The sequence below is a fragment of the Rhizobium sp. KDH_Rht_773_N genome, from assembly GCF_052946295.1.
Genome location: NZ_JBRFNB010000002.1, coordinates 1 through 57,671 on the forward strand (window position 1 = coordinate 1; position 57,671 = coordinate 57,671).

The 57,671-nt window shown below is 56.4% G+C and carries 52 protein-coding genes and 2 pseudogenes (1 of these 54 running past the window's edge); 31 read left to right on the forward strand and 23 right to left on the reverse strand.

The window, feature by feature from the left end; all coding sequences use genetic code 11:
- Nucleotides 1-172 precede the first annotated feature (172 nt).
- The gene (locus ACU8HS_RS21940) at nt 173-919 is read right to left on the reverse strand and encodes a family 16 glycosylhydrolase (protein ID WP_162758022.1); all 747 of its coding nucleotides are present in this window, start codon (nt 917-919) and stop codon (nt 173-175) included.
- A 397-nt stretch (nt 920-1,316) separates the two neighbouring features.
- Between ACU8HS_RS21940 and ACU8HS_RS21945 the strand changes: the two genes are divergently transcribed.
- The 4 genes from ACU8HS_RS21945 (at nt 1,317) to ACU8HS_RS21960 (ending at nt 5,928) form a co-directional block, all read left to right on the forward strand.
- Complete coding sequence (locus ACU8HS_RS21945) at nt 1,317-2,264, forward strand: glycosyltransferase family 2 protein (RefSeq protein WP_113413422.1); 948 nt, start codon at nt 1,317-1,319, stop codon at nt 2,262-2,264.
- Complete coding sequence (locus ACU8HS_RS21950) at nt 2,251-3,753, forward strand: lipopolysaccharide biosynthesis protein (protein ID WP_113413410.1); 1,503 nt, start codon at nt 2,251-2,253, stop codon at nt 3,751-3,753. The genes ACU8HS_RS21945 and ACU8HS_RS21950 overlap by 14 nt, the downstream gene beginning before the upstream one ends.
- A gap of 136 nt (nt 3,754-3,889) precedes the next feature.
- A complete protein-coding gene (locus tag ACU8HS_RS21955) occupies nt 3,890-4,795 on the forward strand; it encodes a polysaccharide pyruvyl transferase family protein (RefSeq protein WP_112567218.1) in 906 nt (301 codons plus the stop codon).
- Between the two features lie 332 nt (nt 4,796-5,127).
- On the forward strand, nt 5,128-5,928 hold the full coding sequence (locus ACU8HS_RS21960; protein WP_113413411.1) for a metallophosphoesterase family protein: 801 nt from the start codon (nt 5,128-5,130) through the stop codon (nt 5,926-5,928).
- On the opposite strand, the gene ACU8HS_RS21965 is transcribed toward ACU8HS_RS21960, so the two are convergent.
- The 4 genes from ACU8HS_RS21965 to ACU8HS_RS21980 form a co-directional block, all read right to left on the reverse strand.
- Nucleotides 5,920-6,675, reverse strand: a complete 756-nt coding sequence (locus ACU8HS_RS21965; protein WP_113413412.1) for a hypothetical protein — start codon at nt 6,673-6,675, stop codon at nt 5,920-5,922. The two genes, ACU8HS_RS21960 and ACU8HS_RS21965, sit on opposite strands and share 9 nt — an antisense overlap.
- A 117-nt stretch (nt 6,676-6,792) precedes the next feature.
- Entirely contained in the window at nt 6,793-7,455 is a 663-nt protein-coding gene (locus tag ACU8HS_RS21970) for a hypothetical protein (protein WP_112704179.1), read from the reverse strand.
- Between the two features lie 97 nt (nt 7,456-7,552).
- On the reverse strand, nt 7,553-8,761 hold the full coding sequence (locus ACU8HS_RS21975) for a polysaccharide biosynthesis/export family protein (protein ID WP_113413413.1): 1,209 nt from the start codon (nt 8,759-8,761) through the stop codon (nt 7,553-7,555).
- Between the two features lie 242 nt (nt 8,762-9,003).
- Nucleotides 9,004-10,443, reverse strand: a complete 1,440-nt coding sequence (locus ACU8HS_RS21980; RefSeq protein ID WP_112567233.1) for an O-antigen ligase family protein — start codon at nt 10,441-10,443, stop codon at nt 9,004-9,006.
- 318 nt (nt 10,444-10,761) lie between these two features.
- Between ACU8HS_RS21980 and ACU8HS_RS21985 the strand changes: the two genes are divergently transcribed.
- The 4 genes from ACU8HS_RS21985 (at nt 10,762) to ACU8HS_RS22000 (ending at nt 16,014) form a co-directional block, all read left to right on the forward strand.
- Entirely contained in the window at nt 10,762-11,358 is a 597-nt protein-coding gene (locus ACU8HS_RS21985; RefSeq protein ID WP_112573007.1) for a transglutaminase-like cysteine peptidase, read from the forward strand.
- A 974-nt stretch (nt 11,359-12,332) separates the two neighbouring features.
- Entirely contained in the window at nt 12,333-12,767 is a 435-nt protein-coding gene (locus ACU8HS_RS21990; protein WP_447016192.1) for a hypothetical protein, read from the forward strand.
- Between the two features lie 212 nt (nt 12,768-12,979).
- Nucleotides 12,980-14,698, forward strand: a complete 1,719-nt coding sequence (locus tag ACU8HS_RS21995) for a type I secretion system permease/ATPase (protein ID WP_447016193.1) — start codon at nt 12,980-12,982, stop codon at nt 14,696-14,698.
- Nucleotides 14,698-16,014, forward strand: a complete 1,317-nt coding sequence (locus ACU8HS_RS22000; RefSeq protein ID WP_113413414.1) for an HlyD family type I secretion periplasmic adaptor subunit — start codon at nt 14,698-14,700, stop codon at nt 16,012-16,014. Before ACU8HS_RS21995 ends, ACU8HS_RS22000 begins: the two co-directional genes overlap by 1 nt.
- Nucleotides 16,015-16,094: 80 nt before the next feature.
- On the opposite strand, the pseudogene ACU8HS_RS22005 reads toward ACU8HS_RS22000, so the two are convergent.
- Nucleotides 16,095-16,271 (reverse strand): annotated as a pseudogene (locus ACU8HS_RS22005) (IS481 family transposase); the annotation flags it as partial.
- Here ACU8HS_RS22005 and ACU8HS_RS22010 point away from each other — a divergent pair.
- Nucleotides 16,248-16,652: an IS5 family transposase gene (locus tag ACU8HS_RS22010; protein WP_447016194.1), complete on the forward strand. Its 405-nt coding sequence runs from the start codon at nt 16,248-16,250 to the stop codon at nt 16,650-16,652. The pseudogene ACU8HS_RS22005 and the gene ACU8HS_RS22010 overlap by 24 nt on opposite strands.
- A gap of 26 nt (nt 16,653-16,678) precedes the next feature.
- Nucleotides 16,679-17,084: pseudogene (locus tag ACU8HS_RS22015) on the forward strand (transposase); the annotation flags it as partial.
- A gap of 172 nt (nt 17,085-17,256) precedes the next feature.
- On the opposite strand, the gene ACU8HS_RS22020 reads toward ACU8HS_RS22015, so the two are convergent.
- The 6 genes from ACU8HS_RS22020 to ACU8HS_RS22045 form a co-directional block, all read right to left on the reverse strand.
- On the reverse strand, nt 17,257-18,360 hold the full coding sequence (locus ACU8HS_RS22020) for a glycosyltransferase family 2 protein (protein ID WP_447016195.1): 1,104 nt from the start codon (nt 18,358-18,360) through the stop codon (nt 17,257-17,259).
- Between the two features lie 16 nt (nt 18,361-18,376).
- Nucleotides 18,377-19,345 (reverse strand): NAD-dependent epimerase/dehydratase family protein, encoded by a 969-nt coding sequence (locus ACU8HS_RS22025; RefSeq protein ID WP_447016482.1) that lies wholly within the window; start codon nt 19,343-19,345, stop codon nt 18,377-18,379.
- A 269-nt stretch (nt 19,346-19,614) separates the two neighbouring features.
- Entirely contained in the window at nt 19,615-20,751 is a 1,137-nt protein-coding gene (locus ACU8HS_RS22030) for a glycosyltransferase family 4 protein (protein WP_162758042.1), read from the reverse strand.
- 147 nt (nt 20,752-20,898) lie between these two features.
- Nucleotides 20,899-21,912 (reverse strand): glycosyltransferase family 4 protein, encoded by a 1,014-nt coding sequence (locus ACU8HS_RS22035; protein WP_113413844.1) that lies wholly within the window; start codon nt 21,910-21,912, stop codon nt 20,899-20,901.
- Between the two features lie 140 nt (nt 21,913-22,052).
- Nucleotides 22,053-23,063 carry a glycosyltransferase family A protein gene (locus ACU8HS_RS22040; protein ID WP_113413843.1) on the reverse strand — a complete coding sequence of 337 codons (1,011 nt, stop codon included), beginning with the start codon at nt 23,061-23,063 and terminating at the stop codon, nt 22,053-22,055.
- 118 nt (nt 23,064-23,181) lie between these two features.
- Entirely contained in the window at nt 23,182-24,483 is a 1,302-nt protein-coding gene (locus tag ACU8HS_RS22045; RefSeq protein WP_447016196.1) for a glycosyltransferase family 2 protein, read from the reverse strand.
- Between the two features lie 654 nt (nt 24,484-25,137).
- On the opposite strand from ACU8HS_RS22045, the gene ACU8HS_RS22050 reads away from it, so the two are divergent.
- Nucleotides 25,138-26,046 carry a polysaccharide pyruvyl transferase family protein gene (locus tag ACU8HS_RS22050; protein ID WP_112572981.1) on the forward strand — a complete coding sequence of 303 codons (909 nt, stop codon included), beginning with the start codon at nt 25,138-25,140 and terminating at the stop codon, nt 26,044-26,046.
- Nucleotides 26,047-26,107: 61 nt separating this feature from the next.
- Here ACU8HS_RS22050 and ACU8HS_RS22055 read toward each other — a convergent pair whose 3' ends face one another.
- Nucleotides 26,108-27,412 carry an O-antigen ligase family protein gene (locus ACU8HS_RS22055; RefSeq protein WP_113413841.1) on the reverse strand — a complete coding sequence of 435 codons (1,305 nt, stop codon included), beginning with the start codon at nt 27,410-27,412 and terminating at the stop codon, nt 26,108-26,110.
- A gap of 374 nt (nt 27,413-27,786) precedes the next feature.
- On the opposite strand from ACU8HS_RS22055, the gene ACU8HS_RS22060 reads away from it, so the two are divergent.
- A complete protein-coding gene (locus ACU8HS_RS22060) occupies nt 27,787-30,063 on the forward strand; it encodes a polysaccharide biosynthesis tyrosine autokinase (protein WP_447016197.1) in 2,277 nt (758 codons plus the stop codon).
- Nucleotides 30,064-30,129: 66 nt separating this feature from the next.
- Here the strand turns inward: ACU8HS_RS22060 and ACU8HS_RS22065 are convergent, their stop codons facing one another.
- The 3 genes from ACU8HS_RS22065 to ung all read right to left on the reverse strand — a co-directional run bounded on the left by ACU8HS_RS22065 (nt 30,130) and on the right by ung (nt 32,507).
- Nucleotides 30,130-30,738 (reverse strand): alpha/beta hydrolase, encoded by a 609-nt coding sequence (locus ACU8HS_RS22065; RefSeq protein ID WP_112572975.1) that lies wholly within the window; start codon nt 30,736-30,738, stop codon nt 30,130-30,132.
- Between the two features lie 14 nt (nt 30,739-30,752).
- The gene (locus ACU8HS_RS22070; protein WP_112755457.1) at nt 30,753-31,685 is read right to left on the reverse strand and encodes a VOC family protein; all 933 of its coding nucleotides are present in this window, start codon (nt 31,683-31,685) and stop codon (nt 30,753-30,755) included.
- A 129-nt stretch (nt 31,686-31,814) separates the two neighbouring features.
- A complete protein-coding gene (gene ung, locus ACU8HS_RS22075) occupies nt 31,815-32,507 on the reverse strand; it encodes a uracil-DNA glycosylase (RefSeq protein ID WP_112572971.1) in 693 nt (230 codons plus the stop codon).
- Nucleotides 32,508-32,796: 289 nt separating this feature from the next.
- On the opposite strand from ung, the gene ACU8HS_RS22080 reads away from it, so the two are divergent.
- The 9 genes from ACU8HS_RS22080 to ACU8HS_RS22120 all read left to right on the forward strand — a co-directional run bounded on the left by ACU8HS_RS22080 (nt 32,797) and on the right by ACU8HS_RS22120 (nt 43,220).
- Nucleotides 32,797-34,221 (forward strand): phosphomannomutase, encoded by a 1,425-nt coding sequence (locus tag ACU8HS_RS22080; RefSeq protein ID WP_447016198.1) that lies wholly within the window; start codon nt 32,797-32,799, stop codon nt 34,219-34,221.
- A gap of 43 nt (nt 34,222-34,264) precedes the next feature.
- On the forward strand, nt 34,265-35,692 hold the full coding sequence (locus ACU8HS_RS22085; protein WP_447016199.1) for a mannose-1-phosphate guanylyltransferase/mannose-6-phosphate isomerase: 1,428 nt from the start codon (nt 34,265-34,267) through the stop codon (nt 35,690-35,692).
- 104 nt (nt 35,693-35,796) lie between these two features.
- Complete coding sequence (locus tag ACU8HS_RS22090; protein ID WP_112572965.1) at nt 35,797-37,113, forward strand: UDP-glucose dehydrogenase family protein; 1,317 nt, start codon at nt 35,797-35,799, stop codon at nt 37,111-37,113.
- A 363-nt stretch (nt 37,114-37,476) separates the two neighbouring features.
- Nucleotides 37,477-38,736: an ABC transporter substrate-binding protein gene (locus ACU8HS_RS22095; RefSeq protein ID WP_113413838.1), complete on the forward strand. Its 1,260-nt coding sequence runs from the start codon at nt 37,477-37,479 to the stop codon at nt 38,734-38,736.
- 62 nt (nt 38,737-38,798) lie between these two features.
- Nucleotides 38,799-39,668, forward strand: a complete 870-nt coding sequence (locus tag ACU8HS_RS22100; RefSeq protein ID WP_113413837.1) for a carbohydrate ABC transporter permease — start codon at nt 38,799-38,801, stop codon at nt 39,666-39,668.
- Nucleotides 39,658-40,467: a carbohydrate ABC transporter permease gene (locus ACU8HS_RS22105; RefSeq protein WP_112755501.1), complete on the forward strand. Its 810-nt coding sequence runs from the start codon at nt 39,658-39,660 to the stop codon at nt 40,465-40,467. Before ACU8HS_RS22100 ends, ACU8HS_RS22105 begins: the two co-directional genes overlap by 11 nt.
- Before the next feature lie 24 nt (nt 40,468-40,491).
- Nucleotides 40,492-41,241, forward strand: a complete 750-nt coding sequence (locus tag ACU8HS_RS22110; protein ID WP_112703543.1) for a glycerophosphodiester phosphodiesterase family protein — start codon at nt 40,492-40,494, stop codon at nt 41,239-41,241.
- The gene (locus ACU8HS_RS22115) at nt 41,238-42,284 is read left to right on the forward strand and encodes an ATP-binding cassette domain-containing protein (protein ID WP_113413836.1); all 1,047 of its coding nucleotides are present in this window, start codon (nt 41,238-41,240) and stop codon (nt 42,282-42,284) included. Before ACU8HS_RS22110 ends, ACU8HS_RS22115 begins: the two co-directional genes overlap by 4 nt.
- Nucleotides 42,285-42,332: 48 nt before the next feature.
- A complete protein-coding gene (locus ACU8HS_RS22120) occupies nt 42,333-43,220 on the forward strand; it encodes a MurR/RpiR family transcriptional regulator (RefSeq protein ID WP_113413835.1) in 888 nt (295 codons plus the stop codon).
- A gap of 85 nt (nt 43,221-43,305) precedes the next feature.
- On the opposite strand, the gene minE is transcribed toward ACU8HS_RS22120, so the two are convergent.
- Genes minE through minC form a run of 3 tightly spaced genes read right to left on the reverse strand, consistent with a single transcriptional unit; the run spans nt 43,306 to nt 45,149 of the window.
- Nucleotides 43,306-43,563, reverse strand: a complete 258-nt coding sequence (minE, locus tag ACU8HS_RS22125) for a cell division topological specificity factor MinE (protein ID WP_112572949.1) — start codon at nt 43,561-43,563, stop codon at nt 43,306-43,308.
- Nucleotides 43,560-44,375 carry a septum site-determining protein MinD gene (minD, locus tag ACU8HS_RS22130; protein WP_112572947.1) on the reverse strand — a complete coding sequence of 272 codons (816 nt, stop codon included), beginning with the start codon at nt 44,373-44,375 and terminating at the stop codon, nt 43,560-43,562. Before minD ends, minE begins: the two co-directional genes overlap by 4 nt.
- A gap of 30 nt (nt 44,376-44,405) precedes the next feature.
- Nucleotides 44,406-45,149 carry a septum site-determining protein MinC gene (gene minC, locus ACU8HS_RS22135; RefSeq protein ID WP_112703540.1) on the reverse strand — a complete coding sequence of 248 codons (744 nt, stop codon included), beginning with the start codon at nt 45,147-45,149 and terminating at the stop codon, nt 44,406-44,408.
- A gap of 311 nt (nt 45,150-45,460) precedes the next feature.
- Here minC and ACU8HS_RS22140 point away from each other — a divergent pair, with 311 nt between their 5' ends.
- Nucleotides 45,461-46,090 carry an alpha/beta hydrolase family protein gene (locus ACU8HS_RS22140; RefSeq protein WP_447016200.1) on the forward strand — a complete coding sequence of 210 codons (630 nt, stop codon included), beginning with the start codon at nt 45,461-45,463 and terminating at the stop codon, nt 46,088-46,090.
- 195 nt (nt 46,091-46,285) lie between these two features.
- A complete protein-coding gene (locus ACU8HS_RS22145; RefSeq protein WP_113413833.1) occupies nt 46,286-47,551 on the forward strand; it encodes an acyltransferase family protein in 1,266 nt (421 codons plus the stop codon).
- 73 nt (nt 47,552-47,624) lie between these two features.
- On the opposite strand, the gene ACU8HS_RS22150 is transcribed toward ACU8HS_RS22145, so the two are convergent.
- The 3 genes from ACU8HS_RS22150 to ACU8HS_RS22160 form a co-directional block, all read right to left on the reverse strand.
- On the reverse strand, nt 47,625-47,819 hold the full coding sequence (locus ACU8HS_RS22150) for a hypothetical protein (protein ID WP_447016201.1): 195 nt from the start codon (nt 47,817-47,819) through the stop codon (nt 47,625-47,627).
- Nucleotides 47,820-47,887: 68 nt separating this feature from the next.
- Entirely contained in the window at nt 47,888-48,124 is a 237-nt protein-coding gene (gene rpsU, locus ACU8HS_RS22155; protein WP_113413832.1) for a 30S ribosomal protein S21, read from the reverse strand.
- Between the two features lie 438 nt (nt 48,125-48,562).
- Nucleotides 48,563-48,859, reverse strand: a complete 297-nt coding sequence (locus tag ACU8HS_RS22160; protein ID WP_113413695.1) for a hypothetical protein — start codon at nt 48,857-48,859, stop codon at nt 48,563-48,565.
- A 185-nt stretch (nt 48,860-49,044) separates the two neighbouring features.
- Here ACU8HS_RS22160 and ACU8HS_RS22165 point away from each other — a divergent pair, with 185 nt between their 5' ends.
- On the forward strand, nt 49,045-49,248 hold the full coding sequence (locus tag ACU8HS_RS22165; RefSeq protein ID WP_113413696.1) for a hypothetical protein: 204 nt from the start codon (nt 49,045-49,047) through the stop codon (nt 49,246-49,248).
- Between the two features lie 103 nt (nt 49,249-49,351).
- Here ACU8HS_RS22165 and ACU8HS_RS22170 read toward each other — a convergent pair whose 3' ends face one another.
- Nucleotides 49,352-50,863 carry an oligosaccharide flippase family protein gene (locus ACU8HS_RS22170; protein WP_112753801.1) on the reverse strand — a complete coding sequence of 504 codons (1,512 nt, stop codon included), beginning with the start codon at nt 50,861-50,863 and terminating at the stop codon, nt 49,352-49,354.
- A 144-nt stretch (nt 50,864-51,007) separates the two neighbouring features.
- On the opposite strand from ACU8HS_RS22170, the gene ACU8HS_RS22175 reads away from it, so the two are divergent.
- The 7 genes from ACU8HS_RS22175 to ACU8HS_RS22205 form a co-directional block, all read left to right on the forward strand.
- Nucleotides 51,008-51,778: a hypothetical protein gene (locus ACU8HS_RS22175; protein ID WP_377312507.1), complete on the forward strand. Its 771-nt coding sequence runs from the start codon at nt 51,008-51,010 to the stop codon at nt 51,776-51,778.
- Nucleotides 51,775-52,404, forward strand: a complete 630-nt coding sequence (locus tag ACU8HS_RS22180) for an HAD family hydrolase (protein WP_113413698.1) — start codon at nt 51,775-51,777, stop codon at nt 52,402-52,404. Before ACU8HS_RS22175 ends, ACU8HS_RS22180 begins: the two co-directional genes overlap by 4 nt.
- The gene (locus tag ACU8HS_RS22185) at nt 52,401-53,894 is read left to right on the forward strand and encodes a glycosyltransferase family 2 protein (protein WP_113413699.1); all 1,494 of its coding nucleotides are present in this window, start codon (nt 52,401-52,403) and stop codon (nt 53,892-53,894) included. Before ACU8HS_RS22180 ends, ACU8HS_RS22185 begins: the two co-directional genes overlap by 4 nt.
- Nucleotides 53,887-54,630: a hypothetical protein gene (locus ACU8HS_RS22190; protein ID WP_447016202.1), complete on the forward strand. Its 744-nt coding sequence runs from the start codon at nt 53,887-53,889 to the stop codon at nt 54,628-54,630. The genes ACU8HS_RS22185 and ACU8HS_RS22190 overlap by 8 nt, the downstream gene beginning before the upstream one ends.
- 108 nt (nt 54,631-54,738) lie before the next feature.
- Entirely contained in the window at nt 54,739-55,716 is a 978-nt protein-coding gene (locus ACU8HS_RS22195) for a glycosyltransferase (protein ID WP_162706963.1), read from the forward strand.
- A gap of 560 nt (nt 55,717-56,276) precedes the next feature.
- Nucleotides 56,277-57,665 (forward strand): sensor histidine kinase, encoded by a 1,389-nt coding sequence (locus tag ACU8HS_RS22200; RefSeq protein WP_447016203.1) that lies wholly within the window; start codon nt 56,277-56,279, stop codon nt 57,663-57,665.
- A 1-nt stretch (nt 57,666) separates the two neighbouring features.
- A protein-coding gene (locus tag ACU8HS_RS22205) for a response regulator (protein WP_112753809.1) crosses the window boundary here: on the forward strand, nt 57,667-57,671 show its 5' end (the start). 619 nt of this gene lie beyond the right edge of the window; 5 of the gene's 624 nt are visible here — the first part of the coding sequence; it begins with the start codon at nt 57,667-57,669; its stop codon lies beyond the right edge, outside the window.

Consider the following 57,671-nt stretch of genomic DNA (forward strand, 5'->3'; position numbering starts at 1 on the left):
CCTGCGCTGACCATCAGCGACTTTCAACTGGCGTGAACTCGCATTTAAAGACCTAGGGGCGACAACGGTTTTTCTATAGTTGCAAGCCAAATCCCGCAAAACGCAACTCCCGCACTTATACGAAACCCATCAGTCGCTCGTTGCGCTCACGTTGTAACCGCAATATGGGTGCCTACAGCGGCGTAAATTTATATCCTGTGACTTTCATCGTGAGCTTTGAGCCAGATGCCATCGGCGTCCACTGGCCCGCCCAAAGAGGATCGAGCCCGTCAGCAACCCAAAGGTCGAAATAAGGCTTCAGCGGCAGGGAAGGAAAGAATAGCCCGCCGGTGTCCACGGGAGTGATTCTGGCAATCTGTTTCCCATTCACATACCAGGTAATCGAATTGCCGGGGTCATACTCGATCCCCAGCTTGTAACTCTTTCCGGAAAGATCGCCTTTGATAAGCGGCGCATCAGAGCCCATGCTGTAGACAGCTTTTTTGGCTCCATTCACTTTTGTCCAAGCTGTGATCGTCAGCCCCTTTGTTCCGACGAACTCAAAATCGATCTCGTCGGCATTAGCGTCCTTGCTCATCAGCCATAACGGCGCCGCGACCAACCCCGGCGCCATCTTGGGAAGAGTGACCTCCACTTCCCAGCGCCCCTTGGCCGCGAAAGTGTTGCCCTGAACTTCGCCAGATGCCCTTTCGGTCACACTTAAATTCAACGTACCGCTCACAATTTCCGCGTTGGCCGCTTTCCAATTGTATGCACCAAGCTTCGCCTCGTTCCACTCGGCAGGAAAGAATGGGTTAGCATAGTTCCATAGCTTCAACTGCACCCCAGCCCAATTGGGCAGAGTTTGCGCATTCGCGGCCGAGCTTGCGGCAACAAATGAGAATATTAGAAAGTACATTAGCCGCCGGGAGGTGCGCATGATAGCTCCAATCTTCAGGTCTTGGCATCTGTGAGGTTCCATGGAGGCTCATAGTTGCATTAAACGCTGCGGCAACCCAGACATTTTGCTCGGCGGTATGGCTTTTTGCTGTGCTACCGGACAATCAATCGGAACGCAAAAATGGCCGAAATGATCTTTTCATGCGCTCGCAAGTCGGACGCACTGCAGACGGTTTCGTACACCAAGGTCACGCGCCCGGAAACGAAACACACCCGGCAGGCATGGAATTTCCGTTGTATTTCCGGCGCTTAAGGGCTCGATATGTGATCTCGTCACAGAGGACGTCAAAAACCATGATGCACTGCGAAATGCGGCTGGCATTGTCGTTGGATATTGGGTAGAAGGTTCGGCAGTACCAATGGATGGACGACGCCTCATGATGCCAGAGACGGCGATTACCATATGCATCTGCACGTTTCGTCGGCCTCAGATCGCAGCTACCTTGGCTTCACTGAAAAAACTTCAGCTTGAACCGAACTGGAATGTACGCGTCGTCGTCGTTGACAACGATTTTGAGCCCACGGCGCGTGGCATTGTCGCGAAAGCCGCCGAACAATTGTCGTTCCCGGTTACCTACCTTCACGCCCCTGCAAACAATATATCGATAGCGCGCAACGCATGTCTGGAAGCGGCTACTGGCGACTACATGGCTTTCATTGACGACGACGAGACAGTCACGAGCCGATGGCTTACTGAATTGGTTGCGGTCGCACAAAAAAGCGGGGCGCAAGCAGTACTCGGGCCGGTGCGTGCTCTCTATGATGCCGGAATGCCCGAATGGATGATTCAAGGCGATTTTCATTCCACCTTTCCGGTTTTTGTCAAAGGCGAGATCGTTACAGGTTATACTTGCAACGTGCTCATGGATCGGCGTTCAGACAAAATCAGCGATCTTCGTTTCGATCTGTCCCGTGGTAAAAGCGGTGGAGAAGACACAGATTTCTTTGCGCGGCTCCATCGCCGTGGTGGCCGAATCAGCTATGCGGAAAATGCATGGATAGAAGAAGTTGTCCCGCAATCACGCGCAAGCCTTAAATGGTTGTCGAGCAGGCGGTTCCGCTCAGGCCAAACGCACGGTCGAATCGTCTCGAGAGACAATCCACAGTTGATGGCCCGATTGAGCGTTCTTATGATGGCGGCAGCGAAGGCCGCGTATTGCTTTGGAACGACCGCTTTCGGCCTGGTTTCCCCAGTACAGTGGCGTCGGAATTATCTGCGTGGCATGTTACATCTGGGTGCCATCAGCGCGTTGATAGGTGCACGGGAAATCGAACAATACGGAGCAGTGCTGACGGATGGGAAAAGCGCCAATGTCGGCCGATGAAACCGACGCGACCACAAAGGATCCGGCACACTCCTATCAGCATTTGAAGACAGGAAGGGCCAAAGCCGCATTGAGCGGCGTTATTTGGTCGTCTTTCAACAGCCTTGCCCCTGCCGCGGTTGGCGCGGGTGTGTTTACGATCACATCACGTTTCCTCTCGCCCAGCGAATTCGGCATTGTTGCATTTGCCGCGAGCATAGCTGGATTTGCCAGTGCGGTTGCACCGGTCGGATTTGGAGAGGCAATTGTCCAACACAGGGACATTACCAAGAAACATCTCGACACTGTTTTTTGGCTGTGCATGGCCTCTGCAGTGGTTATCTATGTCGCTCTTTTGATGGCAGCATGGCCTCTATCCTTCATGACAGGAGAAGCCGAACTCGCCTTGTTTGTTCCGATTGTCGGAGCGCGAGTGATTTTTGACTTAGCAGCCACCGTCCCGAATGCGCTGCTTACGCGTTCGATGTCCTTCAACCGTCTGGCGATACGCACGACAATGGCTTCTATCGTCTCTGCCATCGTGTGCCTTTCAGTTCTTGCCATGGGATACGGAGCTTGGGCTCTCGCGCTCTCGCAGCTCTCTGCTGCGGTGGCCGCTTCGATCGCAGCTCTCGTTTCCGTCAGATGGCGTCCAGGATGGCATTTCGACCGGGCTGCATTGGCCGACCTCAAGCGGTTCGGTCTGTTTGCGTCCGGCAATCGCATCCTGACGACGATAAATGTGGACCAGTTGATGGTCGGCTCTCTTCTTGGGGCTGGGCCGCTCGGCCTCTACGGATTTGCGCAACGGATATATCAAATCCTCAGCCAGCTTCTGGTTGGGGTACTGAGTTCCGTTTCTTTTCCGCTTCTTTCAACGCTGCGAAACGAGCACGAAAAACTCCGAGAGGTTTATCTGTCGGCAACCTTCATTTCGTCTGCAGCGTCATTCCCGATATTTGTCGGCCTAGCCTCTGTCGCCAGCGACCTGATACCACTCGTCTTCGGCCCACAGTGGATCGATGCACTGTGGGCGTTGAGGGCCTTTTGTCTGATTGGACTGCTTGCCTGTGTCGGTGTATTGCAATCTTCCCTGATACGCAGCCAGGGTAAAGTTGACTGGTGGATGTGGTACATGGTGGCAAATCAGGTACTGACAGCTACTGTAGTCTTATGCTTCTACCGCTTCGGCGTGAGTGTAATGGTCTGCGCCATAGCTTTAAAAACATGCCTCTACTGGCCAGTATCGGCGGTGATGACCGCCAAGCTTCTGAAGATCAGTCCGTTGAGCTATTTGAGGCCGTTCCTTTTGCCGACATTCGCGGCCTTGCTGATGTTCCTATGCGTTATTCTTGCCCAGCGATCACTAGCTGATGTTGATCCCGTGGTGCGTCTCGCGGCGGAAATCGGCTGTGGAGCGGTGGTTTATCTCGTAGCAATTCTTTCCCTAGGGTGGCGAAGGGTTGTTGAGTTGATGTCAATTGTCAAAAGGACACATTCGAATGCTTAGCTGGCGCGAGGTGCATCGCAAAACTGCATTTCATTGCACTCTCGAATAGGAACTTAACTAGATAACCGACAACGGGATTGCCAGTTTCGTCAATCCAAACCATTCGACGTGACGAAGAGAAAACGAGGGCTCTTAAGTGAAACTCATTTACTTTCAAGGCGTAGTTCCGAATTTTGGCGACGAACTTAATCCGTATATGTGGAGCAAAATACTCCCCCCCGGTTTCTTGAACGAAGACAGTTCCGAACTATTTCTCGGCATTGGCTCGATCCTTCACAAGCACGGTTACCCAAGCGAAGCTATCAAGCATGTCCTGGGCTCAGGTTACGCAGGCTACGGCAGTCCGCCGGAGATTAATGACGGATCCTGGAACATAGTATTCGTGCGAGGCCCCCGAACGGCCGCGACGCTCGGATTGCCACCCGAAAAGGCGATAGCCGACGGCGCCATTCTGCTGCGAACTATCGACCTGCCGGAACCGCGGGAGCAAAGCGAAGTTGCGTTCATGCCCCACTACGAGAGCCTCAATCGAGGTTTCTGGCCGGAGGCATGTAAACTGGCCGGAATTAAGCTCATTGATCCGACCCGAGATCTTGATGAGATTATCGGGCAGATTCGAGGCGCCAAGCTGCTCGTCACCGAGGCCATGCACGGAGCGATAGTCGCAGATGCTCTACGAACGCCTTGGGTATCGGCGAGACCTATCTATAGTGGACACCACGCAAAATGGCTCGACTGGGCCGAGGCTCTGTCGCTGGATCTGCGCCAGCCGCGACTTTGGCCATCGAGCATCGCGGAACTCTATACGCGCCTCACGAGACGAGGCTCGCCAGAAAGCATCGTTGGGCGGCTAAACAAGCGCGCTGTTGCCACTCCAGCAAACGCAATCTTGACCTATGCAGCTGCTAAGAGACTCCAGCAGCTCGCCAAAATGGATCCGCAGCTCAGCCGCGACGACGTGATCGAACGTCAGACACAGCGTGCTCAGGAAGCGATTTTCAGCTTTGTCTCCACCCGTACCGAGAGCGTGGCACGCGCATAAGAAAGCATATCTCTAACCACCGATCTGCGGGCGCACTTGCCAAAGAGCGCCCGTATTGCCCGCGATAGACACGGCGTAGAATTCCGCAGATAATCCCGAGCGCCTCCGGGGAGAACATAACAACGTTGCGAAATCCCCATCATGAATCTGTCCCGAAGAGGTCGCCATACAAAGCTTTCCAAATACAGTCAAACGCGACGGCTGCTGTCACCAATATTACAGCAACGCGAGAGCAGCTTTACGGACATTTAAGCTCTTTCTGTTCAGATCGCTCATCGGCGCAGCATCATGATAATACTGCCATTTCCTAATCGGCTATCGGCAAATTGAAAATGGCAGCAGGTCATCCATCTAGAATTTTTCAGCGAATTTTCAGCCGAAAGGCTAGGAGCTCCCGCAAGAGCAACTTGCGGCAGCGTCGTCGATTATCGCTTCCTCTCAATGAATATTCCGCAATCTATGCAGTCGGTGATGTTCACGGGTGCTATGAAGAACTTCTGGCGGCAGTGAACAAGATACGCATCGATGCCGCGAGCTATACCAAAGCCCTTGTCGTCTTCTTGGGTGACTACGTCGATCGAGGACCGCGATCACGCGAGGTTATCGATTACCTGGCAAACGACGGCGACGACAAGATCCATCAAATTGCCCTGTGTGGTAATCATGACGCCGCATTTGCACGGCTGCTCGATGATCCGCACTGTGCCGAGGAATGGCTACGATTTGCGGGACAAGAAACTCTTCTATCCTATGGCATTGATGTAAGATATATTTTCGAACACGGCGGTGTAAAAGCTTTGCACGCTGCCCTGAAGCAACAGGTGCCGACGCACCATGCGGAATTTCTACGGCAACTTCCGACGATGCTTGAAGTTGGTGATCTGGTATTCGTCCATGCGGGCGTCAGGCCCGGCATACCCCTACAAAGTCAGAGCGATCAGGATCTCCTGTGGATCCGAACGCCGTTCCTCGACGAGGGTCCGCAACTTCCTGTTATTGTTATTCATGGCCATACGCCCGTGGGGAAACCTTTCTTTGGAAATGGTCGCATAGGCATCGACACCGCCGCTTTCGCAACTGGCAATCTTACAGTTTTGAAGATTGCCGGCAAATCGGCACAAATTCTAACCTGATGGCTGGCTATTCTCATTGTGGGCATAGCGCTCGCCCAGCTTCTTGATATCCAGGCCCTCCCAGCTAAAACTCTTCTTGCGATCTTCCACCATATCGCGAGTGGCCTCGAGAAGATATGGAAGGAGCGCATCGCTGACGATTGGAAGAGCCGCTGCAATTTTCTTCGGATCGCCACTCGTGAAGAGAGTTTTCAGGTCTTTCCTGAGATCGCGTGACGCCGCTTTGAGTGTGGCTGCGCTCAAATGGTTCCAGAAATAGAGCCGCGCAATAAGCGAGAATTGATCGGCCGGTGCCAGCCTCACTGAAATGGACATTAAGCGCGCAATATCGGTCGGCTCTTCTGCCTGAACAGCGCGGGTCATAGCGAGTCTAAGCCAAAAATTGCTATTGCTCGGCATACAGGAAATAGCGTGTCGGAAATATTTTTCGTTGAAGGCTAGGGCTTTCGACCACGCAGCATAATCTGCAATCTCATCGCCTTCATCAAAATGACGTAGGGCAATCGTCGCCCCAGCCATTAATATATCCGATCGGCAGAAACCCTCATCGACGATCGCACCTGTGTCAGCAAGAATTTTCGATAGATTGATTTTGCTGGCTTGATCCGTCTTTTCAAGACGCTCGGCGATGACAAAAACATTCGCAAATCGCGCAGATTGGGCAATCTCTGAATATGCGAGTGAGAAAAGAAGTGCCGCCACGACCAGGAAAAATATCCGCTCACCCAAAACTAATGCTTTCCGCATGGATATTTTTCAAAATAAACGTTGATGGGGATTGGCTTTCCAGAGGTGTATTACCTAAAAGTCAGCCGCCCTTTGGCGAGCGGCTGTCATCAATCAAATCAAAAAATGAATGGAGCCTTAGATACCCGTGCGGCTAACCTGCTCTACGATTTCGGTCGTGAAGTTTCCGCCGCCTGCTCGACCGACTCGAAGCAAGTTGCCGGTATCGGTGGCCGTTCCGTTGATGCCTGTTCCCGTTCCGCCTTCCCCGCCGCCGGTAATTGTGGCAGGCGAATTGGAGGTAATACCCGAAGCCTGACTCGCAGCACCACCGGGTCCAAGCGCGGCCACAGCAGTCTGACCTCCGAGCGCTTGAAGGAATGCAGTCTGCACACCGGCCAATGCGGGATTCGTCACGAGCGCCTCTGCAAGCGCCTTGGCAATCGCATCTGCGAGATCGGGGTGAGCCGCCCGGCATACATTTGCTGCGCGCCCAAGACCAGCACCGATCGCCGCTTTCTGCGACACAGTTGTCGCATCGCTAGCCCCGAGTTCCAGAATCTTCCCTGTAAGATCCGTTTCAGTTGCCGCCAGCAAGCGGACCTGATCAATAATCTCACTCTCGGCCCGATTACCCCCGACAAGACTTGATGGAGAATTATTAAATTCAGCTAATGTAGCGTCTGTTGCAGCACCACCATTTAACAAGCAGCTTCCAGCAAAAGACAGCGTTGCCGAGCAAAAAAGAGCGCCCGCCATAAAGAAAACTCTTGCGATCACTTTGGTCATATTGGTCGCCATGATTAAATCACCGTTAAGGACATATTACCCGGAAATGCCTTTCAGGCAATCGGCTTCCGGGTAATAATCCCAAAAATGGAATATTATTGTTAATACACTAGTTTCCAAGATCGTTGATCGAATTCTTAGTAGAATTCGCGTCGTCCGATACACCAGAGATAGTAGACGTAATCGAGTTCAGGATATCCAGGAACTTGACGAGCTCAACCGAGCTTGCATTCGAAATATACAGAACATCCTTGTCCGCCATCCGGAATTGCTGGATCGCAAATAGCGTCGCTGGATCCCGCATGTTAGCACGGAATATAACAGGAACCTGAGCGCCCTGGAAACGCGACACGTCGATGTTCAACTTTTTGAGAATATTGCGATCGACCTGTCGGTATACAACCACCTCACGCGGATCAGCTCGATTGTCGAGGACGCCACCAGCCTTGGCGATAGCCTCACCAAGCGTAAGATTCGAGTCTTCAAACTCGATGCGCGCATTCAGCCCCGACGCCCCAAGAGCGATATATGTTCGGCGCTCGTGTTCTACCGAAATCGTATCGCCCGGCGCCACGAAAATATTCTCCGCCGGATTTTTCAGAAGTGTCTCATAGGCAACCGTGGCGATCTTGCCTCGGCGCTGAAGCGTGATGTTGGTTTCAATATTGGGAGTCGTCAGACCGCCGGCCGTGGAAATGACGTCAAGAACGCGATCACCTGCCGGCGTCACCGGAACCTTCTGCGGATCCTTCACGTCGCCGACAACAGCAACCTCGCTGGAGCGGCTTGTCGTCGTGGTCACAACGACCTGCGGCTCGATGGCGCGCGTTGCAAGCCTATCCTCAATATCCCGCTCCACCTCCTCCTTGAGGCGGCCTGCTGCCGGCACGCGCCCAGCATAAGGAACACTGATCGTCCCGGTCCGATCAATGGTCTGCTGAGGCAAGGTAATGTAGTTGCCAGGGCGGCTACCGGCGTCTGACGGAATGAAAAGACCACCGGACTGCGCTTCGAATATCGACACCTGAACCATATCACCATAGCCCAGCGGTATATCCGGCGCACCACCGCGCCCGCCTCCAAAGCCCGCCTGAAGCGTATTGGCCTTCACATCCTCAAAATACGGAAGAATAGCTTTGTTGAAATCAATCAGGACGTAATCGATTCCCACCTTACGTTCCGGCGTGGTGACTTTAATCAACGCCTTCTTGTCAAAATCAACATGATCGGGTCCCGATCGCGGTAAAGATGTGCAGCTAGATAGCGCGATCACGGTCGTAAAAACGATGCCGCGGCGGTACATGGCGGAAATGCGCATATTCAACCCGTTCAAATGTCCCTAAATGTTCCATGCCCTTCGCAGTCGCAAAACACAAGTAGTATTTCCACGGACCTGGGCGATTACGGCCAACGCCTTGTTCTTGTTGCAGTGAAGCCACAGAAAGCGTTAACGGACGTGGTTAATATTCCGCCATTTTATACACCTCTAATACAACGACACCTTAACTATAGAGAACAATGTGGTTGAAATGCGAATCGAGCAACTGATCGAGTCATTGATTATAGCTGAGATGCATTTTGTATAGTCATTTTCGACGGGTTGTGTTTCTTCTTCACCTGTCTCGTATCCCTTCCGTGACAGACTGAAATAGTAGCCGCCAAGAATGCCGCATATAACACCGCAAATCCGGGAATCTGCAACGAGAAATCGACCAAAGCATGGATAGCGACAAGAACAGTGCCGGCGAAACCGACAAACGGAATCGGTCTCAGTCGTTTGCGCTGGCCGTAGCCATGCCAGAAAGATGTCCCGATCAAAAGAAGAAATGCAGCCAAAGTCAAAGGGAATACGATGCCCAGAGTGAGGAAGCCCTCGAGATATGAATTGTGAGCACGATCGAAGATCCCCGCTATGCCGCATGATGGATCGCGGTAGGCCGAGAAGGCCGTCCGGAACGTACCGAAACCTGTCCCGTAAAGCCAATGCTGCCCCACCGCTTTAACAATATCCGGCCACACGCAGAACCTGCCGTCGTCTAGCCCATTTACACTGGCCCGAAAGATTGCGCGGCTGGCCAAGAGATCGGCGATTCCGAGGATCAGCACAATTGCAATAATCACGCGGCTCCAACGCCTTGCAGCGCCCTCTCCCGGCCTCTCCCCGAACTCCCGGGAGGACCTCTGCGTTCGATGAAATGCGAGCATGGGAAAATAGACCAGGGACGCTGTTCCAAATGCAAAGATACCTCCCCGCGACTGCGTCAACATCAGGGATGTGAATGCTACCACTGTAAGTGCGCAATATACAGCCAAAGGAATTCCTCTCAGGCCATCCTCGGAACCCTGAGACGGCGACCGACCGAAATACTCCCGGCCGCTCTGCACTGCGAACGTCATCAGCAGCAGGAGAACGACCCCTAAATAGGTGGCAGCCGTGTTGCGATTGACGAACACTGCCGTGAGGCTGTCGATATACGCGTCCTTTTCAACCGCAAGCAAACTATGAGGCGCGAGCAAGAACTGCAGTAGTCCGAAAAGAGAAACCAAACCACCACCGATTGCGAGAACACGCAAAATGATCAATGAGCGCTCATCGGTGTCCGCAACGATCAGACCTGTCAGGAACGTCATGGCGGGCAGCGCCAGATAAAGCAGCGCGTTCAGCGTGTCCGAGGGTTCCAGCGATATTCTGACATCGGCCAGCCCAGCCAGATCGTAAGCGTCCTTCCAGATGGATCCTTCCGGGAGCGCAATCGGGGAACTGCCATAGGATTGAAGAAGGATCCATGCACATAAGATAAGAAAAATGATTAGGGCACCGGAGAACACATGCCCGCCACGCTTCGGCTTGCCGAAGATCAGCATAGCAAGAAAAGCAAGAACAAACATAATGGCGCAAATGCCGGTAAAGGCAACGGTCTGCACAAGACCGTAAGGTATCGCGGCCGCAATTACGACACCCCCGTATAGATACGCAAAGCCTTTAGCGAGTTTGTCCATCGATGTCCTTGACAGCCTCTCCGCACGAATTCTGTGGGGCGGCAGGTTTTCTGAGGGAAGCCGGCGGATTTATCAAGCCCTAGCTCTACACAATGCGAATTCGATTAGTTGTATCTTGGATACAGGTAGAAAAATTCGGTGGAAGTGCCGTTTCGTTAAAATCTTCCGTAACCGCTTAAGCGGATCTCGATCTTCCGTCCTTATGGTCCTCGCAACGCAACAAACGAAGCGTTTTTGCTATTCCTTCGGCAAGCCACCAGTTTCGTGGTCGCTCCGATGGGAATGCCGCAAGAACACTCAGAAGACCGGGATGTGACGATGCTAAAGAATGGGCTTATTGCTGTTGCTATCTTCTCGCTGCTGGGCGCCAACTGTGCGTTTGCCGCAGGTCCAGCCGGCATGGCACGCGGCCTCCAAAAGGCACCGGCCTACAGCTACATCTCGGAGAAGCGCCGCGCGATGGCACCGTTTGCTCATATAATGTTCTGCGCAAAGAACCCCAATGAATGCGAGGCCCGCAATGGCGCGTCAACAATCATCCTTACAGCTCTTGCTGACAAACAACTCCACTCGGTCAACAACATTGTCAATCGCAGCATCATTCCAGTCAACGATGCGTCAGACTCTCCCGCCGACGATATCTGGCAGGTCAATGTTAGCTCAGGTGACTGCGAGGATTTCGCACTGACAAAACGAGATCACCTGATTGCAATGGGCTGGTCGCCTAAAGCATTGCGCATCGCGATTACCAAAACGGCGGAAGGAGAAGGCCATGCAGTCCTGGTGGTGAGGACCGATCGCGGCGACTTGGTGCTCGACAACCGAACCAATACGATAAAGCCATGGAGGAATGCGGGTCTGAGATGGCTGAAGATTCAGTCCGGTGACAACCCTCGTGAATGGTTCGAGCTCTAGCATCATCTGCGCGAGCTAGCTCCTGTTGACAGAATGGATTCCTGGATCAGTTGAACCGTGATTCAAGTCTGCTTTTAAGAAGCAGCAATGGCGTGAGGCGACTTACATGACGAGGAATGGCGGGCGGTGAGCCAGTGTAGCCGGCAGAGCGTCGCTGAAGGCTCGGTTGTCATATGGCAATCGCCGCTTTTCGATGACAGGCCCCATACCCCGCGTGCCGTTCGTGACAACCCGCTAGTTTCCTTCGAAGTGCTCCTTCCACTGGCCATCGCAGAAATCTGGCTGCCGCATCTCGCGGAACGCCTTTGGCTCGCTCCTGGCTTCGGGACGGCAAAGCCTTCCATCCACTAATGAAATCAATGAGCTTGGCTCATGTGATTTGATTTACTTTAACACCCGCCTCTTGCATCCGCGGTCATGATCGATCCGATAGTTACACTATCGTCGCCATCTCAGTTGCGTTGGTGTTGATCGACGAATCCAGCCCGCCGAAGAAGAGCGATCATCTGTTGGGATCGCGCATTAATACACGTCGACACCCGACAAGCGGGCCAATAGCCAGACACCAAGGCGTCGCGCGAGGGCTCCACTTTAAGCCACAGAATGCGTCAATTTCTACCAAAGCTTGTCTGCGCCAATTTGCCACGCCAACTCGGTGAGCACAGAATTGGCAGCATCGCAGCATTCATAAGTCACCGTATAGTTGTTTTTTCTCCTCGTGCAACGCGCCTTGTCGTCCATGGCGTCTTCCCCGAGAAACAACCCGATCGGCAAATGCAAGAGCCAAGGTTTTCATTTAAAGGCACAACACCACACAGCCGGCAGATACATCGGATTTTTCGCTTTTACCTTAACGGGAAGAGCATAGAAATGGACGCATCGGGGGTATTGACTGTGAATATAGCGACCAATACGTTCAGGGCCGCCGTAATAAATCCTTAACCATGACGGCGACAGTAACAAAGGAGCGTTTGATGGCAACTTCTGGTAACGACAGCATTTACGGCACGATCGGCACGGATCATATCGACGGCGGCGCTGGCAACGACCTCATCATGGGCGGCAAGGGCGTAGATTATCTCTATGGCGGCGCTGGCAATGATACTTTCGCGTTCGGCAAGAACGACTTCGATGCCGGCCTCGGCACCAAGGCTCAGGACTTCATTTGGGACTTTCAGGGGGCCGGCGCATGGTCTTCCACGAACAACGACTTCCTGCGCTTCACCGGCTTCGGTGCTGGTTCGACCTTCGCCAAGGACGATGCATTGAGTGCGCAGAGCCAGGCTCATAACCCGGGCGTCGATGTTTACGTCATTCACGACACCGCGACGAACACTGATTACTACCTCCAGATCAAGTCGGCCAACGGTCACACGATCGGTGCTGGCGACTACGGCTTCTACGCCTAATCGTAAGCACACGCTCCCTGAGCGAAGCACCGAGAAACAGCTCCATCCGGAGCTGTTTCCGGCGTTCTATGCTAGCAAATTCTTCGCCAGAAGAAATGGCTAGAAAAGTCACCACGCCTAGTATTATATTATTTAGCCCTAACGGCCACTCTATAGACTACTTGTAGCGCGTAACGAAATTTTCCCAAGGGTCCGAGAGGTGGAGTATGGGCATGCTGCCAACGGTAGGAAAAGGATCTATCGTAGCAATCTCACTTTCCAGTGTATTGATAAATATTCTATATCTGACATCATCTCTATTTATGCTTCAGGTATATGATCGCGTCATACCGAGTGGAAGCATTCCGACCCTGGTTGTTTTGAGCATTTTGGCGGCGGGCCTCTATCTCTATCACGGCCTTTTCGAGGTGCTGAGAAGTAGACTTCTGACTCGTGTCGCGGACAGGTATGACGCCAATCTCGCAAAGAAGACCTACAACGCCGTTGTTCATGCGCCGGTTGCCGGCGGCAGAATCGGCGACGGCGTTCAGGCCGTAAGAGATCTAGATCAGGTCCACGCATTCATTTCCGGAAGCGCCCTGACGGCCCTCCTGGATTTGCCATGGCTTCCTCTTTACCTAGTCGTTTGCTTTGTATTTCACCCTCTGATCGGCTACGTAGCGATATTTGGGGCGGTGATGCTGATAGTTTTCACCCTGCTCACATATGTCACAACACATAAAAAAACGGAGTCCGCGGCAAGATCACAAGGCTCCCGATCGTCGAAAATCATCGCGACCCAACGCAATGCGGAGGCGATGATCTCGATGGGTATGGTTCAACCGCTGTCCACGAACTGGCTTCAGATCAATAAGGATTATCGAACAGAGAACAGACAGATTACGGATCTGCTTGGAATCTACGGTACTCTCTCCAAGATCTTCAGGCTTGGCCTCCAATCCGGGATTCTGGGTGCGGGTGCGGTGCTCGTCATTGACAATCTGGCCTCCCCGGGCATTATCGTTGCTGGGTCTATTTTGACCGCGCGATGCTTGGCCCCCGTTGAGGCCATTATCGGCAATTGGCGAAATATCATTGCCGCGAAGCAGAGCGGTCGCCGCCTTTCTGAATATATCAATAGGAATTATTCCCACAGTGAGCCGATCCGGCTGCCACGTCCGTCGAACAACCTATCTGTCGAGATTGTTGCAGGCGGGGCGCCGACACTCAATCGTCCGATCGTCGCTGACGTGCGGTTTGAATTGAAGGCCGGCAGCGCCATGGGGGTGATCGGCCCAAGCGGGTGCGGTAAGTCATCCTTGTCAAGAATGCTTATCGGTGTTTGGCCCATATTCCGCGGCAGTATCCGCTTGGATGGTGCAACAATCAATCAGTGGTCGGAAGATGACCGCGGCAAATTGATTGGCTACCTGCCACAGGACGTCGAACTTTTCTCGGGCACAATCGCCCAAAACATATCTCGTTTCTCAACGGGATCGTCACCGGAATCCGTCATCGCAGCAGCGAAGGCCGCAGGAGTTCATGAGTTGATTGTCGGTCTCCCACAGGGATATGATACCGATATCGGCGACGGAGGCATGTTCTTGTCCGCAGGGCAGCGACAGAGAGTGGCACTCGCACGCTCACTATATGGAGATCCCTTCCTCCTCGTTCTCGACGAACCCAATTCGAATCTAGACGGAAATGGTGAGGAGGCACTCAACCACGCGATCGCTGGAGTCCGTCAGCGGGGCGGTATCGTTGTGATCGTCGCGCACAGGCCGAGTGCACTGCGCGCCGTTGACCAAGTGCTTGTGATGGAGGACGGCAGGATGCGGCTGTTTGGCCCCAAGGAGGAAGTACTTTCTCGTGTGTCACCCGTCGAGAGACCAGCCGAGCCAAGCCGCGTCGCGGGGATGCGGATCGTCGCTGAGGGACAGGGGGCGGGCTGATGGCACGCAGAAAACGAAAGCGGTTGCAGCAATCCGGCCCTGGCGTGCGAACCTATGTCATTGCCATACCAGCACTCGCCGCCAGCCTTCTGTTTGGCGTCGGCACATGGGCAACAACCTCCCGACTGTCAGGCGCCGTCGTTGCGCCGGGCGCCGTCGTGATCGAGAATTCTAGCAAGAAAATTCAACACCTTACAGGTGGGATTGTCAGGAGAATAGCCATCACGGAAGGAGCAAGGGTTCATGCTGGCGATATCCTCATCTCCCTTGATGCGACACTCTCGAACGCAAATCTGGCTATTATCGAACAAAATCTTGCACGCCTTTATATTCAACGTGCCCGATTGCATGCCGAGCAAGATGGAACTGGCAGTTTCACAATTCCCGACGCAGTCGCCAAATTCCGCGACATAAATGCTGATGCACTCTTCCAGGACGAAAAGCGCCTCTTCGCCAGCCGGCGTGAAGCCCAGGAGGGAATGAAGGCGCAGCTGCTATCTCGCCGTCAACAGCTAGCAGAACAGATCTCCGGCCTGGAAGTGGAATTGCAATCTTTTGGCAAGGCCTTGGCCTTACTGAAGGAGGATCGCAGCTCTGCGGAAGCATTGCTTTCAAAGGGACTGATGACCCGGCCGAGGTTACTTGCACTGCAACAGTCGGAGGCAGATCTCGAAGGGCAAATAGGGGAAAAGACCGCCGATAAGGCCGCGGCACAAGCCAAGATCAGTGAAACCAATCTGCAGGTCCTTCAACTTGAGCAGGATCAACGAAAGGATGTTTCCGAACAGATTTCCAAGAGCAATGCAGACATTGCCGAGTATGAGCAGAAGCGGCTTGCGACCATTGATCAAATCGACCACCTGGACATCCGCTCGCCGGTTGACGGAACCGTCTCGCAGTTGACGATACATTCCGTCAACGAGGTTGTAGCTCCCGGTCAGGTAATTATGGTTGTCGTTCCCACCAATCGTCAGTTGACGGTCGAAACACAGATCCTGCCGAGCAGTATCGACCAGATCCACCTCGGACAGTCTGCAAAGGTAAGGTTCACGGCATTCAGTCAGACGACAACGCCGGCAATCGAAGGAACGGTGACTCGAATTGCCCCCGACGTTGTAAAGGATGACAAAACCGGGAAAACCTATTATCCGGTCATGATCGGACAGAATATCTCGGCTGACGGAGACCTTGCTGGACTTGCACTCTATCCCGGCATGCCGGCGGAGGTCTTCATAGAATCCGAGAATCGCAGCGTCATTTCATATCTCATGAAACCACTGACTGATCAGATGCAACGAGCAATGCGGGAAGAATAACAGCAAGCCTAAACCAGCTTCTTGATTCACTGCACCACTCTAGGAAGAGTGGACTCTTAGGACTTCCAAATTCGACGGTTCTAGGTGTTTAGTCCCGGCATTTGATGGATCGGATCGATGATGAATCTCTCTGGTTCTATTGTCCATCGTTTGCAGATGAATTCGTAGGGCGTGAGCCCCTTGAGCGTCTTGAGGCGGCGGCCGAAGTTATATGCGGCAATGAAGCTTTGGAGATGGGTTCGGAGCTGATCGTGGTCGACGAACGGGGCTTGCCGGTTCGGCCCGCGCTGACGCAAGGGCATGCTTCCGACATGGCCGCCGCGCCCGGCCTGCTCGAAGGGCTTCCTTCAGCGTCTGTCGTCATCGCCGATCGTGGCTACGACTGGCAGCACCTAATCGACCTGGTTCGACAACGCGGCGGCGAGGCCCACATCCCAACCCAGCGCGACCGCAGGGTCCAGAGATCAGTCGACCCAAGCCTCTACCGACAGCGCAATCTCGTCGAACGCTTCTTCTGCAAACTCAAACACTTCAGGAGGGTTGCCACCCGCTACGACAAGCTCGCCACCAACTTCCTTGCTGCCGTCGCTCTCGCCTCGGCTAGGCTGTGGATGCGAATTTATGAGTCCACGACCTAGTTGATAGCTTTTCTCCGGACGTAGAGATAGGCGTCTTGGACCGTTTGATCCGCTATGATGATCAGCGAAAACGGATGTCGGATCACGTCATTGGCAACGGGCGAACACGTGTCTCGTCAGAGCATGAAAATTGGATGCTCGTTGAAGCAGCGTCCGGATTGTCAGGACAGGCTCCCCTAGGCGCGATTTGCCAGACGTGTTCGGTGACTAGAACAGTGTATCTCGCCGCTTCAGTCGTTTGAGCGAGAAAGGCCTGGCGGCCGCTCTTTGAGGCGATGACAGATGATGACGACTTCAAGTATCAGATCATCGGCGGTACGATCATCCGCGCTCATCGGCATGCATCAGGCGCAAACAGCGCGCTCAAGATCAGGCCTTGATCCTTTTCGTGGCCGCCTGAACACCAAGATCGACATGGTCGCGCGCAACCTTGATGTCTGTTCATTTCATGCTGAAAACACGATGTTTCACAAGCCAACAGACTCGTCAAAGAGCTGCCCTTCGGCATTGCTACGGCTGATACAGCGACCGGCTGCGTAAAGTAATCGACGCCATGCAAGCAGAGGCCGTCATCCGCAACAATCCCTGTCAGATCGGCAAATATTTACTCGACGAGCCCCTCTACGCCAGCAGCATCTTGCCGAATCTCTATGGCAGACCAGCGCTTCTCACGTGAGAATAGCAACCCCTTGAAAAAGCCGCAGGCCCAAGCGGTGTGCATAATGCAGGCAGCAACGCCCGCGAGGAAGCCACAGGCAGATCTTTTCTTGGCAACGATCATGATTGATACAGCCGTCAAAGCAGCCGCATACATCACCGGCCAAGCCACAAACAACCACCATCCGGTGATTGTTGCCAACGCAAAGGAGGCAACTGACAGCAAAAAATGCGCCGGCACGACCGCCTGCCGCACTCGCACTGTATGTGGATGACGCCGGACGGTGCGAGACCTTCCCTTGCCATAATTATAGTACTGCCTCCACAGCTTCGAGAAGCTGCCGCGCGGATGATATCCAATGCGAATGCTGGCATCGAGATAGATCCGCCCTCCCATAGCATTTAGGCGGCAGTCGAACTCGGCATCCTCGTTGTGGCTAAATGTCTCTTCGTAGCCTCCGACAGACAGGAACTTGTCGAGTCGAAATGCGGCATGATGGCCATGATCGATAAAACCGCTTTTCGCTCCACCCCTATGTCCCGAACCGCCCGATCCGGCGGGCGTATCTGAAACCCATGCGACAGCCTTTTCGATGCAGTTTCGTCCAACGGAGTCCATTGGCACGACCACGGAATCCGCCCCTGTATCGGTGAGCGTAGTTATCAGCCGACTTACGAAGCTTTCCGGATAAATGGAGTGCGCATCGCAGCGGATAAGAAAATCAGCCTTGCCGCGCCACGCTTGAGCAACAAGATTGACAGCTGCGCTTTGCAGACGCTTGCGGTTGTCCAGCACACTAACAAACGAATGCTCTGTCGCGATGCGCCGCGCAATTTCCACCGTTCGATCGGAACTACCTCCATCGGCAACAACAATTTCAAGATTCGGAACTGTCTTTTGCTCCTCCATGAGCGTCGATAACACGCTTCCAATCATTCGCTCTTCGTTCAACGTGGGAATTACCACCACCACATTGGCATTTCGGAGAAATGCGCTGGAATCGAACGATTTGCCGCTGTCTTTGGCTTCTATCGCTATGGTGCTATCCAAGGTCGTTGTCCCAAGATTAGTTAAACCGTCCATTTGTTTCTTTCGACCAACGGTCCAGTGCCCGAGCAAGGCCCTGTGGATACTCCCGCCCCTGACTTACGAGCCATTCCGGGTATACATCCGTTGAACGTATAAGCTTCAACACGCGCTCAGGATGAACCCCAAGCTCAAAGACATCCATAACGCGGAGCAGTTTTGCTGCGCCGAGAACTACCCATTTTGGCAGATTTACAGTCTTAACATTTTTGAAATGGCCAATCGCGAAAGTATTCACAATATCCATCAGGGTATATCTCTCAGGATAAGCGCCGTTAAAAACTATGAATCCCGTGTTTCGAGATCTTGCAAACTCAATCGCATCCAGAAGATCGTGGACCGATATGCAGGATTTGATCGTATCCTTTCTTCCAGGATAGATGAAGAATCCCTTCTTCATCAACTTTGCGAGGCGGGTAAAATTCCCGCCTTCACCGGCACCGAAGACAACGGCGGGCCTCACGATCGTCAGCTTGCGACCATCCTCTCCCCCGTGCCAGTTCTTGTGGACTTTCTCTGCCAGCATCTTCGAATATCCATAGGCAGATACCGGCGTCAGCAGCGAATTCTCCGTCTTGCGGTCTTCGCCCGGTCCATACACCGATATCGAACTGGTGAAGACAATTTCGGGAACGTTGTGTTGCGCTGCAAGCCTGGTGATTTCGAGCGCACCCGCAATATTGGTTTCATAGTACTCATGGGTTGGGTGCCCGGGCGTGGTGTGCACGGCCGCGAAATTGTAGATCAAACTGGTATTGTCCGGAAATTCAAAGCCGCTAAGATCACGAACATCGGCCTGCACATATTCGACGCCATCAACTTGTCGGGCCGGCCGCTTGATATCAACACTGATCAGGCGGCTATTTTCGCCATTCGCCTGGAGGCGCCTCAAGAGATGGGTTCCGATGAACCCTGCTCCGCCAAATACAATAGTCACACCGCTTTTCATTGGGGTCAATTTGAGCCTCGTTTAACTGCGAACTCTCGGGGGATTATCACTTCAAGCTCGATGGATCATTTCACTTTCGTGATGTCTTTTGTCGAAACCGCAGCCTTATCGATGTGGCAATGCTGGCACCTAACGCGCCAGCGCAGAGCCGTCGGATCTTGGCTGCACTATGCACAACATCCAATACCACTAATGCTGCAATGCGGCATAGTTTATTTTCTTGAACGCTCGCTCCATCCGGCAACCCTATGATTGGACTTCACATTATCTCAGATGATCTCCAAAGTGCCGTTTGAATGCGGATTTGCCAGAGCATTTACCAAGGCAGCGGAGGCTGCCTGCGAGAAGGCGAAGAGTGTCTGGTCACGATCCCGAACAGCCTGCCCAAGCGCCTGAATACCGGACGGTGTCAATGCGCTGAACAACTTCAATAGGGCCTCGGGCGTCGCTTCATTCAAAACGAGGCCAATTTCGTTGTTTTTGAGGAAATTCGCTGTCTCGGTTCCATCCATCGCCAATGGAACGCATCCATGATAGCATCCTTCGTAGAGCCTATTGGGCAGCAGCCATGCCGAATTCAGGCCTTCTTCAAAGAAGTCGATCGCCCAAATGACATCAACTTCCTTATAGATGCGCTCCAGATCCTTTTGACCATCATACGGACCTTCAAATCGAAGATATGGCTCCTTGGCGACAGTGGCATCAAAATCATCGAATTCGTGGTACGCAGGCCTTCCTCTAAGAATGACTTGAACGCGCCCCTCCATCTGCCGAGAAAACTGTGACAGAAGTGACAGCGACTTACGGCAGCGTAAGATGCCAAACCAGCCAATTGTAAGTGGCCGCGCCCCTATCTCAGGCAGGTGCGTCCGCCTCAGGTCTGCTCCGAACACCTTGTTCTGAACCAGCAACGACGGGGTTTTGATATGCTGCCGACGCTCGAAATAGTTCTTCAGGAATGCCGGCGAGCTCGTCAAAAGGAGCGCGGTATTCTTCGCCAGGCTCCGCTCGATGTAGCGCATGAGCAGACCGACGATGTCTTGGCGAAGCAACAGCCTATGAATGTCGAGGCTCTCATAGACAATATGGACAGGTTGTTTGACCTTGCGGGCTGCCCGGCGCGCCAACGCCAGCATTTCCAAATTTCGCGCAAGGACGACATCAAAAGTCATATCCGTAATGTGCTTTTCCAGCTTGGCCGTTAGAACTGAGAGCGCCCGATGCAAGAATTGAGCGTCTTTGGTCACACCCAGCACTACCGGTGAAAATGCCTGAACGGACTTGGACAATTCCAGCCGCCGGGTAAATCCGGCAAGCACCACAGTCGCACCTCCAGCCTGCAGCATGCGGCACCGTTTGATCACAGCGGCATCAGAAAGGTCATGAACCAAATAGAGTATCTTCAAACGAGAAACCTAACCTTACTATTGTATCAGAACGTCGAATGCCTGGAGGATCTTTCCTGCGCCAGTCCCCGACGATTTCAGGCATCCACTCGGCATCTCGCCGCGGTTGATTGCGTCAGGTGCTGCTCGCGACAAGGTGACCGCCATTCATCGCGAGGATAGTTCGTAGACGTTGTCCCAGTAGGATGTCGCGTTTCTTGAATCGAAGAATTCGAGTGCAGTTGAATAAGCCTGATGGCGCATGTTCGCGTAGCGAGCGGAATCCCGAATATCTTGCAATTTGTCGATGGCGCCTTGGGCAAGCCGCTCGACATTTTCCGCAAATAGCTTCTCGAAATCCGTATCGCCTCGGCTGTTGAAGTCCGGGCGCCAATCCGGCGCGCCAGCTGTCACCGCCGGCGCCAGCGTGAAACCGTTGATGCCATCCTTGACAAATTCGGGAAGAGCCCCCTGGCTCGTGCATATCACCGGAGTGCCTTTTGCCATTGACTCGATTGCACTATAGCCAAAGGTGTCAGCAAAAGTCGTCAAGATTGAGAAATGACTGCGCTCCAACAGGTTCACAACCTCTTTGTTGGGCAAAGTCTTATGATGCCGGACATTCGGCAACGACAACAATTGCAGATAGGGCCTATAGAATTCTTCGCGTGAAGGATCTGTCCATATGCTGCCGCCGCATTGCAAGGCGGATACGATGTTGAAGATAAATGGCAGCTTACGCTCCAAAGCGAGCTCTGCCATCCGAACCACAGTGCAACCGCCCTTTCGTGAGAAATGATTTCCGACAAAAGTCAGGTGAATCTCCCCTTGGTATATCGGCATATCTCGATCACAAGGCGGGATGTCCATGTTGGGGTATCGCACGTCAAGCTTTGCCTTCAGCGCCTGCTGATCCTTCTCGGGTAAGCCTGCGGATTCCAGCGCCTCTAGAAAATTCGCCCGCGCATATTCGGAAATTCCAACTATCTTGACGCAACGCTTCGAGAGAAGCTGTCGATAAAGGAATCTTTGGTAGCCAGCACCAAGGTTTCCGAAGAGCCTCGGCAAATGCGACTCAAAGCCGATCACGAATTTTTTCGCATTGAGCGGGATGCGATTGAAGGCGTGGATCAAGTCGGATTGAATGCTGTCCACCGGGTTGAACATAGTAAAACCATCCATCCCTCCCCGCAATTTATTGAACGGTATGAAGCGCTTTCGCTTCACGCGATGTCGGGAATGACGAGGACCACTGAAGTCCCATGGATACCCTACGGGCGCCAGGATGTTTAACTGCGATTTACTAGCCACGAATCGGTCCCTCAGCGCTTTGCAGTTGCGTTTCCCGAATGCTGAATTTGTTTTAGGAATTCTCCGAACTCCGGATAGGGCCGCCCGAGAATGCGAATCATCAAGCCTCGAGCGAATGTACGGAGCTTCGTCGAAAACGGCAGAGCATCGGATTTCCAAAACCCGAGCAGCAGTGCCTTTATCAGGGCTTGTTCGCGCTCGGCGGCGGTGCTCGCAAAACTATTCGACGTCATGTAAGCACTTCGCTCATTTCGTCCCGCCGCCTCCCAGGCGAGCCGCTGCAAGCTTTGTATGCACCTCTTCAGGTCCAGTTCGCGCCGCAGATATGAGCTGCTGAGCTCTGCATTTCGGGTCGTCTGCTCCGCATTCTCCGCCCACACAGCAAGAGGCTGCATCGCTACATAGACAGGCTCATTGATCGAGTACGTGCGCAAGTACTCCTGCGCCGTCGCCGTGCATTTGACACCAATCTCAAGGCGAGTGGTGGCGTGACGCGACCAGAACACCCCTCCATTCGACACCCCGATGCCCGTTATCAGTGAAAGCCGAAATCTTTCTGGTGAATATAGGCCTTCGCGAAAGAGGTGGTCCAACACACCATGCTCGCTGAGAGACGCATGATCCGTGCCACTAGCCAGTTCTATCAGCTGATTGCGAAGGAGGATATTCACGCCCTGAGTGCGGCATAAATCGATGTTATGGCGAACAAAATCAGGAAAAACATAGTTGTCGTCCTCAAGCACGAAGAAAAACTCCGCCCCGAGTGGGTTACGGGCTGTAAAGCAACTGTCGATGTTCTTCGATGCGAAGTTTTGCGGGACATTGTGATTATACCGGATCCGCGGGTCGTTGAAGGCGTTGCAGACCCCTCGCCCGGACGCACCGGGATCGTCATCGTAAACGTCGCAAATCCAGTTGCTCCAGGTCTGATCAATGAGCGACTGAAGGCAACGACGAAGCATTGCCGGCCTTCTGTAGGTCGGAGTACGGACGTGCACGAGTTCTTGAGTTTTTTCTGTCATATCCTGCCTAGCTGTCTCAAACTTTCAAACAATCTGCGCGCAAACTCTACGCAGGATGGTTTTAGACAAATTTGAAGCGATTTTGACTATGCGCGAGAACTGCATGTTCCCTCCGGCATCAAGGCTGCAATATTTCAGTATTTTGCAATCTATGGCGCTTTCCGGGAACAGGAATAAATCCTGAGTCAAATTGCCCGGCCGGCCCGCTGTAAAGCAACGCAACGATGTTCTTGTTGCCGAATGCAGCCAGCCGTTTCCACCGCTCCTTCTGCTGCTCCTGAGATTCCGCCCATGCTTCGGCCGGCTTCTTCAATCTTGGGGCCTTTTCCACAATCAACTGTGAGGAGTGCTGCTCGGCGAAGCTCTTTGCCTCCGCCATTTGAAACGGCTCCGTCTGCTCGTCCGCAAACAGTATCGTGACAGCAGTTTGCGCTTCTGACGACTGCTCTTCGCGTGGATCAGACGACCTTGAAATTCGATCGCGGACAACTCCAAGGAGTGCATCAATCAACCGAGGTTGCTTGATGCACAGTATCCCCGCCGCCAAAAGCCTCTTTGCCTTCAACGCGGCAACAAGCTGTTCGAACGCCAGAGCTCGCGATAGCGAAACCATCTGACCGTCGAAAGCTTTGGCAACGTCATCATCGAACGGCCCATACTTCGAACGAAGCTTCTTCTGGCTCGCGATCATGGCCCGCACGGCTGCTTCAGAGAGGCGATAGGAAATGGAATTCGGATGACGCCTGTACAGATAGAAAGGTTCCGGTACGACAACATAAGTGGCGCCCTCAAGCAGCAACCGTAGCACTAGTTCGTAGTCTTCCCCGATTTTCAAGGCCTCGTCGTATCGGACACCCTTCAGTATCGCCGATCTAAACATCGGCTTCAAATAGCCAAAGGGCGGAATATCCTGATCGCGACCACCAAGAAAATTTTGCGCCGTGATAAGGAACGGTTTTGCAAATTTCTGGCCGTTTAGCAGGTAGGACACAGCCGTACTGTCGGAATCTTCAAAATGAAGCAGATCGTCAGCAACTATCGCAGCATCGTAGTACTCTGCCGCGGCAAGGAGGCGCTCAAATCGATTCGGATGCAACAGATCATCAGAGTCGACAACGGCGATCCATTGCCCCCTGGCAACAGCGAGGGCATTGTTACGAGCCCTAGCCGGCCCCTGATTTGTATCCGAAGTTAAAACCCGAATCCGGCCATCCTTTGCCATCAAGCCCCGCGCGATTTCCACGCTGCGGTCCGGCGATGCGTCGTCAGAAATAATGAGCTCTAAATCCGACACGCTCTGCTGCAAGACTGACATCACTGCCTGCTCGAGATAGGCTTCGCCACGATAATTGGCCATGACGACAGATATCAATGGGCGCGGTGACCGCATATCACCATCAGGTTCGCGCGAATTGGTCATATCAGCATCCATTTCGAAGAGGCTGCATCAACAAAAAGGCAGCGCCAAGATCTAGACCCCGCTTCCAATGGATCTCCTATCGTGGCTGGAAAGTCACTGGTTCCGCAAATTGGCCCGCGCATGCGTCAGGCGTATGAAAATGGAACCGTCAATGAGCACATTAGGCCGTTTACAAATCACGTTCTTCCTGAATTGAGCGCATTAGGTATATCCTAAATGGCAGCAATGTCGCTGGTCGACGGCACGTATCGGAGGATATGTAGGCCGACTCTTCCGTGGGTGTCAACTTTGAGCCTCTGCACATTCGCCAGTCGTCGGCCTGCAGCCACTAGACCACTTATAAGGGCAAGGCACTTAACGGAAATGCATCAATTATGAGCAGCTGAACGTCGTCTCCTTTTCACTTTCATCATTTATTTGACGCGCTTGGCATGTTAACTGGGATCCGAACATTGGTGCGGCATCCGTTTATGCTGATGCATGAGGCAGGTATTGTGGACGCTTTTTCCAATGACGGGATTCGCCTAGAGGAATGCGGCCAGACAATCTCCCGTAAAGCGAAAGAGTTATTCTGACGTTCATGAATCGAAAATCTCGACACAGGCTTGCACAGAACGCATTGCTTGCGGACGGGCATGAGGAGCGGACTAGACAATGAAACTGACGTATTTTCAGGGCAAGGTTCCGAATTTCGGGGATGAACTGAATCCATACATATGGAACAGGATTCTGCCGTCTCAGTTTCTGGATGAGAACGAGAAAGAGATCTTTCTTGGTATCGGCTCCATCATCTGGAACAACTTGCCCAAAACCTCGATCAAACATGTCATGGGGTCCGGCTTCGGGGGTTACACAAATGCACCCGATATGCACGACGGCTCATGGAATGTGGTATTCGTAAGAGGCCCACGCACCGCTGCGCTGCTGGGCCTAGATCCGTCCAAGGCGATTTGTGACGGCGCGATATTGCTCCGCACAATGGAATTTCCTCGGTCCGCCAAAACCGACCGGGTTGCCTTCATTCCTCATTTCCACAGCATTCCGCGCGGCTTCTGGCAAGAGGCCTGCAAGCATGCAGGTATTGACTTCATCGACCCCCGGGACCCTGTGGACGTCGTGCTGTCACAGATGACCGCAGCAAAGATGGTGATTACCGAAGCAATGCACGGCGCGATCGTCGCCGATGCGATACGCGTGCCATGGGTTGCAGTGCAGCCAATCCATAGCGAGAATCGCATGAAATGGTTCGATTGGGCAGACTCGCTGGATCTCCCTCTAAGGCAGCACAATCTGTGGCCGTCCAGCGTTTTTGAAACCTATTTGAAAATCTCGGGCAGCAAGAAAAATCACGGCCCGCGCGCCTATCAACTAAACAAGAGCATCTTGGCAGCACCACTCAACATGGTTCTAGTTCATACCGCGGCTGCGCGATTGCAGACGCTGGCAAAACAAGAACCGCAATTGAGCGTCGATGACAAAATCGCGTCTCTTACCGACAATGCTTTGAACAGGGTTCAGGACTTCGTGAGGGAAAGAACGTCAATCCAGATCCAAGCAGAATAGCACGACTTAGCGCGCATGCATTAAGGGGCGCGGCTCGTGACGTTGCGCTCCCAAAGGCAGTTTACGGATATCGGGCTCCAATCGGCGACGACAGCACCAGTGACGAGTTGGCTCTCTCTGAAGCTGCATTCCGCTGTCTGTGTATTTGCCGCCCCCTTCGCAATCCCTGCTCAATCTTGACATACGCGATGTACGGCAGCATCGACTGGATCGCGAACTCGCCAAAAACGGTCACTTCGCTAAAACTTCTCGAAAGTGTGAAGGCCACAACGGAAAACCAGAATATGTTCTCCGGCGAAGGAGCCTGAAGCGAAAGCCTGAACCCCCGAAAAAGGGCGAGATAAAGTATGCAGACCTGAATAAAAACACCGACGTATCCAAGATCAACCGCATTGGAGATGTAGGTGTTGTGAAAGTTGAAACCAGCACCAGAGGGAACTAGGAACTCTGCCCACAGGGCTTCAGCATCTGGATTGCCAACCACCCAGAACGCTCGGTATCCAACCCCCAGGAGCGGATTTTGAGCAATCAGATGATAGGCGAAATCCCACAGGTCGGTGCGACCGGTCAAAGTTGCATCCTTACCAAAATATTCAAGGATGCCTCCTGTGATCGCCGCGGAATCTGACGAAAGAATAAGCCCTACGAATAGAGATGCGACCGCAAGGCTGCACACGACTGCGATGCGGAACTTCTTGGACATGAATTTAATCGACCGAAAGAAAAAAACGGCGCCGACGACAGGTGCCAATGCCAAAATAGCACCGGCAGACTGCGCCTTGATCATAAAGATCGGCGAAAGAGGCATATAAATGAGTGTTATTATTCGGCCGATACGCATCTCGGGAATTTTCTGCACGGCCAATGAGACGAGCAGAAAAACTGCGGCCAGTGCTGCAAAACCATTCTTGCTTCCGTAGAAGCCCGCCCATGCCTTACCACTGTTGGAGGTAAGCTCGATTAGCACGCATAGAAGAAACGCCGCCACGTGAGAATAGAATATACACCAGATGAGGACCCGCGATTTTAACAGGTTCGCGAGAATAAGGGCGATGAGAAGCGTCAGGGCCAGCTGAAGGGAATATCTAAACGTTATGTCCGGATATTGCGACCACAACGTCGAAAATATGCAGTAAGCCGGCAAAATTAGCAGATATCTGTATGTTATGACCGCGTATAAGGTGACGCGAAAATTGAGCGCCGCACAGGCTAGGCCAGAGAGCATGAAGACAGCGGCTGCGGCGGTTGCAAACCGTGGAACAAATATCACTGCCACGAACGCAATAAACGCGCACAAAAACAATAACTTATCGATTGAAATGCCCCGCCTTTCGGCACCTGGGCCAATTTTACTGGTCGCGGCCAAGAAAACATCCTAAATTAAACCGTCCCGATACGATGCAACCGCTCACGTGGACTCATATCATTCGACACAGTGCCTAGCATGAAAATAAGGCTCGAAGAAGTCCATTTGCTTGACATCGGACCTTCATCTAATTGCCGTAGGAGGTGTAACGTTGCTGGGCTACGGGAAACCAGACAGACTGTGAATGCCGATTTTTCCATCCAAGGTTAAAAGGAAAAATCATAGGTTGCGACATTTTTCGGGCACAGTGTCATATCAAAATTGTCGTTATTGAATTAGAAACCGCGCTCGTGTAGCAGTTGTCCGATCTACGGGCTCTTTCAAGCTATCGAGTCTCCCGCAAAACGAAATGCTGTTGTGATGGAGGTCCAGACTTGCTCTCGCCAGACAAGGTATCGGCAAAGTTAGATAGCGATTGGGCAGACGATGGCCCCGGTGAAGTAATCGACATTGATCGCATTTTGGCTGCCGTACGGCGTCAATGGAGAATAGTTGCAATTAGCGTCGGAATCGCGGTCGTGTTCGGCGTGGTCTATTTGTTAACAGCAGTGCCGAATTACACTGCCTCGGCAAGCGTCCTTATTGACCGTAGCAACAATGAGATCGTCAGCCAATTGGCCAATATGGGCGTTTCGGTTGATGATGAATCGGCCGTCCTAAGCGAGGTCGAACTTTTCAAGTCAGATACGATCAGCCTTGCTGTCGTAGACAAGCTCAAGCTCACTGAAAATCCTGTTTTTATGGCTCCGACACAATCGTTGTTCGGAACACTGCGCATCATTCTCAGCCCGAACTATTGGTTTGCCGATAAGGATGCCGTGACAGATCAGGATCTGCTGCGTCAGGCCGCCGCAGCTGCCGTTGTCCGCGGCATGTCAATCGATAGAATTGGGCGCTCCTATGCGCTTTCGGTGAGCTACACCTCACAATCGCCGGAACTTGCGGCAAGCATAGCGAATGCGATTGCGGACGCCTATTTGGTTGACAAGCTGAACTCCAAATACGATGCGACGCGCAGAGCAAGCGACTGGTTGCAGGAACGCATCGACGAGCTGAGGCAGAAATCTCTCGACTCCGACCTTGCAGTGCAAAAGTTCCGCAGCGAGCACGGCCTGGTTCAGGTTGGCGTGAATGGCGGCGCAGCGCTTCTGAGCGACCAGCAGCTTTCTGAACTGAACAGCGCACTCATCACTGCTCAATCCGACACGGCCAAGGCTCAGGCGAAGTACGACCGCGTCAAAGCGATTATCGATTCGGGCCGAACGGACGCGATTGTAACCGACGTACTCGACAGTTCGATTTCCAACGATCTTCGCAAGAAATATCTCGAAGCCTCCAAATTTGAAGCTGAGATCTCGGCTCGCCTCGGCCCGAACCACGTACAGGCCGTACGACTTCGTGGCGAGATGGATGAATATAAGCGACTGATGTTCGAAGAACTCAACCGGATCGCTGAGAGTTATCAGAGCGAACTCGTCGTTGCCCAGACGCGCGAGAAGTCGTTGCAGGACAGTGTCGATAAGGCAATGGGCGTATCCAATGCCGCAGGCGAGACCCAGGTCCAACTGCGAGAGCTGGAGCGCACGGCAGATACTTACAAGAACCTCTACCAGACATTTTTGCAGCGTTTCCAGGAAGCTACACAGCAGCAATCGTTCCCGATAACGGAATCGCGAGTTATTACTCGCCCCCAGGTTCCGAAGTCGCCCAGTGCACCGAAGAAGCCGTTGATCCTGGCCTTGGCCATCATGCTCGGGACGGCCTGTGGCGGTGGTATCGGCGCATATCGGGAATTCCGGGACCGCTTCTTCCGTACGGGCGAGCAAGTTCGCGAGGCCCTGTCGCTCGAATATGTCGGCCACATCCCCATGGTCGATGCGAAGGAACTGGGTGAGGGTGATGAGCAGCCTGTCTCTCCACGAGGGCTGCAGACAGCAAACAAGATTACCCGCTACGTGATCGACCATCCGCTTTCGGCCTTTGCCGAAACCATGCGCAGCGCCAAGATCGGGATCGACATGGAAAGCCCGGGCAAGCGTAGTAAGGTCATCGGTGTAATTTCGAGCTTGCCGGGCGAAGGGAAATCGACTGTTGCGATTAATTTCGCGCAACTCCTCGCGATGCAGGACGCAAGAACCCTTCTGATCGACGCCGATCTCAGAAATCCGGGCACGACCCGGGCAATCGGTCGTCATGCTGAAGAGGGTGTTCTGGAGGCACTTCTCGAAGGAAAACCGATCCAGAACCTGTTGCTGCTTGACAGCAAGACACGCCTCGCAGTCTTACCCGCTGTCGTCAAGCGACGCGTCCCGCATTCGTCCGATCTTCTTTCATCTCAGATCATGGCGAATCTGCTCGATGAAATGAAGGCGCATTTCGACTATATCGTTCTAGACCTGCCACCGCTCGGGCCAGTCGTAGATGCTCGTGCGATCAGCCCGCTTCTGGATGCGTCTCTGGCGGTTGTCGAATGGGGCAGCACGTCCCGTCGCGTAGTGCGCACGACATTCGCCGCTCATCCTGAACTTATGGAGAAATGTGTCGGCGTCGTATTGAACAAGGTCGATACAGAAAAACTGAAACTCTATCGTTCGTATGGTTCGGGCGAGTATTATTACAATCGCTACTCGGCCTATTACCACGAAACTTGAAAAGTCTTCCTGCCGAGGTTGGACGCGAGATTGTGCGGCGAAATTTGCCGCACAATCATTTAGGTATTAGGCATAATCTGCAAAGAACTTGCCGATCGCATCTATTTCATTCGGCCGGATATCATGACCGCCCGGATGCCATTCCAACAGCGCATCGGCCTTCTGGGCCTCGAAATAGCGGAAGAGCGCTTCCGTCAGCGCAACCGGCGAGATCGGATCGCGCTGGCCTGCCGTAATCAGCACCCGTCGTTCCCGGAGATCGGGATTGGCGCGCGGGTGAAAGGGGATAAGCGGATGGAGCAGCGCCGCCGCATCGAACAGACCCTTTTCGATGAGCACATTCGCCAGAATGTTGGCGCCATTCGAAAAGCCCAGCCCGAGGATTTTGGAGGCGCCGTGCGCTACCGCCAGGTCCTGGACATAGCGCGCCATCTTTGCAGTCGCCCGCGCGAGGTCGTCCATGTCATAGACCCCCTCCCCCGTGCGCTTGAAGAACCGTGCCGCTCCGTATTCGGAGACATCGCCGCGCGGCGAAACGACCGTTGCGTCCGGCAGCAATCGGCTGCCGAAATCAAAGAACTGGTTCTCGTCCCCGCCTGTGCCATGAAGCACGAAGAGGATAGGTTTCCCCGGTGCGCCGGCACGCAGCCGGTGCACATAGTGATTGTCGGTCATCGTCCTGCCTCCGTCTAGGCTTCCAGCGGCTGCAGATGCTGCTCGAGGAGCGCGCGCAGATGGGCGTGCTGCTGCGGCAGCTTGAGCGCTTCGCCGAGGTGAGCCGTATCCTCATCGCGGTCGAAACCGGGTTCGTTGGTGGCAACCTCGAACAATACGCCGCCGGGCGTGCGGAAATAGATCGCCCAGAAATAATCGCGATCGATGACCGGTGTTACCTGATAGCCCGTATCCATCAGCGCCTTGCGCACTTCGAGCTGCTTTTCGCGGTTTTCAACGGCGAAGGCGACATGGTGGACGGAACCGGCACCCGGGAGCGCGCGGGCAATGTTCGGCATGGTTTCGAGATCGATGAGATGCGCACCGTTGCCGCCAGGAATGACGAGACGCTTGACGCCGTCATGCTCTTCCTGAACCTCATAGCCCATGAACTTCAGAAGTTCGGACGTGGCGCCATCATCCCTCAGCCGCAAGGCAACGGAATGGAAGCCCCGGATGGCGTGATCCTCGCTGACGCCGCCATGCGTCCAGGGAGCGCGGGCGTCGTCCCTGGTCTCGACGAGCGCGAAGCCGTCGCCATCCGGGCCGGCAAAATTCAGGCGCTTTTCGCCAAAGGATTCTTCCGTCTTCAGGCCGGCGACGTTGAGCTTGGCCAGGCGATCACTCCAGAAGCCGAGCGAGCCCTGCGGAACCGAGTAGACCGTGGTACCGACTTCGCCGGTGCCCGGACGCCCCTGCGGCATCTTCGGGAACGGGAAGTAGGTCATGATCGTGCCAGGGGAGCCGGTTTCGTCACCGTAATAGAGGTGATAGACGTCGGGAGCGTCGAAATTGACGGTCTTCTTGACGCGGCGCAGGCCAAGCGCATTGGTGAAGAACTGGTTGTTGGTCCGGGCGTCCTCCGCCATCGATGTGACGTGGTGCAGACCCTTGATCTGATCGAGCATTTGAGACCCCTTTCTGCCCGCATCCGGCGGGCTTTCGATAGGCCATAGATGGGCCTTTCGGGCCGGTTCTGATAGTCCGGCAAGTCGACACGCATTGTCTCCACTTTGTGAACGACCGCGCCGGAGCGTTCAAGGATTGGCGGGCAGTTGCCAATCGATGGGTTCACGTCCATGCGACTGCAGAAACGCATTCGCCTTAGAGAAATGTCGGGAGCCGAAAAAACCGTTATGGGCCGAAAGCGGCGACGGATGCGGCGCCTTCAGGACGAGATGACGCCTTGCGTCGACAAAAGCGGCCTTCTTCTGCGCGTAGGAACCCCAGAGCATGAAAACTGCCGCTTCGCACTCATCGTTCACCTTGCGGATAACGGCGTCGGTGAACCGTTCCCAGCCCTTGCCCTGGTGCGAGGCGGCCTGCGCCTCTTCCACCGTCAGCACGCTGTTGAGCAATAGCACGCCCTGCCTGGCCCAATGTTCCAGGAAGCCATGCCGCGCCGGCGGGATGCCGAGGTCCGTCTCCATTTCCTTGTAAATGTTGACGAGTGATGGTGGAATGCGCACGCCCGGCCGGACGCTGAAACACAAGCCATGTGCCTGCCCCACGCCGTGATAGGGGTCCTGCCCGAGGATCACGACCTTGACTTTCGCAAGCGGGGTCAGGTCGAGAGCGCGAAAATATTCGCTGCCCTTGGGGAAAATCCGGCGGCCGAGTTCCTTCTGCTCCAGCAGGAAGGTCTTGAGCTGCTGCATGTAGGGACTTGCGAACTCGCCGGCGAGAGCCGCCTTCCAGCTCGCTTCTAGAGTGACTGACGTCTCGCTCACGACGCAAACCTCCGGGATCAACACAGCTGATGTAGATCAGCCGTTCTAGCAAAAATGCCTGAACCCGCAATACGCAACTGTGACGGCAGATATTTCTATCTCGCAATGGCGAACAACTGTCATAAATCGGAAATTTATTAATATTAGCAAAATCTCTAGCAACAATACTGAAATGATGGCAATACTTCGCTTGTGCCGTCCGCCGGTTTAACTATGTCCTGATTTTTGCTGTTTACCCAAGCAAATCAGCACAGTAGAAACGGTTGTTCACAGCGAGAGGGTGTTTCGCATGAAGTTTGGGACAAGCGGCCTTCGTGGTCTGTCGGCGGATCTCAAAGGGCGCCCGTCGGCGCTCTATGCAACGGCTTTCGGCAGGCATTTGCTGCAGAGCAAGAAGGTGGATGCAGGCGATGTCGTTCTGATCGGGCGCGACTACCGCGATTCAAGCCCAGAGATTGCGGGCAATTGTGCCGGCGCACTGGCAAGCCTCGGCTTCAAGATTCTCGACTGCGGCACCGTCCCGACACCGGCTCTCGCGCTTTATGGCCTCGAAAGAAAGGCCGCTTGCCTGATGATAACGGGTTCGCACATTCCCGCGGACCGCAACGGCATCAAATTCTATCGTCCTGACGGTGAGATCGACAAGGCCGACGAAGCCGCCATTACCCGCCTGGCAGCCGAAATCGAGGCCTCGGGAGAAACAGTAAACTATGCGTCCACGGCCGCGGAGGATCATTCTGCACCGTGCCGTCAACTCTTCTTCGAGCGCAATAGCACCCTCTTGCCTGAGGCCGCCTTCGCCGGCATGAAGATCGGCGTCTATCAGCACAGCACGGTGGCACGCGACCTGATGGTCGATATTCTCGCCCACTATGGCGCCGAGGTTGTCGCCCTCGGTCGGTCCGAAACCTTTATTCCCGTCGATACCGAAGCCGTCTCCGAAGAGACGATTGCCCTTCTGAAAAGCTGGGCCTCGACGCATGGCCTCGACGCGATTGTTTCCACCGATGGCGATGGAGACCGCCCCCTGGTGGCCGACGAGACCGGAATACCGCTGCGCGGCGATCTTCTCGGGTTGATCGCGGCCAACTTCCTGGGCGCCGGCACTGTCGTGACGCCGGTGACGTCCAATTCCGGCATCGAGGCAGCCGGGCCATTCAGCGTCATTCGCACCCGCGTCGGCTCCCCTTTCGTGATTGCCGGCATGGAAGAAGCGGTTGCCGCCGGCAAGGATCTCGTTATGGGCTTCGAGGCGAATGGCGGATTGCTGACAGCAACGTCGTTCGACATCAATGGCCGCAGCATACGTGCCTTGCCGACACGTGATTGCTTCCTGCCGATGCTGGCAACACTCTCACTGGCAGCAATCCGCAAGACGCCGCTTTCGGCTGTTGCGGCTTCCTACAAGCTGCCCTTCGCAGCCGCAGACCGTCTCGAGAATTTCCCGGTCGAAACCAGCGCAGCCTTGATGGCCTACCTGCGCGCCTCCGACGCCAATCTCGCGGAATTCCTGCAACCCATCGGCACCATTGGTTCGAAAAGCGATATTGATGGCCTGCGCATCACGCTCCGCGATGGCCGCATCATCCATTTGCGCCCTTCCGGCAATGCACCGGAAATGCGCTGTTACGTTGAAGCTGAAAATGAGGCAGCCGCCTTGCAACTCCTGAATGCGGGATTGACCCGAATTAAGCACTGGGCAGAAGCCCGGTAAGCATGCGACAAATCTGGCCGTTCATTTCGAGGAAAAACACCCCATGACACAGAAAATCGTCCCCGTCATCATGGCCGGCGGCAAGGGCACGCGCCTGTGGCCGCTCTCGCGCGCAACCGCGCCGAAGCAATTCATTCAGTTCGTCGGGGACAAGACGCTGTTTCAGGAAACCCTGGCCCGCGTCGCCGACCCGGCGCTTTACGAGGCGCCCATCGTCGTAACGAACGAGGACTTTCGCTTCCTCGTTGCAGAACAGGCACGCGAACTCGAAATTCCGCTCACCGCCGTTCTGCTGGAGCCTGTTGCCCGCAACACCGCTGCCGCAGTGGCAGCGGCCGCAACCCTGGTTTCCGAAAAATTCGGCAAGGACGCCATCATGCAGATGCTGGCTTCCGACCACGAAATCGTTGCCGACGAAGCCTATTTCGACGCCATCAATACCGCGCGGAATGCCGCGGCCAAAGGTAAACTCGTGACCTTCGGCATCACGCCGACCGAGCCGGCCACCGGTTATGGCTACATAGAAATCGGCAAGCAGCTTTCAGGCGGCGCGCATGAGGTCAAGCGCTTCGTTGAAAAACCGGTTCGCGAAAAGGCCGAGGAAATGCTGGCAACCGGCGGTTTCTACTGGAATTCCGGTATATTCATGTTCCCGGTCGCCGAATTGCTTTCGGAAATGCAGGACTTTGCACCGGATGTTCTGAAGGCGGCCAGCAAGGCTGTTTCCAAAGCAACGCGTGATCTGGACTTCACGCGTCTCGATGCCGAACAATTCGCAAAAAGCCCGGATATCTCCATCGACTACGCAATCATGGAAAAAACTTCCAAGGCGGCGGTCGTTCCCTCGGCCTTCAAGTGGTCGGATCTGGGCAGCTGGGATGCCATATGGAAAACCGGCACCCAGGATGAAAACGGCAACATTGCCGCCGCCAACACGACTGTGGTCAATACCCGCAACTCCCTCGTCATGACCCATGGCGTACATCTCGCCGTACAGGGCATGGACAATGTTGCGGTGATTGCCAGCGAAGACGCCGTCTATGTCGGCCCGCTGACGGAAAGCCAGCAGGTGGGCAGCCTCGTCAAGCTGCTGGCCGGCCAGAAGAAGACATCGAAGCTGACGGAGACGCATCCGACCTCCTATCGCCCGTGGGGAGGTTACACCTCGATCTTCAATGGCGATCGTTTCCAGGTGAAGCGCATCTTCGTGACGCCCGGCAAGAAACTGTCGCTGCAGAAACACCATCACCGCTCCGAGCACTGGATCGTCGTAAAGGGAACGGCCGAAGTTACGATCGGCGACAATGTGCAGATGCTGCGTGAAAACGAGTCGGTCTACATCCCGCTCGGCGAGGTTCATCGTCTCGCAAATCCTGGCAAGATCCTGCTGGAACTCATCGAGGTTCAGACCGGTTCCTACCTCGGCGAAGACGATATCATTCGCATCGTCGACGAGTTCGGCCGAAGCTGAGCCTACGCTTTTTGGCAGTCTTGATCTTGAGTTTACGCCCCTGTAACACGAATAGCGGCCCGCCTCGACGGCGAGCCGCTGTTTTTGTCGAATGAGGTTATCCTATGCGCATTGTGATGATTGGCTCGGGCTATGTCGGTCTCGTCTCGGGCGCCTGCTTTGCGGACTTCGGCCACCACGTAACCTGTGTCGATAAATCAGAATCCAGAATCAATGCTCTCGAAGCGGGTGAAGTGCCCATCTTCGAACCCGGGCTCGAAGCTATCATTCAACAGAACCGCAGTGCCGGGCGTCTCGATTTCTCGAAGAACCTTGCGCCTTCCGTTGGGGAAGCGGATGTCGTCTTCATTGCCGTCGGTACACCCTCTCGGCGTGGAGATGGCCACGCAGATCTGACCTATGTCTACGCTGCAGCGCGCGAGATTGCCGCCGCCGTCAAGGGCTTCACGGTTGTCGTTACGAAATCCACTGTCCCTGTCGGCACAGGCGACGAAATCGAGCGCATCTTTCGCGAGGAATTCCGGGAAAAAGACGTCGTCGTCGTGTCCAATCCGGAGTTCCTGCGTGAAGGCGCGGCGATTGCCGATTTCAAGCGCCCCGATCGCATCGTCGTTGGCACGGAAGACCCACGCGCCATCGAGGTTATGCGGGAGGTCTATCGCCCACTTTATCTCAACGAAGCGCCGCTTTATTTCTGCGAGCGCCGCACGTCCGAGCTCATCAAATACGCTGCGAACGCCTTTCTCGCGATGAAAATCACTTTCATCAACGAGATCGCCGACCTGTCTGAAAAAATCGGCGCTGATGTTCAGAAGGTCGCAAAGGGTATCGGGATGGACAAGCGTATCGGCGACAAGTTCCTGCATGCAGGTCCAGGCTACGGAGGCTCATGCTTTCCGAAGGACACACTCGCCCTCGTCAAGACGGCGCAGGACTTCGACAGCCCGATCAGGCTTATCGAGACGACCGTTGCGATTAACGACAATCGCAAACGGGCCATGGGTCGTAAGGTCATTGCTGCTTGCGATGGCGATGTACGTGGCAAAACGATTGCCGTGCTTGGCCTGACTTTCAAGCCGAACACTGATGACATGCGCGACGCACCGTCTATCACCATCATCCAAGCCCTGCTCGATGGTGGGGCAACTGTGCGCGCATACGATCCGGAGGGCATGGACGCGGCAAGAGAAATGCTGGGACCCATCAGCTACGGCAATGACCCCTACGAAATTGCCGCTGGCGCCGATGCAATCGTCATCGTCACGGAATGGGACGAATTCCGCGCGCTGGATCTTAAGCGTCTAAAGACTATCATGAAGAGCCCGGTTATTGTCGATCTCAGAAACATCTATCCTGTAAGTGAAGTAACGAAACATGGATTTGGTTACTTTGCTATCGGCAGGAAACCCGAGAAAATCTGACAACTGGTAGCTGCTTCGTCGCATGAAATAGCCTCTACCCGGGCGTGATAGCGCGTCGCCGCCAATACTTACTCCCCGTGTGGTACTCGACGCTTCGTGGCAAAGTGTCTTCCCAATATCGATGATCGACACTGCCGCTGGTAAGCTTTGGCTGATAGCGCGTCTCATTTTCCCTCAATCTCGGAAAATGTTCCGTCTCTCCGCACCTCGACTAGGGGGCTGACATACGGGACAATGCTCAACGCGTGTGAGTAAGCCCCTGCCGTTGTCACAAAAATTTCGCGCCACTTTCAAGAAACTGTCTCCTCTTCCCGCTAATCGTCGCCGCAACGGAATGCAATTTTTTTTGCAGAGGAGAAAATCATGTCAGTTAAATTGCAGAACGCGCTTGCAGCCAGCGTTGTCGCCCTGATGTCCATGGTCGGTTCGGCGCATGCCGATACGACGGTGAAATTCTGGCACAGCTTCAGCAAATCCTCCGGCGACGCACTGAACAAGATCATCGCCAATTTCGAAGCGGCCAATCCCGGCATCCATATCGAAGGCGAGTTTGTCGGTGATTACAACGATATCGTCGCCAAGCTGCAGGCGGCCATTCCTGCCAAGCGTGCGCCCGACGCCGTCATCATGGAAGTCACCCGCTACGGCCTCTTTGCCGACCGCGGCGCACTGATCGACCTCACGCCCTATTTCAATGCCGATCCGCTGAAGGACGACCTTTACGACTACGCACGTGAAGTCGGCGTCTATAACGGCAAGAACTATATCGTGCCGTTCAATTCCTCCACGCCGGTCCTCTACTACAACAAGGACATCCTGGCGCGCGCCGGCTTCACGACGGAACCGTCGCTGAAGACTTTCGCAGATATTCTTGCTGTTTCGAAGACAATCACCGAAAAGCTCGGCTCGGAAGGCATCACCGGGATCGCGGCCCCCGGCCAGTTCGCCCGCTGGGGTCTCGTCATGTCCAATGACAGCGAGCTGATCGATTCCAAGACCAACGATATCCTGCTCGACTCGCCGAACACGATCGAGGCCTATCAGTGGATGGCGTCGCTCGTTCACGACCAGAAGGTTGCCTCCCCCGACGGCGTTACCGATGAGGATGTCGGCCGCGACGCTTTCTATGCCGGCAAGGTCGGCATCTCGCTCAACTCGACGGGCGATTACGGCGGCGCCAAGAAGGCGCTCGGTGACAAGCTCGAAGTCCGTCCGATGCCCTGTAACAAGGTCTGCTCGGTTCCGATCGGCGGCGCTGGTATCGGCATTCTCTCGACGTCACCGAAGGACGTCCAGGATGCCGCCTACAAGTTCATCAGCTACGCGGCCTCGCCGGAAGCCAATGCGATCTGGTTTGCCGCAACCGGCTATCTGCCGATCAACAAGAAGAGCGCTGCCCAGCCGGTCGCCGCTGAAGCGCTTGCCAAGAAGCAGGGTATCGACGTTGCCATCAAGCAGCTCGATTTCGCCCATGGCCGTGCCCGTCCGCCCGTCGTCACCTGGATGCGCACGACCGAGTACAAGATGTGGGAAGCCATGGCTCTCGGCCAGCGCGACGTCACGGAAACGATGAAGGACTTCGCCGCGCAGACGCGCGAGGAAGCCAAGCGTTCCAGCAACTGAACCTCTCCCTTCAGCGGGACGGCGGGCCTTAACCGGCCCGTCGGCTCAACCGTTTCGGTCCCATGCTGCGCAAACTCACACCCTATCTTCTCGTTGCACCGCTGATGATCTTCATCACGGTCTTCACCTATATTCCGGTCGTTACCAGCGTGAACCTCAGCTTCCGGCACTGGGACTTCCTGTCGCCGACCATGCCATTCGTCGGTTTCGACAATTACCGGCTGTTGCTGAATTCCCGCGATTTCTGGAACTCGCTGCAGGTCACGGCCGTCTTTGCGCTGATCTCAGTACCGATCCGGCTGGCGCTGGCGCTCGCCGTCGCAAGTTATCTGGTCCGCGAAACCTTGCCTTCGCGGCTGCTGCGCGGCGCGCTGTTTCTTCCCTCCGTCACCTCCACCGTCTCGATCGCCGTCGTCTTCTCCTGGGTCTTCGCCACCGATTACGGCATGGTCAATGCGGCGTTGACCTCGCTTCGTCTCAGCAAGGTGCAATGGCTGCAAGATCCGCAGCTTGCCCTCTGGGTGTTGATTGTCGTCAATACGTGGAAGCAGCTCGGCTACGATATCGTCATCTATATTGCCGGCCTGCAGGCCGTGCCGCAGGAACTCTACGATGCCGCCGCCGTCGATGGCGGCCGGCGTTTCCATGTGTTCCGCCGGGTCACCGTGCCGCTCGTCATGCCGACCACCTATTTCCTGCTCGTGATCTCCGTCATCGAAGCCTTCCAGGTGTTCACCATCGTCAACATCATGACCCATGGCGGGCCTGCAGGCGCGACCGACATGCTGGTCAACCTGCTCTATCGTGTCGGTTTTACCCTTTTCGATATCGGCAGAGGCTCGGCGCTCGCCGTCCTGCTCTTCATCTTCCTGATCGTACTGGCGCTGGTCAAATCCTTCGTCATCGGCCGGAGGGTCCACTATGAAGCTTGAAAACCCCGTCGTGACCGGGCTTGCGCTTGCCGCCGGCCTGATCTTCCTTTCGCCGGTGCTCTATTCCATCTGGATGTCCTTCGAGACGGCGCAGTCCTATTATACCGGCAGATACGAATTCACGCTGGACAACTACGTCCGTGCTGTCGCCGAATACAATTTCGCCCGCTATCTTCTCAACAGCATCATCGTGTCCGGTCTCGTCACGCTGCTCGGTATCACCGTTGCGACCATGGCCGCATTCGCTTTCGCGCGCTACCGGTTTTGGGGCGGCAACCTGCTTTTCGGCGCCACTGTCGCCACGCTGATGATCCCCAGCCATATCAGCCTGATCCCAAATTATCTGACGCTTGCCAAGGCTGGCTTGCTCGACACCTATGCCGGCCTCATCCTGCCCGCGATATCGAACGGCTTTGCCGCGTTTTTCCTGCGTCAATATATCAAGGGCATTCCAAAGGCACTGGACGAGGCTGCCTATATGGACGGCGCGACACCGCTGCAGGTGCTCTGGCGGGTGATCGTGCCGATCGCAAGACCCGCCATCTTCTCGATGGGTCTCTACATCTTCATCACGGAATGGAACAACTACATCTGGCCGCTTGTCGCCGTCGGCAAGGAAGACCTCTACACACTGCAGATCGGCCTTGCCCGCCTCTATCGCATAAACCCCGGCGAAGGCCTCGTCGATTGGCCGCTCGTCATGGCAGCCTGCACTCTCAGCATGTTGCCCGTGCTGCTCGGATTCCTGCTCGTCGAACGCCATCTCGTGCGCGGCATCACCCTTGGCGCGGTCAAATAAATCATGAAGAAGGACAGATATAGAATGACACGCATCGCTTCGCACCGCGGCGGCACTCTGGAATATGGCGACAGCACGCCGCAAGGTTTTGCTGCAACGGCAAATATGCCCCTCGAAGAAGTGGAATTCGACGTCCATCCGACAGCTGACGGCGCGATCATTGTCCATCACGACGCAACACTTGACGGCACGACGGACCGCAGCGGCGCGATCGCCGCCATGAGCGAGGCGGAGGTTCGCGCCGCCGTCATCAACTACGGTGCCGGCGCGCATCCGATCTCGCTGACCGAACTCTGTGCGATCTATGCCGATAGCGCGGTCGATTTTCGATGCGAGATCAAGCCGGGGGTCGACGGCCGGCCCTACGAAAATTTCGTGCCACGCGTCGTCGAGACCCTCGCCCGCCACGGCATGCTCGAAAGGACGACCTTTTCCTCTTTTCTGGTGGAATCGCAAAACGCGCTTTCGGCCGCCACCAGCCGGCCGAGACTCTGGCTCGTCAGCCCGCCCGTATTGCGCCAGCTCGGACCTGCTGCCGTGATCGAGCTCGCAAAGTCCCGCGGCATCCCGGAAATTGGCGTGCATGTGGATACGGCGGATTCCGTGTTGATGGCTGAGGTCGAAGCCGCCGGGCTCGATTTCGGCTGCTGGGCCGCGCATTCGGCCCGGCAGATCGAAAAGCTGCTGGCGCTCGGCGTAAAGGTCTTCACGACGGACCGGCCCAGTCTCGCCATCGCCATTCGCAACCGTTTCCGGGCTGAGGCAGAACTATGAGCGGGATCACTCTTCGGGACATCAGAAAATCCTATCCCGGCGGGCCGGAAGTCCTGCACGGCGTCTCCATGGATATCAGGTCAGGTGAATTCGTTGTCATCGTCGGCCCGTCCGGCTGCGGCAAGTCCACCCTGTTGCGCCTCGTTGCAGGGCTTGAGCGCTGCGAAGAGGGCGATATCGAAATCGGTGGACGACGCGCCAACGATCTCGCTCCGCAGGACCGCGACATCGCCATGATCTTCCAGAACTACGCGCTCTACCCGCACATGACGGTGCGCCAGAATATCGCCTTCGGCCTGGAACTGCGGGGCATGCCGAAAGCCGAGCGCAATGCACGCGCCGAAAGCGTTGCCGCGACGCTGCAACTCGAGGCCTATCTCGATCGCAAGCCGGGTGCGCTTTCCGGCGGCCAGCGTCAGCGCGTGGCGATGGGTCGCGCAATGGCACGCAACAGTTCCATCTTCCTGATGGACGAGCCACTATCGAACCTCGACAATGCGCTGCGCGTTGCCATGCGCACCGAGATCAAGGAGTTGCATCGCCAGCTTGGCGCCACCATCGTCTATGTCACGCATGACCAGACCGAGGCGCTCTCGCTGGCCGACAGGATTGCGGTAATGAAGGACGGCGATCTCCTCCAGTTCGACACGCCCGAAGCCATCTACGACGCGCCGCAGAACCGCTTCGTCGCGGGCTTTCTGGGCGTTCCGGCAATGAATTTCCTGCCTGTCGAACATATCCCCGGCTGGCAGGGCCGGAACGGGCTGACGGCGGGACTGAGGCCCGAGTCCATGGCAATCAGCGCCGCCGAGCCGCACGAGCCTGCCCTGCCCGCCCGGCTCATGCTGTCGGAGATGACGGGTTCTGATATTATTCTGCATTGTGACAGTCCGGCTGGACGCATCACGCTGACCAGCCCGCGCAAGGACGTGCCGCGGCATGCGGACAACTTCTGGGTCATATGCGACCTTGACCGCGCCGTGTTTTTCGATAACCAGAGCGGGAAGCGCGTCGATCTTTCATCCGGGGTTCGTGATATCTAGACGCCCCTGGCCGCGGTTGAAGAAAAGTGCCCCGCAAGAAGTGACGCGATGGAAAGACAGAACGAAATTCCGCAACTTCTCGGCGATCTCATCAGTCGCAATTCGACCAAGCTCACGGAGGCCGATACTCGCCTTCTCGACGTGATGATGCAGGACCCGATCCGCGCGGCGATGGAAAACGGCAAGGCCGTCTCCTTTCGTGCCGGAGTGCACCCCGCCTCAGCCGTACGGTTGGCGCGCCGACTCGGCTTCAAGGGCTATCCTGAATTCCGGACATTCCTGCAGGCGAACCTCATCGAAGGCGGCGGCGACTTTGAAAGCCCCGCTGCCCGCATGGCCGCCCGGCTCGTCCGAGCGGAAGATGGCGGCGTGCTTTCCTCCGTCCTCGACAGCGAGATAGCCGCCCTCCAGCAGGTGCGAAACGCCGTTGCCGACGCCGATATCAGAGGCTTTTCGGAGATCCTTCGTGATTGCCGGCGGGTCTTCGTCTTCGGGCGCGGCCACTCTGCCGCGCTCGCCTCGCTGATCGCGCTGAGGCTCAGCCGCTCAGGCTATCCGGCCGTCGATCTCGCGAGCCAGATGCATCTGATCGCCGAGGCGCTGGCAACTCTGGGGCAGGGCGACGTCGTCTGGCTGCTTGCCTTCCGCAAAGCCTCGCCGCTCATTCATCAGATCAGGGAGATCGCCGCCGAAAGGGGCGCAAAAACGCTGGCGCTGACCGATCTTCTCAGCGCCCGCATCGACCCCGCGCCCGACCGGCAGATCTCGGTCTCCCGCGGGGAAGCGGGCGAATCGCAGTCGCTCGTCGTTCCCATGACGATCGCCAACGCCGTCATTCTCGACCTTGCCGCGATCGACGATGGACGCTCGCTACGCGCCCTCAGTGCTTTCAAGGCTTTCCGCGCGGATTGCGGCCTGTCCCCGGTGATCCTGTAACGGCAAAACCGCCCTCCACGATCGTTCAAAGACCAGGAGCCTCATCCGAGAGACATTCAGCCTCCCGGAGAGATCTATTCGGACTTCAGGCCGCCCGGGCGGCCTTGGCGGGGATCTCCACGTCGATTTCGAGAATCGAGACGTTCTCGCCGCGATCGATCCTTATCTGCAGGCGATCGCCTTCGATTTCGACATGCTTGGCGATAACCGCAAGAATCTCCTCCCTGAGAAGAGACACGAGATCCGAGCCGGGGGACATGCGTTCGTGCGCCAGGAGCACTTGCAGGCGCTCGCGCGCGATCGGCGCAGTTTTTTTCTTCTGGAAGAAATCGAACACGCTCATGCTGCCCTCCGTCCGAAGATCTTGTCGAACAGGCCGCGCTTTTCGCCGGGGATCGTGACCGGGAGAACCTCGCCGTTGAGGCGTCGAACCGCTTCGAAATAGGCCTTTGCCGGGGCACTGTTCTGATCTGCAAGCGTGACCGGGGCGCCGAGATTGGAAGCACGCAGCACATCCATGCTTTCCGGAATGATGCCAAGCAGCGGGATCGACAGGATCTCCAGCACGTCATCCACCTTCAGCATGTCGCCACGCTCAGCGCGGGTAACGTCGTAGCGGGTGAGAAGCAGGTGCTTTTCAATGCGCTCGCCTCGTTCCGCCTTTTCCGTCTTGGCATCCAGAAGACCGATGATGCGGTCGGAATCGCGTACCGAGGAGACTTCCGGGTTGGTCACGACGACGGCGATGTCGGCATGCCGCATCGCCAGCGTTGCGCCGCGCTCGATGCCCGCAGGACTGTCGCAAATGACCCAGTCGAAGTGCTTCTTGAGTTCGTTGATGACGCGCTCGACACCTTCAGCCGTGAGGCAATCCTTGTCGCGCGTCTGGGATGCCGGTAGGAGGAACAACGTCTCCAGCCGCTTGTCGCGGATCAGCGCCTGGGTCAGCTTCGCATCACCCTGAATGACATTGATCATGTCATAGACGACCCTTCGCTCCGCGCCCATGACGAGATCGAGGTTGCGGAGGCCGACGTCGAAATCGACGACGACAACCTTCTCGTTCCTTTGCGCCAGCGCCGCCCCCAATGCCGCAGTCGAGGTTGTCTTGCCAACGCCACCTTTACCCGAGGTTACAACAATGACCTTTCCCATATCCCTCTCCTGTTTAAACCATTCACCCTGTTAAATCAGTCGCGACGCCATGATCGCATCGTTCTCGAGCCATAATTGCGCGGGTTGGCCACGCAGTTCCGCCGGCAGATCGTCGGCGGTCTTGTATATCCCGTCGATAGCCAGAAGCTCAGCTTCGAGCTTGCGGCAGAAAATTCGCGCTGCCGAATTACCGACCGATCCAGCAAGCGCCCGTCCACGAAGCGCGCCGTAGACGTGGATCGAACCACCCGCGATAACTTCGGCACCCGAAGCGATGGATCCGATGACCGTTACGTCCCCTTCCGGGAAAACGATGGACTGGCCCGAGCGCACCGGTTCCTGCAGCACGAGCGAGGACGGAGCCGCACGAACAACCGGCGCAACGACTTCCCGCACGTCGGCTGGCTGCGCCTTGTTCGGCCTTTGTACTTCGGCCTGCGCGCCAGCTGCGGGCATCTCAACGTCAGCAGCCGGTCGCCCGCCAACCATGCCCGGCGGCATGCTAGCATCGAGCTGCGATGGTCGCGCGCCTTCAATACCCATCACCCTGACGCCGCGCTCGCCGAGAGCTGCAACCATTCCCTTGAGGGCGGCACGATCCAGCGCGAGTTCACTGACATCCAGAACAACCGGCCTTCCGAGGAAAAAGCCAGCCGACCGCGCAGCAAGGTCGTCGAGACGTACAAGCCAATCGTCGAACGGCAGATCGGGCGTGAGTACGACCGCAAGAAACGATCGACCCTTGATGCGAATGGAGCGTGCGTCGGTTAACACGTTAGTAAACTTGGTTAATTTCGGTTTAAAAGCTTTAGCTGCTTCATGGTTAACAAATCGTTAACGCGGCGTTGGCGGAGCCAAAAATGTGGCCCTGAAACGGTCGTGCGCGCCCACGCAACTTCGCACGTCTTGCGAGTTATGTTTCTGCCCTTTGCTCAAGAAATCAGGGGCTTCTTCTGATTTCAAGGGCGGCAGAAACGCGAAGCCGTTGCTCGAATGAGAGCCGTGCTCTTGCTAAAATCGTATGTTCGCTCGCAGAGTACCGCTGCCGGTGTGACAGACTCACAATACGGACATGCGGAGCACGGATGACAAGCTTTCTCATCACAGGACCGGAAACGGCAAGCTTCACGATCCTCCTGGCGCATGGCGCAGGCGGGGCGATGGATTCGGCATCGATGAGCGATTTGTCGAAGGCGCTCGCCGACGGCGGCTTCAGGGTGGCGCGCTTCGAGTTTGCCTATATGGCGCAGCGTCGCCTGAGCGGAGCGGTCAAGCCTCCGCCACGCGCCGACCAACTCCTTGACGAATACCGTGTCGCGATCGGCGGATTGGGCGCCGGTAACCTGATCATCGGCGGCAAGTCGATGGGCGGCCGTGTGGCGAGCATGATCGCAGACGAGACTTTTGCGGCGAAGAAAATCCGGGGCCTGCTTTGCCTCGGATATCCGTTTCACCCGCCCGGCAAGCCGGAACAGCTTCGCACGGCACATCTCCAAGACCTGCGCACGCCCACACTGATCTGCCAGGGAACACGCGATCCGTTCGGATCAAGGCAAGAGGTCGAGTCCTATACGCTCTCCGATCAGATCGAGCTCCTGTGGCTTGAAGATGGCGACCATGATATCAAGCCGCGAAAGAAGATCTCGGGATATTCCGTTGCCGACCATATGCGGCAATTGTCGGAATATACGACGGCATGGGCAGAGAGGTTGTGACGAACGGATCAGCGCTCGCCACACGCGATAATGCTGTTCATATCAACCGTTTACTCGATATTTGAGCTTATTCAGTAAACACTTTTAAAAGGTTTGCTTGATCGAATGGCGCCTTCGCGCATCGACGCGGAAATCAGTTCCTGAACAAAGCGGCTCTCAGTTGAACACGCTTTGTCATCCGGCGGGAAATCAGTCATGGGCGCGATCGAAGGCAGGAAGATTGACCGTAATCTTTCCATCTATCTTGATCTGTTGCGGTTGGGCGCCGCCGTTGTCGTCTTTCTATCCCATGCGCATGTCTTCCTGCTCCCCTCCATCAAGATCGGGCCCCTGGGCTGGGGACGCGAAGCCGTCGCCGTCTTCTTCGTTCTTTCGGGATTCGTCATCAGCTATGTCGGCCGGGTGAGCGAAAGGGAATGGCGCATATATCTCGTCGCCCGCCTCGCCCGGATCATGCCTGTCGCCCTGCTGGCGATTGCGGTGATCTTCGCGGCCGACAGTATCGGGATGCGCGCAAACGCGTTTTATTATGATTTCATCAACACCGGATTTTTCACTCCGGTATCGGTCGAAGCCGCGCTGGCCTATATCACCTTCACCAATCAGTTGTGGTTTGCACATGCGGTTTTTGGCAGCGGCGAACCATACTGGTCGCTGGGCTTCGAGGTTCAGTATTACCTGTTTTTCGGGCTGTTCGCCTTTTCGCCGCGGCGCGCGAAAATACCGCTACTGTGCCTCTGGGCTGCGGTCGCCGGCCCGAAGATCCTGATGTATATGCCGCTGTGGCTCATGGGATGGCTGACGATGAAATGCGTCATCGAACGCCCGCCGTTCGAGCGCCGCATCTCCATTGCCATGATCATCGCTTCACTTGTGCTGTTCTTCAGCCTGAAACTCTTTTTCGACCGGGCGGCGACAAACATGTACGAAACCTGGTCGGCGTCGCAGGAAGCGATCAATTTCGTATATTTCAATCTCATCGGCGTTGCGGTCGCCCTTCACCTCATTGGTGCGGCGTCGCTGCTATATCGGGCACGGCCGCTGTTCGAAAAGACAGGCCCGGCGATCAGATGGATGGCAGGTGGAAGTTTCACACTCTATCTTGTCCACCAGCCTCTGATCCTGATGTTTGCGTCCTTCCTGCATCCGGTGGAGGAGCATGTCCCGATGGCGGCAGCCCTGCTGGTTGCCTGCTTCACACTTTGCTTCCTGCTGGCCGAAGTTGCCGAACGCCGAAAGAAGCTCTTCGCCAAACTTATCGTAAGCCTGCTGCCGGCGCTGTCGCGAACGGGCCAGACAGTGCCTGCCAACATTGCTGCTGACGGTGCCCCCTCAGACGATACGGCGCCGGCGACCGCGCAACTCATTCGGGTTCTCGAGGAGATGCAGAACGCTCTCGATGGGGAGAAAAAAGCCGATGGCAGCCATGAGGCGCCGCGGGACCGCGTATCGCGCGCTTGAATGACCGGATCTCCGACAGCTCGTCGGATCGGGCTGATCGAGCGCTCGCGCACTCGTTTTCCGATCTTCCGCCTCAGTGAACGCTCGGGAGCTTGACGGCCGAGGCAAAATCCTCCGCCACCAGTTCGCTGATTGCGATCAATGTTTCCTCGATCGTAAAACCGAAGGCGACAGCCGCATCGATCAGATCCTGCAGATCCGGTCCGATAGCCTCCCGGCAATCGTCGAGCCGATCATCGGAAACGGTCAGGCTACGCAATTCTTCCATGATGTCCCTTTCCAGAATAGAGGGCCAGAATAAGGAACCGCCGGCAGATTGCGGCGACGCCTCGCTTATCAGCGCGCGGACCCGCGGCGTCTTGCGACCGGCAGAAGCCCCTCGCGCTGCATTTTCTTGCGGGCAGCCTTGCGCTGCCGGGAAATAGCCTGGGCTTTTTCGCGGACACGCCGCTCGGAGGGCTTCTCATACGACCGGCGCTCCTTCATTTCGCGAAACAGCCCTTCGCGCTGCATCTTCTTCTTCAGTACACGAAGCGCCTGTTCAACGTTGTTGCCTCTGACGACGACCTGCATGTTGTCTCCTTTCGGATGATGGTGCCGAGCCCGCTCGCCTGGCAATCCAGCGGCATTCGCTCTGCGTGAAATAGCCTTGGATGCGACAATCAGAGGATTGCGCTTTGCTGCCGCGCATCAGCGCCGGCTGAGTTCGCCAATGGTCTGCGCTTGCGAAAGTCTTGGCCGGAGCGCGCATCCTCTCTTCACCCGGAGATTTGGTCGCTCTTTGGGTTCCTGCCCAGACGATACGGGTGATGCCAACTAGGTAAGAACGGCCTCTCGCCATTGCAAGACAGACCCGCCCTGCCTCAATGACGGGCCATTGGGAACCTTCCGAGATCGCGCAACAAGTCCCTTCGCAATGAGCGGGCATTCGCCCCGATATATCAAACCTTCGCTCTACCAGCATCCGGCGCAATCCGCGCGACTGGAAATATACCAGCGCTCATACGCCCGTCACGATTGCGCTCGGCCAGCCTTATGCGACCGGCGGGATGCGGTGATCCTACACGTATAGAGCGCCGGCGAAACCTCTTCGTCCGCCCGGTCAGGAAAGAGTTGCCGGCGCATGCGATCGAGGGCCTCGGCCTCCTTGCGCGTTCTTGCCAGCAGGTCGGTGGTGATATCGCCGTAGCGCGAGCCGTCCGCTGAAGCGACGCCGACAGTGCCGCCGCTCGACAGGAATTCGCAGAAGGATCGCACCGATCGAAGACGCGTGGTGATCTCGATATAGTAGCTATCGTGCCCGGCCATGCTCATCTCCCCTTTGTTGCCAAGGTTAACGCGCACTGCGTCAATATGATGGCACCATCTGCGCCGCCGGGCGCCACGATGCCGAAAGTACAGTGGCATGACCGCAGCCGTCGGCCTTCTCAACTGAAGCTGCAATCGCTCGCGAAGCGGTCGATTATTCCGCGCGAGCGCCGGAGGTGCTGCTCGTGGATATCGGCATCGATGATGACGATCTGCTTGCAGGCACCAGATCCCCGACGAGGCTGGCCTCCGTCAGGCTCGATGCCGCCGAGGGACGGTCGCCACTCATTCCATGTGCCGACATCCTGACCATGAGTGGCATGATCCATCCGTTCTGGCGTCACGGCAGGCAGGTGGCCCGAGGCGGGCTGCTGAAGATCAGAATCTGACGAAACAGTGCCACAGGCCGACGACCACGGGCATCCGGCCACAATCTGGGACCGGATGTCACCGGCGGGGGCCGGGTCTTGCCGGCATCATACCCATGCGCCGCTATCGCGCACCCGTCACGCGGTTAAGTTCCGCCATCAAGGCGCGACCGCTGGACCACGCGACGACAAGATAGGCAAGGCCTCCCACCGCGACTCCCATGAACAAATCCGCCAGGGGAAGGTGCAGGCTGCCGCCTGCCATATGGAGAGCCAGGCCGACGGCAGCGACCATGACACAAGCACCCAGCCCGGCGGGAAGGATCCTGCGCAGCAGGGTAGGCCAGCGGAAACCCGTACCGCGCTGCAGAAAGTAGAGAGACACCGCTGTCGTCAGTGCCGCAGCCACGACCTGCGCAACCGCGATATTGACGAGATCCGGACGGGTCCAACCGGCAATCGCAAGGCAGGCGAGGCTCGTTGCCGTAAACAGCATGTTCAGCCGCGGCAGAAGGGCAACCCGGCCGATGATGCTCAATACGGGCTCATTGAGCATCTGGATAACGGCCATGCCGCGCGCGGCCGCCAGCAGGATGAGAACCGGCGCGGCTGCGAGCCATTGCGCACCGAGCAGCACGCTGACCAGTTGTTCCGATATGACGGCAAGCCCCATGAAGACGGGAAGAGCAGCAAAAGCGGTGGCCGCCATGATCAATCCCGTGAGCCGGCTTAACCCTTCCGCCCCGCCGCCCGTCTCGCCCTGCTGGCGGGAAAAGTAGCTCCAGGCCAGCATCCGAACAGGTTCGGATATCAGCTCCGTGACAGCCCCGACGATCCGGCTTGCCATTCTGTAGAGGCCCACTTCGGTTGCACCGATGAAGAATACGATCAGGAATTCCGCACCGTAGCTTTGGGCAAATTGCATGAGACGTGACGCCAGGAGCCGGGTGGAATAGGCAAGCGCCTCGCGCGCGGTGGCGAGCCTGAATTCGAAACGCGGAAGCCAGCGCGCAAAGCCCGTGCACATCAGGAGCGCGACAAGCACGACACAACAGCGTCCTGCCGCAAGGGCGACGATACCCCAACCGAGCAACAGTCCCCCTGTCGTCACGAGAAGTCCCGAAAATTCCGAGGCCGCTTGATAGGTGGCAAGCTCGCGCAGGCGCCGCCCCCTGACCAACACACCGCTTTGGCAGATGATGAAGGTGCCCGGAACGATGGTCGCCATCAGCAGCAGGAGCGTGACGAAGATCGACCCCGTCGGCGCTAGCCAGACGAGGGAAACAGCAAGCCCAAGCAGGCCGAGAATGGTGAAGGCCAGGCCACTTGCAAGCGCGCAATAAAGGACAGTTGCAGGCAATTCCCTATCGTGCGGTGCAGCAATCAGATATTCGCTCCATCCGGCCTCAGCAATCTTTGATTGCAGCAACACAGTCGACGAGACCATGGCAAAAACGCCGACCTCAGCCGGCGAGAGCACCCGGGCTGCGACCAGCAACGTACCGATGCCGCAGAGCTGACTGACCAGACGAGCGCCCGAAACCCATAGAGCGTCCCGCGAGGTAGAGGCGCCACGCGACCCCTGACTTTCCTCTTCGCCAGACAATTGAGCTGATACCATACTAGATGTGCCCATGGTCACATGTTTCTTCGAGCTTATCTGGATATCATCTTGGCATTTTTGCACGTAATGTATGTGTTACCAAAGTAACAACTTTGATGTATATTTGATATTGACGATTTATACTCACATCTTCATAGTTAATATGAAATTACAATCATGCATATGAAGTTTGGTCGGCAGATGCATGGATTCCATCCGGCTATTTGCGACAACACAAAATCGTTTGTTGGCCGATTGGGCCGGAGGGTCATAGTGATGAAGATACTCGCACATCGTGGCTGGTGGCTTGCCCCCCATGAGCGGAACACTTTAGGCGCATTCGACAAGGCATTTGCGTCAGGGCATGGCGTTGAACTGGACGTTCGCGACCTGAATGGCGAACTCGTAATTTCGCACGATCCGCCCACAACCGGAGCTTTGCCATTCGCGCGTGTTCTTGAATGCTATGCAGCAAAAGGTGCCCCCGGACTGCTCGCCATCAACATCAAGGCGGACGGTCTCTGCCCTGCCCTGGTGCCGATGCTGGACCAGTATGGGGTCACGAGGCGCTCCTTCGTGTTCGACGCATCGGTTCCCGATCTCAGGCCCTATCTCGATAGCGATGTGCCGGTCTTCACGCGCTACAGCGAAGTCGAGCTCTACCCATCCTTCTACGACCGCTGTGAGGGCGTATGGGTGGATTCCTTCACTGAGAAGCCGGCTTCGATCGAACGTGCGATCGACGATCTGAGGCGCGGCAAATATGTCGCGATGGTTTCGCCGGAATTGCACAAGCGCCCGCATGAGGCGGTCTGGGCCGCCTGGTCTGCCGCATTGCGGCAGGCTGCCAAGAGCGGCCTTCCGTTCGAGCGGCTGATGATTTGTACCGATCTGCCCGATGCGGCGGAGCAGAGCTTTGCCTGGATGGTCGAGGAGGAAGTCACATGATCCGTGCTGTTTTGTTCGACATGGACGGCGTGCTGATCGATGCCAAGGAATGGCATTATGAGGCACTGAACCGGGCGCTCGATCTTTTCGGCATGCCGATCGACCGCCAGGCGCACCTGACCACGTTCGATGGCCTGCCGACCCGCCGCAAGCTGGAGATCCTCTCCCGTACCAATGGCCTGCCTAAGGGGCTCAACGAGCTGATCCACGAACTGAAGCAGGACTATACGATGGAGCTGATCTACACCCGCTGCAAGCCGGTGTTTGCCCATCAATATGCGCTGAGCCGCCTGAAGCACGATGGCTACAAGATCGCCGTCTGCTCGAACTCGATCCGCGTCACCATCGAGTCCATGATGCGGCGCGCCGGATTGATGGAATATATCGACCTCATCGTCTCCAACGAGGATGTCACCCGCGCCAAGCCGGATCCCGAAATGTACGTGACGACGATGGAGCGCTTCGGCCTCAGACCGGATGAGTGCCTGATCCTCGAGGACAATGAATATGGCCTGAAGGCCGCGCGCGACAGCGGCGCTTACGTCATGCAGATCGGAACACCGGCCGATGTCGTCTACAGCCGGATCGTGTCGGAGATCAAGCGCGTATCGGAGGTAATGGCATGATCGTCCTGTTCCCCACCACGGGTACGAGCCCGCATTTCAGCCCGGAAGACTACGCCTATCCGCGCCCGCTCATCGAAGTGGCAGGAAAGCCGATGATCCTGTGGGCCATCGAAAACATGAAATCGCTCGGCGGCGATACGCGTTTCCTCTTCCTCGTCGACCAGCAGGATGCCGTCAAATATTCCTACGAGAGGATCTTCGACCTCAGCACCAACGGCCGCTCAGAGGTGGTCATGCTGAAAGGCCCGACGGCCGGCGCGCTCTGCACCTGCCTGATGGCGGTCGACAGGATCGATCCCACCGAACCGCTCGTCATCGCCAATAGCGACCAGATCATCGACACCCGTCTTGCATCGGTGATTGCGGAATTCGAGGCAGCCAAGGCGGATGCCGGCGTCATCACCTTCGAGACGATCCACCCGCGCTGGTCCTATGTGACGCTCGGCGACGACGGTCTCGTCAACCGCACATCCGAGAAGGATGTGATCAGCAACAAGGCGATCGCCGGGTTCTACTACTTCCGCGAGGCCCAGATCTTCTTCAAGGCCGCGACCGCCGCCTTGCGGCACGGGGTGACGGTGGACAATCGCTACTATGTCAGCGCGTCGCTCAACGAGGTGATCCTGGATGGCGGCCGGGTCGTTTCCGCAAGCATGCCGGCAGACCGCTACCACAGCTTCTACAACCCGAAAATGATTGAGAATTTCGAGGTGAACGGGGTCCGCCGCCTGTCCTCCGCACAGGCCGCACGACCCGTGCAGCTCGTGGTGCCGGCCGCCGGCAGAGGCAGCCGCTTCGCCAAGGTCGGCTTCACCCGTCCGAAACCTTTCATCGACGTGCTTGGCCGGCCGATGATTCAACATGTACTGGAAAACACCCTGCCACCCGGCGGCCAGCCGACGGTCCTGCTGCTGCGCGAACATCTGGACAGCCAGGCGGACGCGGTGGCCGAACTTCGCTCGCAGGGCGTCGGCATCGTCTCGGTCGATCAGCTGACCGAGGGCACCGCCTGCACCGTTCTGCTGGCGCGCCAGCACCTCGACGAGGAAGCGCCTCTTCTCATCGCCAATTCCGACCAGGTCGTGGACATGCATATCGTCGATTTCATCGACGACTGCATGTCGCGCGATCTCGACGGGTCGATCCTCGTTTTCCGAGATCCGAAGCGCGATCCGAAATGGTCCTTTGCCGAAACCGATGCGGCAGGCTTTGTGCTCAGGGTTGCCGAAAAGCAGCCGATTTCAGAGCTTGCCACTGTCGGCATCTACTTCTTCCGCCGCGCCGGCGATTTCATGAAGGGCGCGCTCGACATGATGGTGCACAACGACCGCACCAACAACGAGTTCTATGTCTGCCCGGCCTATAATTACGCCATCCGCAATGGTGCGCGTATCGGGGTTTACGAGATCGACGTCAGAAACATGCACGGGCTTGGCACGCCCGAGGATCTGGCCGAGTATCTGCAGGGCCGCGAGCCTGCCTATGCATGACGTCGAAACCAGCCCGGAGGCGAGAGCGCCGCTGAATATCATCATTCCCATGGCCGGGAATGATTTTGAGCGGCCCGACGGCTCGGTGAAGGCGCAAATGCCGGTTGGAAAGACGACCTTGCTCGGCGCCACGCTGGAGACGCGTCCCTGGTGGAGCGATGCGGCCGTGCCTGTTTTTGTCCTGCGGGACAGGCCCGTATCACGGCGCTACGCACGCGAAACGTTGCTGGCGCGTTATCCGACGGCCCGAACCGTCTTTCTGTCCGAGACGAGTGGCGGCGCTGCCTGGAGCGCTGCGGCCGGTACGGCGCTCGTCGCGTTTCCGGATGCGCCCGTTATCGTCGATCTCTGCGACATCATCTTCGACAGCGATGCGGATATTGCCGCAATCTTTGCCGCCGACCCCGATCTCGGCGGCCTTGCGCTCACATTCGGCTCCCGCCATCCGCAATACAGCTATATCAGGCTTGGAGACGACGGCCGGATGCTGGAGGCAAGGGAGAAGCTTGTCATTTCCGACAACGCATCGGCGGGCGTCTATGCTTTCCGTAGCGTCGCCGTCTTTCATCTGGCCCTGGCCCACAGCCTGCAGAACCGGGCGAGCCTCTCGCACAATGGACTGCTTTTTGTCTGCCCCATGCTGAACGGCGTGGTCGCACACGGTTTCGATGTCCGCACGCTGCCGGCGCGGGACGTGTTCGATGTCAAGATTGCGGACGTGCCCCTTGCGGGGTGAAGGAGATACTGGCGCCATTCTGTTTCGACAGAGGCATGCAGAGCCCTGCCGACGATCCCCGGACACATGTTCGCAGGATCAGGAGACCTAGCAAAACGGGAGTTTACCATGACAGCCGGGACATCGAGCAAACTACCCTCTCTCGCCATCATCATACCCTGCTTCAACAATGCCGAGACACTTGCCGAAGCGCTCGACAGCGCCCTGGCACAGGATTATCCAGACTTCGAGGTGCATGTCTGCGACAACGGCTCGACGGACGGCAGCCGGGACATGATCGCGTCCTACTCATCCCCCCTTTTGAAACCGGCCCTGCACCGGGACACGGTGCCACGCACGGATAACTGGAATCGCGCCTATACCGCCGGCGCCAACGCGGATTACCTCGTCACCCTGCATGCCGACGACCGCCTCGCGCCCGGGGCACTTCGCGCCATCGGGCGCGCGGCAATGCGCCACCCCGCCCTGATCCATGGCCGCTTCCGGCAGATCACCTATGAGGGCGACCCCATTCCCGGCCGCCGCTTCGGCTGGAGTTACAGCAACAGCGGCGAGGCGTTTCGGGAATTGCTGCTGCTCAACAATATGGTCGCCATGCCGGGTGCAACGATCCGCACGGATGTTTTCTTCAAGGCCGGACGCTGGGATCCCGCCTGGCAATATCTGCAGGACATGGAGCTCTGGTGGCGCTGCGGCGAACTCGGGGAAGTCGCATTCGTTGCCGACATGCTCGGCGACCACCGCGCCTACAAGCATCCACAGGCGTTGCATCGGCACGCTGAAGAACATTTGCGCTGGGCGACACGCAAGCTCCGCAACGCTCCGACCCGGCGGCTGCGACAAGCCGCGGCGGATGGGCTCAATGCCTATCTCGAACGCCTCGAGGCCGAAGTGGATACTTTGCCGGATGTCGCTGCCAGCCTGGTGGAACCGGTAAGGGATGCCCGGGCGGCGCTTTCGAAGGCACCGGGCACCCGCGTCGACGCTCTACGCCGGCAGAGGCTGTTGCGCATGCGGGCAGCTTCGCTCTCGGCCGTCGCCAACGTCTTCGGAAGACTTGCGCCTTGGCAAGCCCTGTCGCGTTGACGGTCGATCACGTCAGCGCCAACCGGGCCGCCGACGATCGTGCCGGGCACCGCACCGTTGACCGCCGCAGACCGGGCAAGCGCAACGACCGACATGAGAGACGCGGTCATGACTGCGCCGACGACAAGCTTGGAGAGCATTTTATCCGCCTTTGGCTTTTGAGGCAGCTCCTTTGACCGCTGCCAAAGCAACGACCCGCATACCTCGTTGCCTCCGGACCTCAGTCGAGGCCACCCGGTCCTTGGTCCGATACCGCCCCGATTGAGGTCCCGGGTTCGGAACGCACTGTCTTTCCGCCCGTTCGGCTCCTCACAGAAAAGGAGTTCTCAGCCATGGACGACAGGAACGACATCCCGGAAATTTCCACCGCCTGGAATGCATCTCTGCGGCAATCATCGTCTTTCTCGCCGTCATGCTTTATGTCTTCGGAACCGCGATGTGCGGTGGTACCGACCAGCTGATCGGCAGCATCCCGCACGCAAGCATGGTCGATGCCCGGTAAACTGGAAAAATCCAGCCGGCGCGATAGTTTGAATGGACCGTAGCAGCTCAGGTTGGAAATGCACTGGCTTACACGCTGGAACGCCCGCTCCCTTGCCTCCCAGTTCTTCATCATGGGAGGGCTCGTCTCACTTGCAGCAATGTTCGTGATCGGGCTCATCGTCACCCATCTCATCGAGGACGCCGTCATTCACAATTCCGGTGCAGCGACCGCGCTCTACGTGGACAGTGTGGTCGCGCCCCTGCTTCCGGACATGCAGACGGAATCGCTGCTCGATGAGGCAAGTGCCCGGGCGCTCGACGAGACACTTGGCCAAGGCGCGCTTGGCCGCCGCCTCGTGTCGTTCAAGCTGTGGCGTCGGGACGGCACAATTCTCTATGCCAATGAAAAAGAACTGGTCGGAAAGAGGTTCCCGGTCAACGGCAAGCTCGCGCAGGCATTTGCGGGCAAGCTGGTCGCACGCTACGAAGTCGCAAGCGACCCGGAAAGCGCCACAGAGCGCGATCTTAGACGGGCACTGATGGAAATCTACAATCCGGTGCTGCAGCCCTGGTCCGGGGAGGCTGTAGCGGTACTCGAATTCTACGAGACGGCGGAGGGACTGGACGACAGTCTCATACGGGCAAGGCTGTGGAGCTGGCTGGCGGTGGCGGGCCTTACCGCCATCTTCTTCCTCGTTCTTTCCATTCTCGTTTTCCGCGGCAGCCGTACGATCGAGGTCCAGCGAAGAGCGCTAAAGTCCAGAGTGGAAGAGCTCTCCGCACTTCTTGCCGAAAACCGCGGCCTGCAACGCAGGCTGCGCCTCTCTTCCCAGCGCGCCGCAGCCTTGAACGAAACCTATCTGCGCAGCATCGGCGCGGATCTGCACGATGGCCCCGCCCAATATATCGCCTATGCCTCGTTGCGCCTCGACAGCAATCTGCTCATCGATGCCGCCACCCAGCCGGAGGCACGCGAGAAAGAACTAGCGTGGATCCGCTCGAGCCTCGCAGAGGCGATGAAGGAGATCCGCGACATTTGCAAGGGATTGGTATTGCCGCAAATCGAGAAAGATTCGATTGCGGAAATCGTCAAACGGGTCGTCGAGGCCCATCAGCAAAAGACCGGCACCGTCGTCGACACGACCATCGACGAAGACGTTTCGGAGCTTGCCCCCGCCCTCAAGATCTGTATCTACCGCTTCGTTCAGGAGGCACTCAACAATGCCTATCGTCACGGGGGCGGCATCCAGCAGGCCGTCAGGGCAACATCCCATGGCGGCGGCGTCCGCATCGAAGTCAGCGACCGTGGCGAGGGTTTTGACCCGGCAGTGGTAGCGCCGGCGAGCCTTGGCCTGGCGGGGCTCAGGGAGCGGATCGATAGCCTTGGCGGTGAATTCGACATAAAAACCGGAGAAGGCGGAACGACTGTCACCATGACCTTCGCGCCCATGGAAGTGGAGGAATAGCATGAC

Excerpts from the sequence above, each read along its gene's own strand:
- ACU8HS_RS21940 (WP_162758022.1), bottom strand. The coding sequence starts at position 919 with ATGCGCACCTCCCGGCGGCTAATGTACTTTCTAATATTCTCATTTGTT.
- ACU8HS_RS21945 (WP_113413422.1), top strand. The coding sequence starts at position 1,317 with ATGATGCCAGAGACGGCGATTACCATATGCATCTGCACGTTTCGTCGG.
- ACU8HS_RS21950 (WP_113413410.1), top strand. The coding sequence starts at position 2,251 with ATGTCGGCCGATGAAACCGACGCGACCACAAAGGATCCGGCACACTCC.
- ACU8HS_RS21960 (WP_113413411.1), top strand. The coding sequence starts at position 5,128 with ATGGCAGCAGGTCATCCATCTAGAATTTTTCAGCGAATTTTCAGCCGA.
- ACU8HS_RS21965 (WP_113413412.1), bottom strand. The coding sequence starts at position 6,675 with ATGCGGAAAGCATTAGTTTTGGGTGAGCGGATATTTTTCCTGGTCGTG.
- ACU8HS_RS21970 (WP_112704179.1), bottom strand. The coding sequence starts at position 7,455 with ATGGCGACCAATATGACCAAAGTGATCGCAAGAGTTTTCTTTATGGCG.
- ACU8HS_RS21975 (WP_113413413.1), bottom strand. The coding sequence starts at position 8,761 with ATGCGCATTTCCGCCATGTACCGCCGCGGCATCGTTTTTACGACCGTG.
- ACU8HS_RS21980 (WP_112567233.1), bottom strand. The coding sequence starts at position 10,443 with ATGGACAAACTCGCTAAAGGCTTTGCGTATCTATACGGGGGTGTCGTA.
- ACU8HS_RS21985 (WP_112573007.1), top strand. The coding sequence starts at position 10,762 with ATGCTAAAGAATGGGCTTATTGCTGTTGCTATCTTCTCGCTGCTGGGC.
- ACU8HS_RS21990 (WP_447016192.1), top strand. The coding sequence starts at position 12,333 with ATGGCAACTTCTGGTAACGACAGCATTTACGGCACGATCGGCACGGAT.
- ACU8HS_RS21995 (WP_447016193.1), top strand. The coding sequence starts at position 12,980 with ATGCTGCCAACGGTAGGAAAAGGATCTATCGTAGCAATCTCACTTTCC.
- ACU8HS_RS22000 (WP_113413414.1), top strand. The coding sequence starts at position 14,698 with ATGGCACGCAGAAAACGAAAGCGGTTGCAGCAATCCGGCCCTGGCGTG.
- ACU8HS_RS22010 (WP_447016194.1), top strand. The coding sequence starts at position 16,248 with ATGGGTTCGGAGCTGATCGTGGTCGACGAACGGGGCTTGCCGGTTCGG.
- ACU8HS_RS22025 (WP_447016482.1), bottom strand. The coding sequence starts at position 19,345 with ATGAAAAGCGGTGTGACTATTGTATTTGGCGGAGCAGGGTTCATCGGA.
- ACU8HS_RS22035 (WP_113413844.1), bottom strand. The coding sequence starts at position 21,912 with ATGGATGGTTTTACTATGTTCAACCCGGTGGACAGCATTCAATCCGAC.
- ACU8HS_RS22040 (WP_113413843.1), bottom strand. The coding sequence starts at position 23,063 with ATGACAGAAAAAACTCAAGAACTCGTGCACGTCCGTACTCCGACCTAC.
- ACU8HS_RS22045 (WP_447016196.1), bottom strand. The coding sequence starts at position 24,483 with ATGACCAATTCGCGCGAACCTGATGGTGATATGCGGTCACCGCGCCCA.
- ACU8HS_RS22050 (WP_112572981.1), top strand. The coding sequence starts at position 25,138 with ATGAAACTGACGTATTTTCAGGGCAAGGTTCCGAATTTCGGGGATGAA.
- ACU8HS_RS22065 (WP_112572975.1), bottom strand. The coding sequence starts at position 30,738 with ATGACCGACAATCACTATGTGCACCGGCTGCGTGCCGGCGCACCGGGG.
- ACU8HS_RS22070 (WP_112755457.1), bottom strand. The coding sequence starts at position 31,685 with ATGCTCGATCAGATCAAGGGTCTGCACCACGTCACATCGATGGCGGAG.
- ACU8HS_RS22080 (WP_447016198.1), top strand. The coding sequence starts at position 32,797 with ATGAAGTTTGGGACAAGCGGCCTTCGTGGTCTGTCGGCGGATCTCAAA.
- ACU8HS_RS22085 (WP_447016199.1), top strand. The coding sequence starts at position 34,265 with ATGACACAGAAAATCGTCCCCGTCATCATGGCCGGCGGCAAGGGCACG.
- ACU8HS_RS22090 (WP_112572965.1), top strand. The coding sequence starts at position 35,797 with ATGCGCATTGTGATGATTGGCTCGGGCTATGTCGGTCTCGTCTCGGGC.
- ACU8HS_RS22095 (WP_113413838.1), top strand. The coding sequence starts at position 37,477 with ATGTCAGTTAAATTGCAGAACGCGCTTGCAGCCAGCGTTGTCGCCCTG.
- ACU8HS_RS22100 (WP_113413837.1), top strand. The coding sequence starts at position 38,799 with ATGCTGCGCAAACTCACACCCTATCTTCTCGTTGCACCGCTGATGATC.
- ACU8HS_RS22105 (WP_112755501.1), top strand. The coding sequence starts at position 39,658 with ATGAAGCTTGAAAACCCCGTCGTGACCGGGCTTGCGCTTGCCGCCGGC.
- ACU8HS_RS22110 (WP_112703543.1), top strand. The coding sequence starts at position 40,492 with ATGACACGCATCGCTTCGCACCGCGGCGGCACTCTGGAATATGGCGAC.
- ACU8HS_RS22115 (WP_113413836.1), top strand. The coding sequence starts at position 41,238 with ATGAGCGGGATCACTCTTCGGGACATCAGAAAATCCTATCCCGGCGGG.
- ACU8HS_RS22120 (WP_113413835.1), top strand. The coding sequence starts at position 42,333 with ATGGAAAGACAGAACGAAATTCCGCAACTTCTCGGCGATCTCATCAGT.
- minE (WP_112572949.1), bottom strand. The coding sequence starts at position 43,563 with ATGAGCGTGTTCGATTTCTTCCAGAAGAAAAAAACTGCGCCGATCGCG.
- minD (WP_112572947.1), bottom strand. The coding sequence starts at position 44,375 with ATGGGAAAGGTCATTGTTGTAACCTCGGGTAAAGGTGGCGTTGGCAAG.
- ACU8HS_RS22140 (WP_447016200.1), top strand. The coding sequence starts at position 45,461 with ATGACAAGCTTTCTCATCACAGGACCGGAAACGGCAAGCTTCACGATC.
- ACU8HS_RS22145 (WP_113413833.1), top strand. The coding sequence starts at position 46,286 with ATGGGCGCGATCGAAGGCAGGAAGATTGACCGTAATCTTTCCATCTAT.
- ACU8HS_RS22150 (WP_447016201.1), bottom strand. The coding sequence starts at position 47,819 with ATGGAAGAATTGCGTAGCCTGACCGTTTCCGATGATCGGCTCGACGAT.
- rpsU (WP_113413832.1), bottom strand. The coding sequence starts at position 48,124 with ATGCAGGTCGTCGTCAGAGGCAACAACGTTGAACAGGCGCTTCGTGTA.
- ACU8HS_RS22160 (WP_113413695.1), bottom strand. The coding sequence starts at position 48,859 with ATGGCCGGGCACGATAGCTACTATATCGAGATCACCACGCGTCTTCGA.
- ACU8HS_RS22170 (WP_112753801.1), bottom strand. The coding sequence starts at position 50,863 with ATGGGCACATCTAGTATGGTATCAGCTCAATTGTCTGGCGAAGAGGAA.
- ACU8HS_RS22175 (WP_377312507.1), top strand. The coding sequence starts at position 51,008 with ATGCATATGAAGTTTGGTCGGCAGATGCATGGATTCCATCCGGCTATT.
- ACU8HS_RS22180 (WP_113413698.1), top strand. The coding sequence starts at position 51,775 with ATGATCCGTGCTGTTTTGTTCGACATGGACGGCGTGCTGATCGATGCC.
- ACU8HS_RS22185 (WP_113413699.1), top strand. The coding sequence starts at position 52,401 with ATGATCGTCCTGTTCCCCACCACGGGTACGAGCCCGCATTTCAGCCCG.
- ACU8HS_RS22190 (WP_447016202.1), top strand. The coding sequence starts at position 53,887 with ATGCATGACGTCGAAACCAGCCCGGAGGCGAGAGCGCCGCTGAATATC.
- ACU8HS_RS22195 (WP_162706963.1), top strand. The coding sequence starts at position 54,739 with ATGACAGCCGGGACATCGAGCAAACTACCCTCTCTCGCCATCATCATA.
- ACU8HS_RS22200 (WP_447016203.1), top strand. The coding sequence starts at position 56,277 with ATGCACTGGCTTACACGCTGGAACGCCCGCTCCCTTGCCTCCCAGTTC.